This is a genomic window from Ruegeria arenilitoris (genome assembly GCF_013032445.1).
Lineage (GTDB): Bacteria > Pseudomonadota > Alphaproteobacteria > Rhodobacterales > Rhodobacteraceae > Ruegeria > Ruegeria arenilitoris_F.
Window position 1 is genome coordinate 1 of sequence record NZ_WQCA01000009.1, and the last position, 57,671, is coordinate 57,671.

The window sequence follows — 57,671 nt, forward strand, 5'->3', positions numbered from 1 at the left end:
CAGACCCCGGATGATCTCCAAAGCACCTGTGCGGATCGACGGGTCCGATAACGTCTTTGCAAGATCAGCAACCTTGGACCGATAGAGTTCGGACAGATCCGGGTGCAGTCGCACTGGTGAAGGCGCAGGCTCAGACAGCTTCGCATCAAGACCGGCGATCTGCGCTTCAAGCTCCTTCGAGCCGCGCGGGAGTACGAAAGCCTTCAGCTATTGCGTCATAAAACCCATTCAGTTTGCGCGCGGCCTTGTCCCGCTCGGATTGTAAACGGGTCCGGGCTACCTCCGCTGTGCCTGCTTCCGCGTTGGCGGCTTCGCTGAAGGACTTGATAAAAGCGGCCACTGCGTAGGGCTGCATCAGACGCTGACGAAGCAAATCCAGAACGGCGTCTTCCAGGACATTGCGGCGAATGGATTGCTTAGGGGAACAAGTGCCGAGTTTGCGGGCGGCAGAGCAGGCGAGGTAACGTCCGTAGTTCACTCTAGGCCCGTCGCGTTTGACGAAGGCGAGCTTCGATTTGACGAGCTTTGGGCGGGTCATCCGGGTCTGAATTCCTTTGAACATTTCAGGTCTTGGTTGGACAGTAGCGCGCCCTTTCCAGTCATGCGGTTTGTGCAGCATGCATGATTGATCCGTCAAAGTACTCAGTTGCAGTATACACTTACCCAACCCAGTCCGCGCGGGTTCCACGAGTATCAATGTGGACAAAAGTCCGGTATGTTCCCACGCCCCCTTCGAACACACCTTCCTTTCGAAGTTGTTTTGCAATGGCGCTCCAGTCCTTCGGAGAGCCGACGTTGTTGCCGAGTACCTGAAAATCAGCAGCGTCGAACTGCATATGTCGGCTATTTTCTGCACCACCTACATGGGCGTTATAGGCCGGGTTTCGATAGACGCTGATAAGCTTGACCGGCGCGCCGACCTCCTTGCGTATTTTGTCGAGAGCGTTCAACAGCGGCACCACATTTCGGTAAAGTGTTTCCGGAGGGTCTGAATTTATTCCCGTGCCAGTATTACTTGCCCCTTTTTCCAGAAGCTCGCGCCAGTTGAAATGCTCTATGTGGGAGAGGTGCTCCATCCAAAATTTCTCAAATGGGTGCATTATGGCGGTCGATTTCTTGTCGGCGAAAACCCCCCCTATTTTTTGCATCGGACTTTGGTCGGGCGCATCTACCGCTTCTCTTGTGAAGCCTTCGGTCACACGTCCGCGTACGTCCTCTTCCTTCGATAGAACGCCTTGTGTTCCGTAGAGCCGCTGGAGTTGTGTTTTCCTCTTGGAGCCGTACGAGGACCCGAAATGGAACCCGATGACGGTAACGAAGGCCGTCGCAAGCGCACCAAAGGCGACGTAAAAAACGTCACGCACCTGCTGTTGTTGTTCTTCTAGTGACGACAGCGCGTCATCGAATAGTGCGCGCTGTTCGACCGTGAGCAATTCACGTTGGTCTTCCGACAAAGTCAATCCGCCACCTGTCGCCAAAGTGGCATCGAACGTTTGTTGCAGGTCCGAGAGCGCTTGGTTGTAGGCATCACGCTTCTCCTCGGTCAGAACCTGCAGCTGTTCATCGGTGAGGATGGTGACCTCTTGGATGGCTGTGCCTTCGAATACTTGTTCTAATCGCTCGTACGCCCCGTCATATTCTTTGAGTTGATCTTGAGTGAGTTCTTGTCGCTCGTCTTCCGTTAGGAAAATACCGCGCTGTGCAGCCGTACCGCCAATGCTAAAACCCATCTCTTTAGTTGCGATCAGATGGACAAAGAAAAAGAATGCCAGCACAATCGCCACCGACATAACCGGGTTAATCCAGCGTATCCACCACCGCTCGGATTGAGCGTTCGCAAGCGCTTGCGATCTTGCAGACTCAGTGTCTTTCAACTCTTCAGCGATTTTTTCAAGCTCTCTTTGGTGATCTGCAGTCTCCCGTGCCAAGTCCGCGGTTCGCTTTTCCAGAGCTTCGTTTTGGTCCTCGATGAACTCCCGATTTTTCAAGTCCTGGTAGCTAAGAGTTACGATTTCCAGCCGCCGCTTCAACTCGGCGACGAGCGCGTCGTTTTTGAGCATCTCCGCTTCAAACTCTTTGGCGTCCTTTACCTCCCCCACGACGCTGGAGACAACCTCAGCAACATCGTTGGCGAGTTTTTCGGTCTTGTCTTCCTTCGCGAGTGAAACAATGGGCGGCAGGACAAGGTCTGCTATATCCAGCAGTGTGCGAATTCTGGGGTTCATGGTTCTCTTCCCATATCACTCACCCGCTGACATTCCGGAAAGCGCGCTTGGCTTCACGCGCCCAGTCCAGCCGGCTATCGAAATGCTTCACGCCGGGCCTTTCAAATCTGTCCATAAACGATCTGGTTGCATCAGCGAGCGACCGAGTAGCGATCAAGTGGTCAAGCGCTCGACTTTCGCTGGTTTCCAGTTCGTGTTTGAGGAAGCCGTAGTTCGCGTTGTCATCAGAAAGGTTGGTAAAGCCGTTGTCTTTGCACCACTTTTCGAAGTCGCGACGGCGCGGGCCAGTCCACTGACACCAACCCCAACCACCCCGGGACCCCGGGACGATGGGCTTAATTTCCTGCATGGCTTGGAAACCTGCGCATTCATGCCCAATATTTCCGAGGATGCCGCAAGCTTGATCCAACGTCATACCGAAATCGCTCATAAGATCATTTGCAATGCCCGGCGCCTTTCTCCGGAAGAGACCAAAAGTTCCACCTGGATCTGGTAGATCTTCGAGTGCGATTTTCTCGGTCTGTGCTACCCGGGCCACCGCGACTGGAGATAATGCAGCGTCCTTTTCTAGTGGGGGGGGAATGTTGTCCGCTGGATCGAGAGACGGCACCAATTCATCTTTGAACTTCGAGCCCGCAGAGGAGCCGAAATGAAAAGCGATGATTGTCGCAAATGCTGTTGCCAGCGTGCCTATGGCTGTGAAAAAGATCTCCGCGTTTTGGATTTCCGTTTTTGTTGTGACAATAAAATACAGAGTCCTCACGAAGCCGATAAGTATTAAAATCGAAAGGATAGGCGTCATAGAAGACACAAGCCAGTCGACTCCACCGGAGGCTTTCTTAGCAAAGTCACGCGCAGCCATTCGTGACTCTAATTCTGCCTTTAGATAGTCTTTCCTCTGTTGGTTTTGTAGCTCACGCTCTTGCTCCTCTAGCTCGAGGAATTTTTGCGCTATTTTTGCAATTTCCCGCTGCTGGTTTTCTTGCTCATCTCTGGCCAGTCTCTCCAGCTCATTAAGCTCTTTTTGTAGCTTTTCTCGAAGTTCTTTGCTGTCATTGAGCCTTGTTTCGGCCTCTGCGGGGTCTTCAGTGCGCGAAATCTTACGAACTATATCCGCAACCGCAGTTTGTACGTCGCCCTGCTCCCGGTCGGCAGCTAGTACGTCAAATATTTTTGGAACGAACCTTACGGCAAGCCCCAAGAAGCCGGATAACAATATGCTCATGAAGTCGACAAATCCCAACCTCAAATTGATCAATAATATTTCCAGTGGAACGAACCTTACGGCAAGCCCCAGAAAGCTAGTTAGAAATAGGGTCTCAAAGTCGATAAAATCCGACCTCAGCTCCATTAAAAAAATAATGCCTATTTTCGGCCTTTCTTTCAAGGGTAGATATTTTTTAGATCCTAAATGCCAACTTGCATCATCCTATTGGTGGGTTCTCCGGCACTTGTTTCCAGTATGCGTTCATCCGTTTTGCGTTTCGTCACCGCCCGTCGTGCGGAATAAGTAACATTACCGTTGTCTAGCCCAATGCCGTCACTAGCTACGAATTGGCTCAACATTAAGATGAAAAGGATAATTGCGAGACAAGGCCTAATTCGCGATGAATCGATATTTGGGAGCAGTAGCCTCTTCCCGATAGAAGCTCAAAGAGAAGAAAATAAATTCTCTCATTCGAAAAAAGCCCAATATCTAAACCGAAGTCTGGTAACTAGAATATTAAATGAATAAAATTTTGACACCTCTCTAGAATGGAAGATCTCCACATTTCGTAGATTTTTTGAATTTACATGCACCTCAGATGACAAAGTTTTTGATTTTTTTGCTATGCTTGATCCACTTGAGCTTCTTTGTATAGCCAAGCGCAAAAAGGGAAATGCGCAAGCGAAAATCGTAATTGTGCGGCTAGAGGTGCCAGGCTAAAACATTAGCAGTTGGTGCAATGTCGGCAGCGCTTACTGGAAATGAGATTTTGTCCGTTTTCCGCAGTACTCAGTTATGGGAAAATGAAAACATTGATCGTAGCTGACAATTTACAAGGCTATTCTTTCCGATTTATGAATGAGATTGTTCGGTAAAGGCCAAATCCTGCTCCCGCAACCAGCATCAGAAAATCTCAGCGCAGCCCGTTCAGACTAGAATTGATCCCCCGGATCAATTGCTTAACGTCTCACCTGGTCAGGCTCATAACCTGAGCCGATCCTCTCAAGGGAGGGCCGAGGGAGAAATCCTTGAGAGACTTGGTCTTAGGGATTGGACGCCTCCGCAGCCGCTGAGCTTCACAGCGAGTGCAAGCGCAGCATTCAAAGCGGGGCGTATCGACGTTCAGTATTTCGGGCCGCTGTTTGCAGAGGTCCAAGACCGTATTCAAGCGCCCGGTGCGGCAATCGAACTTGGAACGATCCTATCCACGAATTCTCGTGGTAGACAGCCCAAATACGCCGATAACGGATTGCCCGTAGTCAATTCAAAGCACGTGCGCACGAACCGGGTCATCATGCCAGGATTCCGGCTGCTCATTTCTTTGGACGCCGCTGCACCTGCTGGACGGTTTGGAACTTGCTGGGCAATCGAACCTTGGGTGTCTCCTTGGGAACTCAAACGCGATCGAACTTAGTTTCGATTGACGGGCGGATCAACCAAAACACGCGTCATATTCCCCAGTTCTGATCATGTGCGCGCTGCGCTTCGGTTAACCCGTGGGTGAAGTACGTGTCGTAGTACTCGTTCTCGAGACGATGGGTCTGAAGCCAGATACCGGGAGCATGAATGGCCTCGCAATGAGCAGGAAACCGGCCATGGGTTTTGTGAATGTAGCTGCAGATGTCACGGGCACAGTCGATGACGTCTTGCTCGTACTCACCCGCTTCCTGCAGGTACTTGTCGCCGAATTCGCCCTTGTAAATCCGCTCGAACAACGCTTGGTTCTTGTAGATACCATCGGGACCGAATTTCCCCGCTATCACTGCGTCAACCGCATCGGACATCGTGGGGTAGTAAGGAGGGCACTTGCCCTTGATAAGGTGCTCGCCGTGATGCCGTAGGCCGACCGCATGCGCCCGAACGTGTTTCATTGCGGCTATCGGTAACGTGTGCCAACGCAACAGGTCCATAACACGCCATTTCGGCGTTACGTAATCAAAGCCCAGCATCTTACCGTATTTATCACTGAACTTGGGGTCGCCCATCAACACCGGCGGAGAGATCGCCGCGTGGATCCAACCGCCCAGCCCCAATGCCTCGGTTACCAGAAACAAGTTCTGGATCAACAGGTCGGCCTCGATCTGCGTGCGCATTTGACCCAACATGCCCAGCGGTATCTTGATCTCAGGGTTCAGGAACCCTTTTTCGATCCATTTCTTAACACCGGCAGGTTGATAGAAATTTCGGTCATCGACAATCACGGGCCGCGCGTTTTCAGGCTGCGTCAGCAAATACATCAGCGCGTTGATGTATTGATGCGACAAGTCCACCACAGGGAAAAAGATCGTCGATCCCGGTGTGTTCGACAGGAACCGGTTCGAATCCAAGTAAGCCGGGAAATCGCGCATGTCGCCAGGTACGTCGATGCGGCGATCAAGGATCTGCACCTTGGCCTGTTCGGCCCGGTCGATCAGTATCTCGGGTGTCCAGTTCTCGGTTCCACCCTCCAGCGGATCGAGGCGGCGCAGAAAAAACGTACCGCTGTCATTGATCATAAAGAAATGGGTGCCCTGGGCGTTGTCTGGACTACCGGCAGTCCGGCCTTCCATGACCAAATTGGGTTTCGACATGATCGGATCGCCGCTTTCATCGTCAAAAAACGGCCGGTCCGGCATCGTCATGCCCGAAGCGCCGGTAGCGGCGATCAGGATCGCCTCCTGCAACGGGGACAGCGGCGCGCGGTTGTTTTTCGACTCCCAACTGAGTGAACCGGCGGTCACGTTGGACCCCCGGCTTACCCTCTTGGTGCGGCGGTTCCACAAGGTGCGGGCCATTGGGGCATTCAGAAACGCCTCCAGCCCCTTGGAAATTGCATCCTTCGGCATGGCTCAGCCCTCCTGCACGACGGTCCACGGCGCAAAGGCCGTTGCGTTCTTGGGCAACACCGGCGCGAATTCCGGGAAATGCCGCAACAGAACTGATTTCATTCCGTTCTGCGCAATCCAGTCCATGCCCAGCGGCGTGTAAATCTCAGGTCGGAAATCGGTGGTCAGGAAGCGGTCGGACTGCAACCGGCGCGAGGCCATCAGGATAAACACGCGGAACGCAGTGTCTGAGAACCCAAACCCGTCGGGTGGCGTTTCCCCCAGCAGTCCAATCACAGTATCCACATTGTCGATATCGCCATAAAGCTCCTTGAGAATACGGTTGGTTTCAGGGTCGGCAGTCAGATCATCCCATTCGGTTACCGGTGGCATGTGCAGCCCCTTGCGGAACTCGTTGTATCGCGGCACGCGCCGGGCGCGAGTGCGTACGATGTCCACCACCGAAAGGTCGATCATCTCGCCCTCGCGTTCGAGATTTCGCAGTGATTTTGGGAAATTGTGCAGCGTAATCGCACCGGGATAGGCAATGCCCTGCGAATAGAGGCAATCGCGGAGGCCCAGCTTGCGCAACTGTTCGTCGGTCTGCTCGCCCTGAATCTCAAGGAAATTGCGCCGCGCTTTTTCTTTGCCGGTTGCGAAATCGTAGAAGATGTAGTCATCCGGAATCAGCGGGTGCATCCTGTAGACGGTGGCGAATTCTTCGGTCAGTGCATAACGCGCTGTGTGGTGATCCGGTTCGGTTTCCGGAATACCTTTCAGCGCATGGGTGTCGGTCAGCCAGATACCCAACCGGGTCAGCCATGACTTCGGAGGACCGTACCAGTTGGTCTTCATGCCGATATCCAGGGCCTCGGTGCCCAGAATGGCCGGGGTCCATTCCACTGTGTGTATCTTGGCGATCAGCGCCGAAACAATCAGCCGCGCGGTCTGATAAATCCGTTCATCATCCATCTGCGGATAGGCGTTTTTGAGTTCGTCGCACAGAACGTTGTGTTCGCGAGCAAACAAAGTGTGCAGGGTTGATATGCCCAACCACCAGCTTTCGTTGAACCCGGTCAATTCGAACCCGTGTACGTTTTCGGGCAGGTATTTCCCGTTTTTGAACTCCTCCAGCTTCAGCTTTGGTCCTTCGCGCAACGCCTTCGCTGCGTCGGTGTTAACACCGTAGACCTGCGACCCATCCCACCAATGCGAGTTTGCGTTGGCGAACAGATACGGATCATCCGCGCCTTCCTTTGGAATATTGCCGCCAATGCGCATCTCGCGCTCGGGCTCGCCATCTGGGGTGTTCTTCCAGTCGGGATAGCCGTCAGGGATCGGCACCACATCGTCATCTTCACCCAATTTGCGCCGTTCATGGGCGACCCAGTCATGCACTTGGAATTGAATCCACGACGCCGCTAGAATGTTCAGGATCTTTGCCGGGATGAATGCCTTGCGATCCATCAGCTTTCGCGCCACCTCAACTGGGTTGGGGCTGCCGTCGGGCTGCACCTGCGGTGGCATGTTGCGCCCGAACGTAGCCCCTGCCGCGCCCATCCGCGGATCAGACAAATCGTTGTAGCTGCCATCATGCGTACGATAGACGTGGTGTTCAGGTTTGGGTTCAGACGGCACTGCGCGGGCCGATGGCACCTGTTCTTCGGGGTTGGTGTCGATCAGGCTTTTCTGCCGGAGGTCATGACGCAGCGCGTCCAGATTGAGCATTTGCAGCAGAACGCTTGGAATTCTGTGCCATGGCACCCTGCGGTTCACCGCCCGCAGGATCGCCCGCGCGCCGGTGCCGAAGATACGGTTCTGCAAGGGCGGTGGTGGTGCCTTGAACCGTTTGCCCTGCCGATGCGCCGCAGACGCATCATAGACAGCCTTTCGCGCTCGGTTCAGGTTGCCGAGCGGGCGGAACTCATCAGTGGTGTTCCACGGGTTGAAACCCAATCGTTCGATTTCCAGCGCCTCGGCCAATGCCTCTGGCGTTGACAGGTCACGCTGTGGCAGCACAAGTTCCGCCACTTTGATTGGAGGACTGACCAGCTCGCTCCATTCATGAGCGGCATCCTCGATCGGTGTCTGCTCCTCCGAGTAGAACCGCTGTACAAGCAGATCAAAGGTGATATCGCCACCAGCCTGCCGCGCAGCGTAATCCGACGACAGCCGCCCCGCACCGGTAAATGCACCCTGAGCATTCTGCATTCCAGGGACGGGCCTGAACGTGTAGCGCACCGCTTCGGACCCCCAGGCAATAGCGCCCCGGCTCCAATAGCTTTCCAGCGCGACGCTGTCGCATTCCCGCAATGCTGTGCGTACATTGCCCAGCATCCGGCGCGTTTCCGACAGGCCAAGAACGAAACACAAGCGCACCAGCCCGATCAGTTTCGAGAGCCGCCCGCCAGCCAGCGCATGAGCAAAAACGACAAACTGGCGTGCATTGCGTGCATGGGGAACGGCGAAATTGGTGGCCAGCAGATCGTGGTCCACACCCTCGGCTTCCGTCACCCGTACCGCCAGACCACGCAGGTCCTTGTCCTCATCGGACTGGGTTTGCGACGACGCGTTGGAGAAACGCACCATCGCCGGATATCGCGCGCCGGGTTTGGCGAACCCAATCTGCAGATCCTCTGGCAGGTCCTCGGCAAACCGCAGTTCGGCCCCTTTGAAGGCTGCGATGGGTTTCTTGTGAAAGGCCCGGTCCACGCCCCGCGCCTTGGCCGCCGCCTTTGACTTGAGCTGCGCTGCCATCATCATCTGGGCAAGCTCTTTGGTTTCTTTCAGCTCAGCCTCAGGCGATCCGCCCACATAAACCTCGCGCCATTTTGGTAGCGTTTTCTGGCTGCCGTCCACGGAAACCTCCTGCTTAAAGTCCAAACCTTTCGCGTATTCCAGACCAGATCGCCGCCAACACGCCTTCGGGATGGGGTGAGTAATTCGGTAATGCCAGGCGCGTAATCCGCGCGTCGATCAAAGCCGGTTTTCCGCTGGCCAAAGCGGCGCGGAACGCCTCTTCAAATTCGTCCAAGCGGTCGACCACATAACCTTCGGCCCCGCACGCGTGGGCATAGGCCGCATAGTCCGGGTTGTCGAATTCGACCAATCCGGTCTTGAAGAAAGCCGACAACTGATAAAGCTTGATCAACTTGAACTCCCGATCATTGAAGATCACCCAAACCACCGGAATGTCGTATTGTACGGCAGTCATCAGTTCGAAGCCGGTCATCAGATAAGAACCGTCCCCCACGGCGGCGACAACAGGTCGGTTCATCTCGGCATATTTGGCACCGATGGCCCCGCATACACCGATCCCCATCGGCCCGTAGGTTCCGGGTTTGCGGAAGTTTTGTCCTTGTTTCAGTTCCAGATAATACCCGGCCCAGGCCGCGTGCGCCCCGGCATCAGCCAGCACGATCCCGCCCGGCGGCAGCATCTGAGAGATTTTTTGCACCATCTCTCCGGGGTGCAGCTGTTTTTGAGGCGAGATAACAAAGCGCTCGTCGTAGTCTTTCGGGCGGAAGTCGCGACTTGGGACCGGACCGATGATCTTGTCCATGCGGTCATACAAACCCTGCAACACCTTCTTTGCATCGCCCAGTACCACGTGATCGGGTTTGTAGAACTTGTCGAACTCTCCGGCATCGATATTCACATGGATCAAAGTCTTGCCGTCAAAAAGCCCGTCATGGAAATCAAAGGTCGCGTGCTGGGCAAAGGAGTTGCCCACCGCCAGCACCACATCAGCTTCGGAAAACAGTTCCCACGCCGCTTTGTGACCTGAGTCGCAGTAAAGGCCGATGGCAAGCGGGTTTTCCTCGTCCACGATCCCCTTGCCGTCCATAGTTGTCAGCAGTGGTATCTGGAACCGTTCGATGAATTTCTCGGTGATTTCGTTCGCTCTGGCCCGGATTGCTCCGAACCCGGCCAGCAGGACAACGGTCTTTTCGGTCTTGATTGCATGTTCAAGAACCTCAGCCGCTTTGTCCAAAGTGCCCGGATCGGGTGTCACGCCCATCTGCGGAAGGCGGAGAGGCCGGAAATTCGTCACCTCGATCTTCGGATCGGTGATATCTTCCGCGATCGCTACGTGCACCGGGCCCGGTCGTCCCTCGAAGGCAATGTTGATTGCTTTCTGCAACGTGTCCATGAGGTCGTCTGGATCGGTTACCAGAAAGTCCGCGGGTTCTCCGGTTGCCGGGTCTTTCTTTGTGACAGCGCGAAACATCATCCGCGAATCCGGTGTTCGCGCCAGCCCCGACGTTTCATTCAGTCCACCGCGCCCTTCCCATGCCACGGTCGAATAGCCGCTGATCGCCAGCAGTGGGTAGCTGTCGGTAAGCGCCACGCACATACCCGAGATCAGGTTGAACGCCCCCGGTCCGGCTGTTGCAAAGCAAACACCTAACTTGTCTGTGAACATTGCATGGCCACAGGCCATGAACGACGCGCCTTGCTCGTTCTTTGCAATGATGGGGCGGATTTTGTCAGAGGCGTCCAGCGCCAGCATCATACCAGCTGCGTTCTCGCCCGCACCTCCATACGCTGCATCTACGCCTATTGTTTCCAGAGCAGCCACAACTGCTTCGTAAACTCGCATGTAATATTCCAAAATAACTGAACAATAATTCACTATTGTAGCAAATTTTAGCTCTCAGAGAAACAGTGCTTCGATAGGCTTGTTTCGGGATCAGAAAAAGACCCGCAGGAATACTTCGTTCCGCGTGTCCCGGGAAAGGTGAACAACAGAATTTCATCGAACTGGCCGTCGAAAGGCGGCTTTCATCGCACTGGGCTAGCCAGCCTATCTGTCAACGTTTCCGATTGGCCGTGTCGAGCTTCTAGGTTTCTGAAAGAACCTTACGGGCAACCCGAAAGCACTCCAGCGCCTGGGGTACGCCGCAATAGATGCCGATCACATGAATGATGGCGCGGATTTCCTCTTTCGTGACGCCGTTGTTGAGTGCGCCTTTGCAGTGGATCTCCCACTCATGCATCTTGCCCAAAGCCCCGATCATCGCCAGATTCATCATCGACCGGGTTTTCGCGTCGATCACGTCATCGCCCCAGCCAAAGCCCCAGCACCAGGCGGTCATGGCCTCCTGAAATGGGCGGGTGAAATCATCTGCGGCCGCGAGGTTCTTTTCCACATATTCGGCGCCCAGCGTGCCTTTGCGTTGTTCCAAACCTTTGAGGAAAAGGTCTTCGTCGAAAATATCTGCCATGTGGGGTCTCCGGTGCTTCAGTGCGTCAGGCGCTGTTTGTAGAGGTGATCATAGTGCGGTTTCATCCGGCGATGCACCTGTTTCACCCGATCCGGCGCATCGTTGAGTTCGATGTATTTGCGGGGCTGTGGCGCAAGACCGGTCGAGTTTGCAAGGTTGGCGTGAAAGGACCCTCCGTCCCACCAGCTGTGGGCCGAAGGGTCGCCGCCCGCCTCCCATGTTAAGGCCTCTTCGATGAAGGGGATGCCGACGGCGTCGCAGAACTTTTGCGTCATGGCGTGCGGGTCTTCCAGCAGGTCGTCGCTGTCGATCACCGGCGGCGGGGTGCCGTTCAGCGCGGTCAGCAGGTCGAACAGGGCGCGTTGTTCGGGAAAGCCAACCTCACCCTCGGCAAAGCCCGGCCAGCGTTTGTACATCGAGGTGATGGTTTTTGCCGGGTCGCGGATCAGGAAGGCATGGTTGAAATGCGAAAGGAAATCCGCATCCCACATGTGGTTGATGTAATGCGGGAAGTCCTTGAGGAAAACCGGCCCCTTTTGGGCGCGCGCCTGGATGTCTTGCCACACGCTGTCCAGCGTCAGGCCGGGGGTTGTCACGTCGCCCGGTTTGAACCGGTGCCACAGGGGGTCTTCGCCCTGATACCAAGCCTCGCCAAAAGGTTCGTGCAGGCAATCCAGGTCACCACGTTGCCGCATCATCCATTCAAAGGCCGTCGAGGTGGACCGGGGTACTGCCCAGAGCGCAAGGATTTTGTGCATGTGTCTGGAACCTCCAAGTTAGAGCCGTTTCAAAAGCTTGCCATGCGGCGTTTCCGGCGACAGGCAAAGCGATTTGAAGATGCGCCAATAAAGCGCGATGTCGTGGCCGATCACCGGCTTACCAAGGGCAGTTTCCAGCTGATCGGCCAGATGCAGCGGGCGCTGTGGCAGACCATTCGGGCCGGTTCGGAAATTGCACATCCCGTTGATCAGGATCGCATCGGCCTGCGGTGCCTGTTCGGCGACGTATTCAAAGCTTTTCAGCGCCAGATCGCCGTCAAAGACCCAGCGAAAGCTGTTGACCTCTTCCTGAGTGGCAAACCACCCCTGATCGTGGAAATTACCCGCATAGAGCACGTCGAACCCGGCCTCACGCAGGAAGCTGACGGTGCCCTGCCACCATTCCGGCCAGTGATAGGCGGCGTTCAGCGCGACCTTTTCCACGTTCATCTCACGCAGGGCCTCGACCATGGCGTAACCGGCCATGTGAAAATGGATTCCGTAATTGTCGGACAGATCGGCGCAATGCTGACGGACGCCCTCGACCCCCAGCCCGCAGGCATGGACCCAGTTCGATCCGACCTGCCCGCAGACATCGACGCCGTTGCGGGACATGCAATGGACGAAATCCTCAAGCATCCCGAAGTTCTGCTTTCGCTGGTCCAGCCCGTGCACATAGTCCGGCACATGCAGCATCCAGCCATGCACTCCGACCGTTTCAGGACACATGCGCAGGAAATCCGACGGTGCCGCGTCAAAGTCGAAGGGCGGGCAGGTAAAGCCCACCTGATACGGGAACAGCTTGTGTTCCGGCCGCCACTCCTCGGGCATCAGCATGGGCGGAACACCGCGGTCATCAGTCCACCGCCTCGCGCATCCATTGCTGCAGCCTTGCAATCGAGTGTTCCGACATCACGCCGCAGCCGGGGTCCAGCACCAGCGGCCCAGGCCGATAGCCGCGAGACTTCAGGCCCCGGTGGACGCTTTCGACCAGCCTAATGTCTTCTTCAACCGTTGTTTCGCGATCCTGCACGGCAAGTTGCCGGATAACCGCGCTTTCCGAACCACCCTCGGTATACCAGCCGCGCCAGACTGTGCAGTGATCGGCATCGTTTGCGCGCCAGTGATAGGTATTCAGCACATTGCCCGGATAACACTGGAACGAGAACATCGGCCACAGGAACCACGACTGGTAATCGCCTGCATGGGGCACAGACAGGTCGATGGGATAGGTCATCTTGTCGAGGCTTTGGCACTCGGTCGTGTGGCGCAAAACGTAACCGCCCTCCGCGTCGGGCTGGATGTCATAGGTCTCGGGCTTGACCACACCTTCGGCAAAGGTCGGGTGGTTGCTCGGACAGTGATAGCATTCCGAGTAGTTCTCGATGCTGACCTTCCAATTGCAATTCTCAGGAATTTCGACCCATTCCAGAGGTTCCAGATCGTCGATATGCGGAACAAAGGCGCGGATTTCCTCGCGCACGCCGGGGTACCATTCATCCATTGGCGCGGCGTTGTCGTCGAGGTTGACGAAGATGAAGCCGTTGAAGACCTCGGTTCGAACTGAGGTCAGGCAGATGGTGCTTCGATCAAAGCCGGGGACGGATTTGATGTTGGGTCCGGCGCGTAGTTGGCCGGACAGCTCATAGGTCCAGGCGTGGTAAGGGCAGACGACAACGCGGGTGTTGCCCGCGCCGCTCACCATCTCATGCGCGCGGTGCTGGCAGACATTGTAGAAGGTGCGGATTTCTCCGTCGCGGCCCCGGATGCAGAACAGGTTTTGCCCGGCGATTTCAAAGGCGAAGTAATCGCCCGCTTCCCGGACCTGTGCCACGTGGCCTGCGAATTGCCACGTTCGGGCCAAAAGCCCCCGCATTTCCTGGGCGAAAATCTTCGGATCGGTGTAATAGCGCGCGTCCAGTGAATGGGTCAGGGGTGCGTTCATTCGGGCTCCTCCGCGTAGAGGCCAAGTTGGTGTCTGCGTTGGTGAAACCGTTCCACCCTTTCGACGATTTCATCACTGGACACTGCAATCACGAAGGACAGCAGTGTTTCCAGCAGTGCGATGGTCGAGACGGATGACGGGAAGAATTGTGGGGTGTCGGCGGCCACGACAAAGCCATGCTGCGCGTTCAGAATGACCGGGCTGGCTGGGCTGTCAGAGATACCGATGACGGTCAGGCCTTGCAGCCGCGCCAGCTTGATCGCGTCGATCACTTCGGTCCTGTAGGGGTGGCAGGTGATGGCGATCAGCACATCTTGTTCATCGGCCCAGGCGAGATCATCCACCGGGGTCGATCCGGGGCGGGGGATGGCGTGAAACTGCTTCATCCCCGTTGAGGCAAGGTAGGTGAAATTGCGCGCGTTCGAATTGTTGACGCCCACGCCCAGCGTGAAAATCTGGCGACAATTCCAAATGTCTTCGGCCGCCGCTTTTAGGTTTGCGGCGTCAATCCCGGCAAAGGTTTCTTCGATGTTTCGGATCGCAGCGCCGACCATATCGGCGTAGAGCCCGCCCAGCTCCCCCGATTTTCCGATATCCTGCAACCAGCGGGCACGATCAGGAAACGACACGCCGCCCTGACGAATCGCATCGCGGAACGGGGCGCGGAAATCTTCATAGCCTTCGAACCCCACCTGTCGTGCCATGCGGACAAAGGTGTTGGGTTTGACCTTAGCGGCCTCAGCAATCTCGCGTACGGTCGAAACCCCAACATCCGTTGGGTTTTCCAGCACATAACGCGCGGCTTTCTGGGCCTCGGGGGTGAGGGCGTCCCACTCCTCGGTGAGGCGGTCGAGAACAATTGATGATACATTTGTGTCATTCATGATTGACGATGGTACATTTGTGGAATTAGCCTGTCGAGCAGAAAAGCGACTCGGGAAGAGGAATTGTCATGTCCGAGAAGAATTTGCCCACCCACGCCCGCGTGGTCATTGTCGGAGGCGGCGTCATGGGGGTCGGTCTGGCCTATCATCTGGCGCATGAAGGCTGGGGCGATGATACCGTCCTGCTGGAAAAGGCGGAGCTGACCAGCGGCAGCACCTGGCACGCGGCGGGCCAGATCACGCATTCGACCTCAAGCTTTGGGCTGGGCAAATGCGTGGATTACAATATCGGTCTGTATTCCGGTCAGTTGGAGGCCGAGACCGGCCAGCCCGTCACTTGGCATGGCTGTGGCTCGTTCCGCCTGGCCTATACCGAGGATGAGATGGACTGGCTGCGCCACACCCTGTCGGTGGGTCGGTCGCTGGGATTCAACATCGAACTGGTTGGACCCGACAAGGTGGCCGAACTGCATCCGTTCTACAATCTCGAAGGCGTTTTGGGCGCGTTGCACACGCCGGATGACGGACATGTGGACCCGACAAACGTCACCATGGCGATGGCGACGGGTGCGCGTCAGAAGGGCGTGCAAATCTTCCGCAACTGCCGCGCCACCAACATCACGCAGGCCGACAATGGCGAGTGGGTGGTCGAGACCGAGATGGGCACCATCACCTGCGAGCATGTGGTGAACGCAGGCGGCACCTATGCCCGTCAGATGGGAGAGTGGTCCGGGCTTCAACTGCCCATGACCTCCATGACGCATCATTATTTCGTGACCGAGCCGGTGCCCGAGTTCCAGAATCTGGACACCGAACTGCCGGTGATCCGCGATGACCGGAAAGTCTCGGGCTATATCCGGATGGAGCAGCAGCGCGGGTTGATCGGAATCTATGAAAAGGAAAACCCGAACTCGGTCTGGCATGATCACTGCCCCTGGGAATACGAGAACTGGTTGTTTGACGCAGATTACGACCGGGTGATGCCGTGGCTTGAGGAAAGCCTGAATCGGATGCCGATCTTTGCCGAGCTGGGCATTCAGCGCGATGTGCACGGCGCGATCTCGCATCCGCCGGATGGCAATCCGCTGATCGGACCTGCGCCGGGTGTGCAGAATTACTGGTGCTGCTGTGGGACACAGATCGGTATTGGTTGGGGCCCGGGTCTGACCCGTGAACTGGCGCGTTGGATGGTGCACGGCGCCGCCGATATCTCGATGCGCGAATTCGATCCGCGCCGGTTCGGCAGCTATGCCACCAAGGACTGGCAGGTGATCAAGGCCGAGGAAGACTACTGCCTGCGCCACGAGATTCCGTTCCCGCATTTCAACCGTCTGGAAGGGCGTCCAATCAAACCGTCGCCTCTGTATGAATTGCTGAAATCCAAGGGCGCGGTGCATGAAGAGGTGTATGGCTTTGAACGCCCCCGCTGGTTCGCGAGGGATGGTGTGGAGCAGCGCGATCACTACTCCTTCCGTCGCACCCGCGCCGACGACATGGTCGCGGCAGAGGTCAAAGCGGTGCGCGAACGCGTCGGCATTATGGACGTTACCGCCTTCACTAAAGTCGAGGTCTCGGGACCGGACGCCTATGCTCTGCTGGACAGGTTGACCGCCAACCGGATGCCGCAAAAGGTCGGCTCGATCACGCTGACCCATATGCTGAACCGCCGCGGTCGGATCGAGCTGGAGACCACGATTGTCCGTATGGCTGAAGACCGCTTCTATCTGGTCTGTGCGGCCTTCTTCGAACAGCGTCTGCTGGATCATCTGGAGCAACAGCGCGCGAACGAGGATGTGCAGATCACCGCTCTATCCTCAAATTGGTCCGCCCTTTCACTGAACGGCCCCCGGTCGAGAGACGTGTTGGCGCGCTGCACCGATGCCGATCTGACAAATGCCGGGTTCCGCTGGCTCTCGGCGCAGGAGATCATCATCGCGGGCCACGAGGTCTGGGCCTTCCGCATGTCCTATGCCGGTGAACTGGGGTGGGAGCTGCATATGCCCAACGCCGCCTGCCTCGACGTCTACAACGCGCTTTGGGCAGCAGGTGAGCCGCACGGCATCACCGACTACGGCAGCTTTGCCATGAACGTGATGCGGATGGAAAAGGGTTTCAAAGGCGCAGGCGAGCTGACAAACGAGGTCACTCTGGCCGAGGCTGACGTTCTGCGATTTGCCCGCACTGACAAGGAATACCTGGGCAAGGACAAGACCCTGAACACCGATCTGCCATGGGTCTGCGCCTATCTGGAGATTGAGCCGGATGGTGAGATTGACGGCCACGGTGGCGAAGCGGTCATGCTGGACGGTCGCGTCGTGGGGTCCACCGCCTCGGTGGTCTATGGTCATACGGTCAGCAAAATCCTTGCCTTTGCCTATATCAAGCCCGAGGCCGCAACACCCGGAACCGCTCTGCAAGTCGTAGTCCACGGCAAACCTCGGGCCGCGCGCGTCTTGGGTGAACCAGCTTACGACCCGCAAAGTCTATTACCCCGCACAGACGCCGCATTGGAGACCGCGTGATGAGCCTACCCGACAAAATGAAAGCCATGGTCACAATGGGCCATGGCGGGTTGGAGCAGATGGTCCTGCACGCCGACTGGCCGCGCCCGGAACCTGCGGCCGGAGAGGTTCTGATCAAGGTCGCCGCCTGCGGTCTGAACAACACCGACGTCAACACACGCTCGGGTTGGTATTCAAAGACCGTCTCGGACGCGACCACCGGAGGCGCGTTCGAAGAGGTGGGTGAAGACGATCCCACATGGGGCGGCAACCCGATCACCTTCCCGCGCATTCAGGGCGCCGATATCTGCGGTGAAATCGTGGCCGTGGGTGAAGGCGTAGACAGCGCCCGCATCGGCGAGCGTGTAATTACAGACGGTTGGTTGCGTGACCCAGACGATCCCGAAAACATGGACAAGACCGGGTATTATGGCTCGGAACGGGATGGCGGTTTCGCGGAATATGCCACGACGCTGGCCGTTAACGCTGTTCCGATCAACTCGGATCTGTCGGATGCGGAACTGGCGACCTTCTCTTGTTCCTATTCCACTGCCGAAGGGATGCTGACCCGTGCCAACGTGACCGACAGAGACACCGTTCTTGTGCCCGGAGCCTCCGGCGGCGTCGGCGGCGCACTGGTACAACTGGCCAAGCGGCGCGGTACACGGGTGATTGCGCTGGCGTCCGAGGCAAAGCACGCCGATGTGGCGGAGCTGGGGCCGGACATGATCCTGCCGCGTACGCCTGAAAACCTGCGTGTGGCGCTGGGCGAGGAAAAGATCACCGTTGTCGCCGATGTGGTCGGAGGCCCCTATTGGCCGAACCTGATCGACATTCTGGAACGCGGCGGGCGATATACCTGTTCTGGCGCCATTGCTGGGCCGATGGTCGAATTCGACCTGCGAACCTTCTACCTGCGCGATCTGACCTTCACAGGTTCGACTGTGATCGACCCTCAGGTGATGCGCAACCTCGTAAAGTACATCGAGGCCGGAGAAATCAAACCCGCCCTCGCCGCAAGCTATCCGCTGGAGGAGCTGCGCGAGGCGCAAGCCGCCTTTATCGCCAAACAGCACACCGGGAGTATTGTGGTGATCCCATGACTCTGGACGACGTATTAGAGGCCGCACGGCAATTGCATCAGGAGCATCCCGATCTTTCAGATTTCGGCGTGTGGCCAACGGACCTGACCGCAACCCAATTGAACCCGAGCCATATCCCCGCAGTCGATCTGGTGCGCAATTTCGATGCAGGCGGCAGCGAAGCCACCCGCGCCTTGTCCGACGCGATCAAGGCCACCGCGCATCTGGCCCATTGGAAGGTGACCTATACCGAGGATGAAGTCGGCGCCGATTTCCTCAATCGCTATGGCTATTACGAGTTGTTCGGCCCGACCGGTCATTTCCACTCGACCCAGTTGCGGGGCTACGTGGCCTATTGGGGGGCGGGCCTACACTATGACTGGCACAGCCATCAGGCCGAAGAACTGTATCTGACGCTGGCCGGAGGGGCCGTGTTCCGGGTTGCGGGCGATGACAGCTTTGTCGGGCCGAACCAGACGCGTCACCATGACAGCTGGCAAAGCCACGCGATGACCACAACCGACCAACCGATCCTGACATTTGTCCTCTGGCGCGGCGAAGGCATGGGCGATCTGCCACGGATGGACGCCGCATGAAGATCACCCGCATCCGCGTCTACCAGACCGGTCTGCCCTATGTGGGCGGGGCTTACGTCTGGGGTGCGGGCAATGCGATTGAAACGGCCATTGCTTCGGTCGTGGTCATCGATACCGATGCTGGTTTGCAGGGCTGTGGAGAGTTCACGCCTTGTGGCGAGAACTACATGGTCGCCCATTCCGAGGGCGTGGCGGCGCTGGCACGGCTGGTAGCACCGTCGCTGTTGGGGGAGGATCCACGGCAGGTCGGGCGGGTCGAGCAGTTGCTGGATCATCTGGTACAGGGGCACGGCTACGCCAAGGCACCGTTCGACGCGGCGTGCTGGGATATTCTTGGGCAGGCCTGTGATCAGCCGGTCTGGATGCTGCTGGGGGGCAAGCTGACCGATGGTGCCCCGATGTACCGGGTGGCGCCTCAAAAGGTGGTGGATGAGACCGTGGCTGAGATGAATGCCTATCGGGATCAGGGCTATCGCCAGTTTCAGATCAAGGTCGGCGGCGACTGGGTCACTGACATTGACCGCATCCGAACCACAGTGCCTTTGCTGCAACCGGGTGAAAAAGCGATGGCCGACGCCAATCAGGGCTGGCGTGTGGACAATGCGATCCGGGTGGCGCGGGCAACGCGCGATCTGGATTTCATTCTGGAACAGCCCTGCCGCACCTATGAGGAATGCCAGCAGGTGCGCCGAGTCGCCGAACAGCCAATGAAGCTGGATGAATGCGTCACCGGGATCCACATGGCACAGCGCATCGTCGTGGATCGCGGGGCCGAGATCTGCTGCCTGAAAATCTCGAACCTCGGCGGCCTCAGCAAGGCGCGGCGGGTGCGGGATTATCTGGTAGAAAACCGCATTCCCGTTGTCAGCGAGGACACCTGGGGCGGAGAGATCACCACCTCGGTCGTGGCGCATTTCGCAGCCTCGACCCCCGGGGAATTCCTGCAAAACACCACCGACCTGATGAACTATAACACCCGGTCCACCGGGATCGGTGGGCCAGTGTCCCGAGATGGCAAGCTTTACGCCTCTGATACACCCGGACTGGGTGTGTCCCCGGATTTCGAAAGCCTTGGCCCACCGATTGAGGAGTTCAGCTTATGAGACAACAAGCCGTTGCCACTCAGATGATTGACGATGAGCGGGTACGCGTAACGCGGTTCGACTTCATGCCCGGTGCAGAAACGGGATGGCACCGCCATACGATGGATTACGTCATCACGGCCATCACCGACTGCCAAATGCGTCTGGAATTGCCCGATGGATCGGTCAGTGACGTAACGGTTCCCGCTGGAACAACGTATCGACGCGATGAAGGGGTCGAACACAACGTAATCAACGCGGCGGACACCCCAATGTCCTTTGTCGAAGTGGAGCTGAAATGAAGATCACCCGGATATCGGTTTTCCAAGTCGACTTGCCGCTGGAGCATCCCTATTGGCTGTCCGGCGGGCGACTGAAGTTCGAAACGCTCGACGCGACGCTGGTGAAAATCGAAACTGATGCAGGGCTTAGCGGTTGGGGAGAGGGCACACCTTGGGGGCATACCTACGTGCCCGCACATGGGCCGGGTATCCGCGCGGGAATTGAAACGATGGCACCGTTCATTCTGGGCTTTGATCCGCGTAAGGTGCTGGAGGTGGAGCGTGCAATGGACCTCGCGCTGCCCGGGCACCTCTACGCCAAAAGCCCGATCGACATGGCCTGCTGGGATATCTCCGGTCAGGCGGCGGGCCTGCCAATCGCTGATTTGATGGGGGGCGGGTCACGCTCGCCGCGCCCAATTGCTTCTTCGGTCGGAGCCAAGACCATCGAAGAAACCCGTGAGGTGATGGAGCGTTATCGCAGCCGCGGCTACATCGCCCATTCGGTGAAGATCGGCGGCGATGTGGAACGTGACATCGCCCGCGTCCGCGACGTGGAAAGCATCCGGCGTCCGGGTGAGATCATTCTCTACGACGTCAATCGCGGCTGGACCCGGCAACAGGCCCTGCGGGTGATGAGCGCCTGCGAGAACCTGAACGTTATGTTCGAACAACCCGGCGAGACGCTGGATGATATCGCCGCAATCGCAGGCCGTCATGCCTCACCCGTGTCGGTGGATGAAAGTCTTGTCACACTGCAAGATGCTGCCCGCATTGCCCGCGACGGTCTGGCCGAGATATTCGGGATCAAGCTGAACCGAGTCGGCGGCCTGACCAAAGCCGCACGGATGCGGGATATCGCGCTGGCGCATGGGATCGACATATTCGTGATGGCGACCGGTGGCACAGTTCTGGCCGATACCGAAGCGCTGCATTTGGCCGCCACCATCCCGGATGACAATTGCCACGCCGTCTGGGCCTGTCAGGACATGATCACCGTCGATATCGCCGGCGGTCGCGGGCCGCGAAACATCGACGGCCACCTGCGCCTGCCGGAAACGCCCGGCCTCGGCGTACACCCCGACGAAGACACCTTGGGCAACCCAGTCGCAACCTACGAGGCCCCGTGATGATCCGCCTCTTCATCTGGCTAAAAATGTCCTGGGGCGTGAATTGGCCGCAGGCCAAGAGAGGGGCTGGCCCCTCTGACAAAATCGCGCCCAAACGCAAAGGATGGGTTGAATGAAAATCAAAAAGATAACCCTCTGGTCCGTCGACCTGACCAGCCATGAAACCTATCATATGGCCGAGGGCAAAACCTGCGCGACCGTGACCTCGCATATCCTGTGTCTTGAAACGGATAGCGGTCTGAAAGGCTGGGGCGAGGTCTGCCCGATTCCGCATTACCTGCCCGCTTATGCGGGCGGTGTACCGGCTGCTATCACGGAAATGGGGCCGGAAATTCTGGGCATGTCCCCATTTGGGGTCGATGCGCCGATGCGCAAGCTGGACGGGTTTCTACAGGGGCACCGCTATGCCAAGTCCATGGTCGACATTGCCCTGTGGGATCTGTTCGGGCAGGCCACCGGCCAACCGGTTTATGTCTTGCTGGGTGGACGGGCGCGCAAGGACATGCCGCTCTATCATTCGATCACCTGTATCGCACCGGATGAGATGGCCCGCATCGCCCAGACCGCCTATCAGACCGGAATCCGCCAGTTTCAGGTCAAGCTGGGCGTGGAAGGCGATTGGCAGGCCGATGCCGAACGTCTGATCAAGGTGCGTGAGGCCGTGGGGCCGGGGCCGCTGGTCTATGGAGACTGGAACTGCGGCGCGTCGCGCTTGCAGGCCACGCGAACAGGGCGTGCTGTGGCGCACCTGGACGTGATGCTGGAACAGCCCTGCAAAACGCTGGAAGATTGCGCCGCCGTAAGGCAGGCCACCGGTCTGCCGATGAAGATCGACGAGAACGCCTACGATCTGGCCTCGCTGCTGCGCGCGCATGAGCTGGGCTGCATGGATGCTGTCGCTTTGAAACTGTCGAAATTCGGCGGGCTGTCGGCCATGCGCCGGGCGCGGGACCTGACCGTGCATTTGGGCGCCGAGATTTGCGCCGAATGCACTTGGGGGTCGGATATCGTCACGGCTGCCTCGCTGCATTTCGCGGCCTCGACTCCGCATGGATCGCTGCTGAACACCTGTGATTTGTCCTCGTATGTGGCCCCGCGCATTTGCTCGGACGCACCAAACCGTGAAGAGGGCCGGATTGCCCCGCCCGAAGGTCCGGGGTTAGGTGTGACCCCGGACCCCGAAATCCTTGGTTCCCCGATATTGGAGATCGTGTGAGATGCTGAAGATCAACACTCAATCCGAATGGATCACCCGCGCGAATGAGGTTCTGCCCGCCGGGGGGTTTGGCAATTTCGACCCCGGCATCATCATCGCTCGCGGCGACGGCAGCCGTGTCTGGGATGAGGATGGGAATGAATATATCGATTATCTGATCGGTTCCGGTCCGATGCTGCTGGGCCATGGCCACCCTGCGGTGATGGAAGCCGTGCTGGAACAGCTGCCCAAGGGCATGACCTTCTTTGCCAACAACTCCAAGGGCATCGAACTGGCCGAAGCCATCGTCGAGGCCGTGCCCTGCTGCGAACAGGTGCGCTTTGTCGCCTCGGGCGGTGAGGCGGACATGTATGCGATCCGTCTGGCCCGCGCCTATACCGGGCGCAACAAGATCTTGAAATTCGAAGGCGGCTATCACGGGATGAGCGCCGAGGCACAGATGAGCCTCGCCCCCAGCCGTAGGGTCAACTTCCCTCAGGCCGTGCCGGACAGTGCCGGTATTCCCGACAGCGTGGCCGAACAGATGCTGATCGCGCCCTACAATGACCTTGAGGCTGTCGCGGCGCTGTTGGATGAACATGACGACATCGCCGCGATCATGGTCGAACCGCTGCAGCGGATCATTCCGCCACTGCACGGATACCTGCAGGGTCTGCGTGATCTGTGTGACAAGCACAGCGTTCTGCTGATTTTTGATGAGATCGTGACAGGGTTCCGGCTGGCCTATGGAGGCGCACAGGAGAGATACGGGGTGAAACCCGATATCTGCACGTTGGGCAAGATCATCGGTGGTGGCTTCCCTCTGGCCGCGCTGGGCGCTAGCGCCGAGATCATGAAGCATTTCGACAAGGCGCAGGTGGGCGAGGAAGGCTGGCTGATGCAGCTGGGCACTTTGTCCGGAAACCCGGTGGCCTCGGTCGCGGGCTTGAAAACCATGGAGATCCTGCGGCGTGATGGCGTCTATGATCAGCTCCGTGCGACCGGGGCTGCACTGCAGCAGATGCAAGTGGATGCGCTGGCCAAAGCAGGTGTTCCGCATCAGATCGTCGGAGATGAAACGCTGTTCGACATCTATTTTACCGATGCCGTCTGTCGCGACTATCGCAGCGCCAAACATGACGACCCTGCCCGCAACACACTCTACAACGATACGTTGCGTGCCCATGGGATATTCAAATCCCCGGGCAAGCTGTATCCGTCGTTGGCTGTGACCGACGCCGATCTGGAGCAAACCCGAATGGCCGTTGATAAGGCCGTGCAGGCGATCTGCGCTGTCTGATACCCTGATCTGAAAAGAAGTGGGCCGCTGTCGAAATATGACAGCGGCCCTAACCGATCAGTGATTTGGTTCAGTCTCGCCCCCTCGAATACCACTTAAGCGAATATACTGAAAAAACTTTCGACTTTATCGAGACTGTTCCTTCATCTCATCGGTATGACACCTTAATGCCAGACCGGGATGCAACCTACAGTGAAGTAATTCACATTACGCGAATTTTCTTTAATTTCTCCATTCGAAGAAGCCTGGACCAGCCTTTTGCAACAGCGAATGAGCCATTGCACGGCCCATTTCGGCACCGTCGGCAATTGCGCTGGTGAGATCTTCGGAAATTGCCTCAGAACCATCTGGGCGCAGCACTTCGCCACGCAGGCGCAGCTGATCACCCTGAACTTCAGCCAGCCCGGCGATAGGTGTCTCGCACGAGCCATCCAGCGCTGCAAGCAGGGCGCGTTCGGCGGCAAGGCGCTGGCCGGTTTCGGTGTGCTGGATCGCCTCAAGCATACCCGCAGCGCGGGAATCATCGCGGCGCCGCTCGATGCCGATTGTGCCCTGCGCGATGGCGGGCAGCATGTCCTCAGGCGCGATGGCGGTGGCGGGGACGTCGTCCATGTTCAGGCGGCGGATGCCAGCCATGGCCAGAAACGTGCAGTCAGCCACGCCGTCGGCCAGTTTCTTCAGCCGGGTCTGAACGTTGCCGCGGAACTCGACCACATTCAGATCGGGCCGCCGGTTCAGCAGTTGCGCCCGGCGGCGCAGAGATGAGGTGCCGACCACCGCGCCCTGCGGCAGGTCGTGGATTGAACTCAGGCTGGGTGAAATGAACGCGTCGCGCACATCCTCACGCGGCAGGAAGGTGTCCAGCACCAGCCCCTCGGGCTGTTCCACCGGCATGTCTTTGGTGGAATGCACCGCGATGTCGATATCGCCGCGCAGCATCGCCTCTTCGATTTCCTTGGTGAACAGGCCCTTGTTGCCGATCTCTTTCAGCGGGCGGTCCGCGTCGATCATGGCGCGGTTGTCGCCGGTGGTTTTAATCACCACGATCTCGAACGCCTCTTCGGGCAGGTCGAAGGCCGTGCCCAGCCGTTGCCGGGTTTCATAGGCTTGCGCCAGCGCCAGGGGCGAACCACGGGTGCCGATCTTGAGCGGTGAGGCGGGTGTGGGCAGGTTCAGTGTCATGCGCACAGCTTTAGTCGCGTCACATTGCCCTGACAATGGGGGCATGGCTTGACAAATTGCCGCCGAAGGATGACCCGTTGCGGCAAACCGGATGATTGGGGGTAAAGATGGCCGAGACAAAGAAACTGCTGCGGGCGCTGGCGGGCGAGGTACAGGACGTGCCGCCGATCTGGATGATGCGTCAGGCCGGGCGGTATCTGCCGGAATACCGGGCGACTCGGGCGCAGGCCGGAGATTTCCTGTCGCTGTGCTACAATCCGGAACTGGCCGCCGAGGTGACCCTGCAGCCGATCCGCCGCTATGGGTTCGATGCGGCGATTCTGTTTGCTGATATCCTGCTGGTGCCACAGGCGCTGGGCGCAGACCTGTGGTTTGTCACCGGAGAAGGTCCGCGCCTGTCGACGATCACACAGCAATCCGAATTCGATGCGCTGAAACCGGTTGATGCCATTCACGAGACCCTGTCGCCGGTCTATGAGACGGTGCGCATTCTGTCACGGGAATTGCCGTCCGAGACGACTCTGATCGGGTTTGCGGGTGCGCCGTGGACGGTTGCGACCTACATGATCGCCGGGCGCGGCACGCCAGACCAAGGACCGGCCCATGCGCTGCGCGAAGAAAACACCGCCCTGTTCGAGGCGCTATTGGAGCGGATCACGCTGGCGACCATCGAGTACCTCTCGGCCCAGATCGAAGCCGGGGCCGAAGTGGTCAAGATTTTTGACAGCTGGGCCGGGTCGCTGAAAGGCGACGCCTTTCAGAAATATGCGGTCGAGCCCTGCCGCGTGATTACGCAGGCCATCAAGGAACGCCATCCCGGCATCCCGGTGATCGGCTTCCCGCGTGAGGCGGGCGATGGGTATATCGGGTTCGCCAAGGCAACCGGTGTGGATTGTGTAGCGCTGGACAACTCGGTGTTGCCGGAATGGGCGGCCGAGCATGTGCAGGCGGATGGCTGCGTTCAGGGCAACCTGGCCTCGTCGCATATGGTGACCGGCAGGCAGGCGCTGGTGGATGAGACGCGGCGGATTGTCGAGGCGTTTTCGAAAGGGCCGCATATCTTCAATCTCGGTCACGGGATCACACCAGATGCGGATCCGGAAAACGTGCAACTGATGATCGACACGGTGCGCGGGCGGTAAGCAAGGGAAGGGGGCCAGCCCCCTTCTTGGCCTGCGGCCAATTCATCCCCCGGGATATTGTTAGCCAGATGAAGAGACGGATTTTTGCTGCGCGTTGAATTCGTTCAGGATGTCCTGACGGTGTTCTCCGCGGGTTGGGCTGGGTTTGGGGTGCCATTCGGAGGTTGAGAATCTGGGTGCGGCGGCGGCTTGCAGGGTGCCCTCTGTTCTGCGCCATGTCTGGCGGGCGGCGTTCATCGGGTGGGCGTGTGCTTCGATTGGGCTGAGGACCGGCGCGACGCAGGCGTCGGTGCCTTGAAAGAGACCCGCCCAGTGATCCCGGGTGTTGCTGGCGAAGATGTCAGACAGGCGTTGGGTGAGGGCAGGCCAGGTTGCGCGATCAAATTGCGATTGGAAGTCAGGGTCGTCCGACAGGCCCATCTTTTGCAAAAACAGCGCATAGAATTTGGGTTCTAGGCATTGAACCGTCACGAAGCCGCCATCGAAACAGATGTAGGTGCGGCTCCAATGGGGGCCGTCCAGCAGGCTTTGGCCGCGCTTGTCCGACAGGTTGCCGGATTGGTTCAGGCTCATGAGCAGGTTCATCATATGCGCCGAGCCATCGTAGATCGCGGCATCGACCACCGTGCCCTGACCTGTTCTCTGCGCGTTCAGCAGCCCGGCCAGAAGGCCCGCGACCAGATACATGGCACCGCCGCCAATGTCGCCGACCAGCGTTGCAGGCGTTTGCGGTGCTTGGCCGGGCAGAGAAGCGTACCAGAGTGCACCCGACAGCGCGACATAGTTAAGGTCATGCCCGGCTGTGTCAGACAAGGGACTGTCCTGACCCCAACCCGTCATCCGTCCATAGACCAGCCCGGGGTTCATCTCATGGCAGGGTTCCGGGCCGAGGCCAAGTTTCTCCATCACACCGGGGCGGAAACCTTCGATCAGCGCATCGGCCGAGGCGATCAGCTGTTTGGCGGTCTCCAAATCACTTGCGTCTTTCAGGTCCAGATCAATCGATCTCTTGCCGCGATCCAGAACCGAGCGTTCGGGCATCCCCGGCGTTGCGGCCTGACCTTTGCGGTGGATGGTGATCACATCGGCGCCCATATCCGCCAGCAGCATGGCGGCAAAGGGGGCAGGGCCCAGCCCCTCAATCTCAATGATACGAATACCTTTCAGCATGGTCCCCCCTTCGATTAATCGCAGGGTTCCGGGATCACCGATAAATTGCAAGGCCAGAGGTCAAACCCGCAAAAAAGCGCAGGGCCTTGTGCGAAATTGGCCTGTTCTGCGCCGATGGGCCGGGGTAGGGTCGCCGCCAGAACAGGGAACTTGCATGACGACCATTCTTTCGATCAAGGATCTGCGCAAATCCTATGCTGACGGGTTTGAGGCGCTGAAAGGCGTGTCTCTGGACATTGAGCAGGGGGAGATTCTGGCGCTGTTGGGGCCGAACGGGGCGGGCAAGACGACGCTGATTTCGACTATCTGCGGGATCACCACGCCGACGTCCGGCTCGGTGACGGTGGGTGGCCATGACATCCAGACAGACTTCCGCGCCGCGCGTCGGATGATTGGTTTGGTTCCGCAGGAAATCGCGCTGGAACCCTTTGAAAAAGTCTGGAACACGGTGCGGTTGTCGCGCGGATTGTTCGGGCTGGGCCGCGACAACGCTATGATCGAGAATGTTCTGCGAAAGCTGTCCCTGTGGGACAAGCGCAAGAACGCCATTAAGGAACTTTCGGGCGGTATGAAGCGCCGGGTGCTGATCGCCAAGGCACTGGCACACGAACCGCGGGTGCTGTTTCTGGACGAACCCACCGCCGGTGTCGATGTCGAGCTGCGCAAGGACATGTGGGAGATCGTGGCCGAACTGAAGCGGGCCGGCGTCACCATCATCCTGACCACGCATTACATCGAAGAGGCCGAGGCCATCGCCGACCGCGTCGGTGTCATCGATAAGGGTGAGCTGCTACTGGTTCAGGACAAACACACGCTGATGGCGCAGATGGGTAAAAAGCAACTCGAGGTGATGCTGACCGAGCCGATCCAAGCCATCCCTGACAGTCTGGCAGCGCATAATCTGGCGCTGAACGGCAATGGGGATGCGCTGGTCTATACCTATGACACTCATGCCGACCGAACCGGCATCACCACGTTGCTGAATGACGTGGCTCAGGCTGGGCTGGTGTTGCGCGACGTGCAAACCCGCCAGTCGAGCCTGGAAGAGATATTCGTCAATCTGGTGTCCGGAGAGCCCGCATGAACTGGTCCGCCATTGCCGCCATCTACCGCTTCGAAATGGCCCGGTTCTTTCGGACACTGGCGCAGAGCTTTCTGTCTCCGGTCCTGTCGACATCGTTGTATTTCGTGGTGTTCGGCACTGCCATCGGCAGTCGTATCCAAGAGGTCGAGGGCGTGTCTTATGGCGCCTTCATCGTGCCGGGGCTGATCATGTTGTCGGTGGTGATGCTGGCGATTTCCAACGCGTCTTTCGGCATCTATTTTCCCAAGTTTCTGGGCACGATTTACGAGCTTTTGTCGGCCCCGGTGAACTTCATCGAGATCGTGATCGGCTATGTCGGGGCGGCTGCCACGAAATCGCTGTTTGTCGGGTTGGTTATTCTGGTAACGGCTACGTTCTTTGTAGACATACGCATTCAACACCCGCTTGCGATGGCAGCGTTTTTGATCCTCTCCTGCCTCAGCTTTTCACTGCTGGGGTTCATCATCGGCATCTGGGCCAGCAACTTTGAGCAAATGTCGCTGGTGCCGCAACTTGTAGTAACGCCGTTGATCTTTCTGGGCGGGACATTCTACTCGATTTCGATGCTGCCGCCGGTGTGGCAGACCATCACCCTGTTCAACCCAGTGGTCTATCTGATCTCGGGGTTTCGGTGGTCGTTCTACGGCTTGGCCGATGTGCCGATCGGGTTCAGCTTGTTGGCCATTGTGGCGTTTACCGGCCTGTGTCTGGGCATTATCTGGTGGATCTTCAAAACCGGCTGGCGCATTCGCAGCTAGGTTGTGTCAGGCGTTGCATTTTTGCCCACTGACCTTGGGAAATGTGTTCACGTCACAACTATCGGCCAAACGGTCCCTTGTTTACCGGTTGGGTGCACTCTACATCGGCATCCATGAAACTCAGCCTGCCGTTTCTTAAAAAGCAACCCTGCGTGGCCGTTGTGCGCCTGTCCGGTACCATCGGAATGGCCGGTCGTGGGTCGATGTCCGACACTGCACTGGCCCCTGTGCTTGAGAAAGCCTTTCGCAAGGGCAATCCTGCTGCCGTCGCGCTTGAGGTCAACTCGCCCGGTGGCTCACCCGTTCAAAGCTCGTTGATCGGCGCACGTATCCGGCGGTTGTCCGAGGAATTGAAAGTGCCGGTCATCGCCTTTGTCGAAGACGTGGCGGCCTCGGGTGGCTATTGGCTGGCGGCTGCGGCGGATGAGATTTATGCCGATGACAGCTCGGTTCTGGGGTCGATCGGGGTGATTTCGTCCGGCTTTGGTGCCCATGTCCTCTTGAAACGGCAGGGGATCGAACGGCGGGTGCACACTGCGGGTCAGTCGAAATCCATGCTCGACCCGTTTTCGCCCGAAAAGAAAGAGGATGTTGCCCGGCTGGAAACCCTGCTGGCTGATATCCACGAGAATTTTATCACCCATGTCAAAACCCGCCGCAGCGGCAAGCTGGACGAAAGTCAGGACCTGTTCACCGGGGAAATCTGGCTGGCGCGGCGCGCGCAAGAACTGGGTCTGATCGACGGCATCGCGCATTTGAAACCGAAGATGCAGGAACGTTTTGGCGACAAGGTCAAATTCCGCCGCTACGGGCTGCGCAAGCCTATCTGGTCGCGTTTTGGTGCGTCTCTGGCGCAGGATGCCATCGCCGGGCTTGAGGAGCGCGCCGCCTACGCGCGTTTCGGTTTGTGACGTGATTATCAAGATTGTCACCCTGTTTCTGATCGCCATGGGCGTGCTGGCGATGTTCGGCAAGCTGCGCTTTCCGGGGCAGAAACGGCTGCAATCCTCAAGATGTCCGCGCTGCGGGCGGTTCAGGATCGGTAAAGGCCCCTGCGCCTGCGAAAAAGGAGGCCGTTCATGACGGCATGGCTGTTATCCGGCCTTGGGCTGCTGATCCTGCTGCTGGCGGGTGACGCACTGGTGCGCGGTGCGGTGAACCTGAGCCTGCGCATGGGCGTACCTGCGCTGATCGTCAGCCTGACCATTGTGGCCTTTGGCACCTCGGCACCCGAGCTTCTGATTGCCATCAGTGCGATCAAGGAAAACGCACCGGGCATTGCGCTGGGTAACGTTGTCGGGTCGAATACAGCGAATATCTTGCTGGTTCTGGGCGTTCCGGCCCTGCTGTCGACGCTGCACACCAGCGAATGCAACAGCCGCAGGAACTATGTCTTCATGCTGCTGGCCTCGGTTCTTTTCATCGGTCTGGCCTTCTGCGGCGTGTTCACTGTGTTCAGTGGGGCGATTCTGCTGGCAGCCTTAGGTTTGGTCCTCTGGAATGCCTTCCGCGAAGCACATGCGCATCGCAAAGCCTGCGGTCAGGCCTGCGCCGACGACGAAGAACTGGACGGTCTGGAAGAGGCCGATCCCAACATGCCCTACTGGAAGATTTCGATCTATCTGGTGCTGGGCCTGATCGGCCTGCCGATGGGGGCGCACCTGCTGGTGGAATATGCCACGGTCATAGCCCTCACCTACGGCGTCAGCGAAACGGTGATCGGTCTGACGCTGGTGGCAGTCGGAACCTCTCTGCCGGAGCTGGCGACTACGGTGATGGCCGCAATGCGGCGGCAGGCTGACGTGGCGCTGGGAAATGTGATCGGGTCGAACATATTTAACCTGTTGGCCATCGTAGGCATAGCCACGTTGGTTGGCCCTATTCCCGTTGACCCGGAATTCCTGCGGTTCGACTTGTGGGTCATGCTGGGCGCGTCACTGTTGTTGATTCCATTCGTGTTTTTCAAAAGGGATATTACACGTGCCTGGGGCATTGTGTTGACTCTGTTATATGCGGTCTACGTCTTCGTATTGCTGGCGTGATTTGACTGAGAGGAAGCATCGATGACCCGAGCGTTAGTGACCGGTGCCGGAATTCGCCTTGGCCGGGCCATGGCGCTGTATCTGGCGCGCCGCGGTTATGACGTCGCCGTACATTATGCGACCTCGGAACAACCCGCGCAGGAGACCGTGGCCGAGGTTCAGGCCTTGGGTCGCACGGCAATGGCTTTGCAGGCGGACTTGTTGGACGAAACACAGGTTAGCGCGCTGCTGCCCCGTGCCGTCGAGGCGCTGGGCGGACCAATCACCTGTCTGGTCAACAACGCCTCGATCTTTGAATACGACAACATTCGCACGGCCACCCGGCAAAGCTGGGACCGGCATATGGACAGCAACCTTCGTGCGCCCTTCGTGCTGACGCAGGCTATGGCCGAACAAGGGCTGATGCCCGAAACGGATGAGGCGGGCGAACCCGTCGCCACCGGTTTGATCGTCAATATGGTCGATATGCGGGTGCGCAAGCTGACGCCTGAATTCATGTCCTACACCATCGCAAAAATGGGCCTGTGGGCATTGACCCGGACTGCCGCGCAGGCGCTGACGCCCGCGATCCGCGTCAATGCCATCGGCCCCGGCCCGACGATACAGGGGCACCGGCAATCTGAAGATCACTTCAAAGCACAGCGCGCCAACACGGTATTGGAGCGCGGCTCGAACCCCTCGGATATCACTGCTGCTTTGGGGTATTTTCTGGACGCACATGCCGTCACCGGACAGCTTTTATGTGTGGATGGCGGTCAGCATCTGGGATGGCAAACGCCGGATGTTTTGGGCATAGAATAGACATATTCGCTACAAGTTTTGCACTGCTCGCATTTCCGTTACCTGTCCGTTACAAAAATGTCTTTTTTTTCATATACTTGCATTGTGTATAAAATAAAAGTGCCTAAAATCAATGACTTAAGTATGTGCCTATTTTTTGTGCAACTCATGGAATTCATAAGTATACAAGGGGATTTCGTCTTCTCTGAAAACTTATCTGCATAGTTATCCACAGAAACGGTGGATTTGTTTTCTCTTGATCTGAGGCTCGCGAGATTGCAGCCATAGACAGGGAATCATATCTCAGGCCCATGACCACCCAGAACGAATCGAACCCCGAGACTCAGCCCACTGGCTACGCTTGCATCCAGCGCCATGCGAAAACGCTGGACAACTCGCCCGGTGTGTACCGGATGCTGGATGCGGACAGCCGGGTTCTGTACGTGGGCAAGGCGCGGAATCTGAAGGCGCGGGTGTCGAACTACACCCGTCCGGGGCATTCGGGGCGGATCGAAAAGATGATTGCCGCGACCGCTTCGATGATGTTTCTGACCACCCGGACCGAGACCGAGGCGCTGCTACTGGAACAGAACCTGATCAAGCAGCTCAAGCCCAAATACAACGTACTGCTGCGGGATGATAAGAGTTTTCCGAACATTCTGGTCGCCAAGGATCATGCCTATCCGCAGATCAAAAAGCACCGAGGCGCAAAGAAGGAAAAGGGCGCCTATTTCGGCCCCTTCGCCAGTGCCGGTGCTGTGAACCGGACGCTGAACCAGTTGCAAAAGGCATTCCTGCTGCGCAATTGCTCAGATTCCATGTTCGAAAGCCGCACGCGGCCCTGTCTGCTCTATCAGATCAAGCGCTGTTCCGGACCCTGTGTCGGGCTGATTTCCGAGGGCGATTATCGCGAAAGCGTCAAGGATGCGGAACGCTTCCTGTCGGGGCGGTCGACCAAGGTGCAAGAGGAGTTGGCCGAGCAGATGATGGCCGCCTCCGAGGCGATGGAGTTCGAACGCGCCGCCGGTCTTCGCGACCGTATCCGGGCGCTGACGCAGGTGCAGACCAGCCAGGGTATCAACCCGCGCGGCGTGGCCGAGGCGGACGTGATCGGCCTGTATATGGATAGCGGTCAGGCCTGTGTGCAGGTGTTTTTCATCCGGGCGAACCAAAACTGGGGAAACAAGGATTTCTACCCTCGGGTCGGGGCTGACGTGTCACCGGCCGAAGTGATGGAGGCGTTTCTTGGCCAGTTCTACGACAACAAGGAACCGCCGCGACAGTTGATCCTGTCGGATGGGATCGAGAACGCGGATCTGATGGAAGAGGCGTTGACCGAGAAGGCCGGGCGCAAGGTAGAAATCCTCGTGCCTCAACGCGGCGAGAAACAGGAACTTGTCGCCGGAGCCCTGCGCAACGCACGCGAGTCTTTGGCCCGCCGCATGTCGGAAAGCGCGACGCAGGCCAAGCTGCTACGTGGTGTGGCCGAAGCGTTTGACCTCGACACGCCTCCGGATCGGATCGAGGTTTACGACAACTCGCACATTCAGGGCACCAACGCGGTGGGCGGCATGATCGTGGCAGGCCCTGAAGGGTTCATGAAAAATGCCTACCGCAAGTTTAACATCCGGGGCGACGACCTGACCCCTGGTGACGACTTCGGGATGATGAAAGAGGTTCTGACCCGCCGCTTTACCCGCCTGCAAAAGGAGGATCCGGATCGCGAAAAGGGTATGTGGCCCGACCTTCTGCTGATCGACGGCGGGGCCGGGCAGGTCAGCGCGGTGCATGAAATCATGGTTGAACACGGGGTCGAGGACATCCCAATGGTTGGCGTTGCCAAAGGTGTCGACCGCGACCATGGCAAGGAAGAGTTCCACCGCATCGGCCAGCGCGCTTTTGCCCTGAAACGCAACGATCCCGTGTTGTACTTTATCCAGCGTCTGCGGGACGAGGCGCACCGGTTCGCCATCGGGACGCATCGCGCCAAACGGGCCAAGGCCGTTGGGGCAACGCCGCTGGACGAGATTCCGGGTGTCGGGGCGGCGCGGAAACGGGCCCTGCTGGCGCATTTCGGCAGCGCCAAGGCGGTTAGCCGGGCCAATCTGGCGGATTTGAAGGCGGTGGATGGGATCTCAGCCGGGTTGGCGCAGAAGGTCTATGACTTCTTCCACGAGAAGGGCTAGGCCTGTCGTCCGCGCCAAAGGATATACAACCCCGAGGCCACGATCAGCGCGCTGCCGATCCACATGGTCTGATCCAATTGCTCACCAAACATGACCACACCCAAACCGACGCCAAACAGCAGGCGTGAATAGCGGAATGGTGTAACGGCCGAGACTTCACCCGTCCGCATGGCTTTCATCAGCGCCGAGTACGCTGCTGTGCCCATCAGTATCGCGCCAACCACATGCAGGCTGGTGTGCAGATCCAGCGGTGCCATCGGCGCGCCCTCCCAGAACTGATAGGCCAATCCGGCGACGACGATGCAGAGGAAGCCGTAGAACCCCAGCACCTCGGTTCCAAGCGTCGCGGGTGCGGCGCGGCTGGCCAGATCGCGCCCGGCAAAGCCCAGCATCCCCAACACCGCAAGGATCGACAGGGCGGAGAAACTGTCTCCGGTCGGTTGGATGATGATCACAACGCCTATCAAACCGATCAAAATGGCGCTCCAACGGCGCCAGCCGACCGCCTCACCAAAGAACAGCGCCGCACCTGCGACCACGACCAGAGGTGTGGCCTGCAGGATCACGGTCGCAGCTGACAGGGGTGTCAGCGTGATCGCCAGCACATAGAACAGCCGCCCTAGGATCTCGAACAGCACCCGCACCTTCATCGGGCGCGAAAGTACGTCCCGGTGAAACAGGTTGGTGCCCCGCAGCATCGCCACTGCCGCAAAGATCACGGTTCCCCCGGCGCCGAACAAGACCAGAATTTGCCAGATCGGCAACGCGGCGGACGCGCCTTTTAACAGCGCATCTTCCAGCGCGAAGAGCGCCATTCCGGCGGTCATCCACGCGCTGCCGATCAGGTTGGATCGGGGGTCGGTTTGAATATGTGCGGTCATGCTGTGCGGTCGCTCCTGAGCCGTCCGCCAATCTGACCGCAAAGGCGTCGCGCGCCAAGCAGTATCTGACCGAGAGTTCCCGGTTGCGACCCTTTGCCTTTTGGCCCTGCAACTGCCTGTGATCGGGCCAGTTTTTTGCCGGCCCGTCTTTTCTGTCCCGAACCGGCGATGTAGTGTCGGTCCATGAAGTGGAACCTGCCCAATATTCTGACCGTGCTGCGCCTGCTTGCGGCCCCCGGTCTGGCCGTAATGTTTCTGTATTTTACCCGTCCCTATGCCGACTGGTTCGCGCTGATCCTGTTCATGACCGCAGCGATCACCGACTGGTTCGATGGCTATCTGGCCCGTGCGTGGAAACAGGAAACCAAGATGGGCGCGATGATGGACCCGATTGCCGACAAGGCGATGGTGGTGATCGCGCTGATGATCCTTGTGGGCTATTCGACCGAACACTGGACGCCGTGGCTGGTGCTGCCGGCCACCGTGATCCTGTTCCGCGAGGTGTTTGTCTCGGGCCTTCGTGAATATCTGGGCGACACGGCGGGCACGCTGAAGGTGACCAAGCTGGCCAAGTGGAAGACAACCGCGCAGATGGTTGCCATCGCGGTTCTGTTCTCACAGGGGATCTTCGAACACTATTTTGTCATGGCCACCTTCGGGATGGACGCCGCCACGATGGATCAGGTTCTGACCGGACGGGTCGAGGACCTGAACCACATCCGCTGGCATCTTGAGGGGATGTTCTGGTCCGGCCGCATCGGTTTGTGGCTGCTGTGGATTGCCGCAACGCTGACATTGATCACCGGCTATGACTACCTACGTAAAGCCATGCCCCATCTGAAGGAGAGCTAACCGATGGACGTGCTGTATTTCGCTTGGGTGCGCGAACGCATCGGCCTGCCGAAAGAGAAGGTCGAAACACAGGCCGCAACGGTGTCCGACTTGGTGGCTGAACTCAGCGCACGCGAGGACCGTTATGCTGCGGCCTTCGCCGACCTTTCCGCGCTGCGAGTCGCGCTGGATCAGGAGCTATCGGATTTTGACGCTTCGCTGGCTGGCGTGCGCGAGGTTGCATTCTTCCCGCCGATGACCGGTGGCTAAGATGCGCATCGCTGTTCAGGAAGAGGCGTTTGATCTGGGAGCCGAGGCCAACGCATTCGCGTCGGGCAACGCAGCCAACGGAGCAATCGTGACCTTCACCGGCGTCGTGCGCGATCTGGCCTCGGGCGATCTGGACGTGATGGAGATCGAGCATTACCCCGGCATGACCGAACGCGCCCTGACCAAGATTGCCCAAGAGGCGCAATCACGCTGGTCGCTGGGCGATGTGCTGGTGATCCACCGTCACGGACGGTTGGCCCCGGGGGACCGGATCATGATGGTGGCCACAGCCGCACCCCATCGCAAGGACGCGTTTGAGGCGGCGGAATACCTGATGGACTACCTGAAATCCCGCGCACCGTTCTGGAAAAAGGAAATCACCAAATCCGGTGAGGAATGGGTGGCTGCCAAGGATGAAGACGAAGACGCCTTGAGCCGTTGGTAGAGACAAGGTCCGGCACCCGCTTGTCGGATGCCGGAGTTGGCAGATCGGCTTAGCTGCTCTGTTCAGAATTGCAGGTACGCGCAGCTTCAATAGCTTTTAGAGTACCGTCGAGGCTTACCGTAAAGCCGGTTTCTTTTTCCGGGAAAACGGTCATCTCGTATTTCTTCATGACGTCTTCAACGAATTGTGGATTGTTCGCCAGAATGTAGCCCCCCGTGTATCCGTCAGCGAGGTGCTTTGTCTTCTTGCGAGCTTCGGCCGAGTACACGTTGCCATCCAGTGACAATATAATCTCTTCCTTTTTGCCTTTTAAGCCGATGTCGTTTTGGGTGAAAACTCCGAGGTATCCCATTTCCTGATCTTTGGTCAGCCCCATCTGAACGACGTTGCTATTTTCGTCGACGCGTTCGATCAGGCAGGATCCACGGGTTTCGTCTACATAGATCGTCCAGCCGGACTCTTCGCCCCATTTTGTAAAGGTGTCATTCTCTGACGGGATAACATCGCTTGAGGCATATGCAGCGGTTGTGAAGAACATCCCAAGGATTGCGGCGGTCTTAGTTGTATTATTGAGAATCATAGTACACTCCAGTTGCTTGGATCGTGAACAATTCAGTGTGCAGGCAAAAACACACCAATTCATATTATTGAATTTATTGCTAAAATGAAGACAGCAGAATCTGACCGGCTAAAACCTGCCGATTAACCTAGCCTTTGCAATATCGGTAAGCGCGCAATTCGAATTGGTTGCATCAATCCGCGTTGTTGACGCGGCCGCGAAGTTCTTCGGCCTCTTGCCGAGCGGCGCGCAGGCCGTCCATGGCGGCGGCGAGTTCGGCTTCGGCCTGAGTCAACTGGTTGGTCAGTTCGGCCTCGCGCTGTTGCAGGTAAGTGATCGCCTGATCCCGGGTTTCTTCGGCCTCGTGCAATTCCTGGCTCATGCGGTCCAGATCGGCCACGTCGCTTTGGCGCACGCGGGACAATCGGTGGGCCAGCCAGTTGGCGAACCAGCCCATGCAGAAAGCCGCGAACAGGATGATGGCGGTGGCGATGATGAATTCGATTCTGTTCACTTTACTGGTCCCCTGCATCCGCGTCTGAGGCGGGTGTGTCCGTCTGTTCGGCCTCGATCGATTCCGCCTCGATCGCGTCCAGCCCGGTTTCGGTGTTTGCCACCGGCTCGGGGCGGATCAGCCGGAACTCGATCCGGCGGTTTTCCTCGCGGCCTTCTTCGGTGCCGTTGTCGGCAATCGGTTGCGTTTCCCCATAACCCACGGCGGTAAAGCTGGCGGTGGGCACGCGGCGGCCACGCAATTCGTTCAGGATGGACTGAGCGCGCGACTGGCTGAGCTGCTGGTTCATCTCTTCGCGGCCCTGACTGTCGGTATGGCCCTGAATCTCCAGCCGGATCGGTCCGCATTCGCGCAGGATGTCTGCAATCTGGTTCACTGTATCGCGTGAGTCGGCGGCGACGGTAGCCGAGCCGGGCTCGAACGCGATCTTGGTGCCGGCCTGAACCTCGGCGATGCGTTCTTCGCACACTTCTGGGTCAGGCAGTTTGTCCGCAGGTTCGGGCGGTTCCTGATAGGTGATCAACAGGGTGAATTCCTGCGCGTCGCCCAGTTTTTCGGACAGCAGGCCGGCAATCTGCGCTTTCGTCTCGGGGTCATGGCTGATGCCGTTCAGGACCAGATCGTCCGGAGTGACCGTCAGCGCGCCGTTATGCAACTGCGCCAGCGCCTCAAGCCCGGTCAGAACGCGCACCGGCCAGCCCATAGGCAACCCATCGGGCGCGATGCGGGTCGCGGTGTGGACCAATTCGGACCCAAAAGCGGCGCGGGCATAGCTGTCGACCATGTCGCGCTGGGTCTCGTCACCCAAACGTCCGCGCATCTGAACCAGCCCTTCGGGGCTGCGCGTGGCAGTGAATTCAGGGGGACCTTCTTCGCCCTCGGTTTCGGGGGGCGGCAGAATGGCGTGAAGGGCAAAGACCGGGGGCAGGGCGTTTTCAAGCTCACCCACCACGCGGTCGAATGCTCCGGCGGCAGTGCCTTCTGCAGCGGCCAGAGTGATATCCGCATCCGACATGGTCACCGAACCGCCGCCCAACTCGGCCAGAGCATTGATGCTCAGAACGGCAGCCTCGGACCAGCGGGGCGAGGGCACGCCCAAACCGATTGTGCAGCTATAGGGGCCGGTCATGCCCGCCTCTTGCGCGGCAGCAATGATCGCCTCGCGCGCATTTTCGTCCTGCGCCGAGCAGGCATCGAACTGGCCGCCATTCGCGTCGATCAGAAAGCGCAGGGTAAAGGGCGTGATCACCGGGCGCGGGGCCGAGATCGATAGCCCGATCCGCAGGCTTGGCGGCGCGGCGCGGTTCAGGTCCTGCTCCAGCCTTTCTTTTTCCTGCTGGCTGTCGGCAATTGCAGTGATCTTGACCAGCCCGGGACTGGCCGAGATTTTGGCGCGCGGCAGGCGCGTCAAAGCGTCAACGGCATAGGTGATCGCGGCGTCCCACCCGTTAGGCTTTGGATAGTCGGCGGTTTCCATGAGGTCCGCCACCGGGGCACCGCTGGCCAGATCGCTCAGCCGCTCCATCAGCGCCTCGCGGTCTTCGTTGGCAGGGATCAGGCCGATCACCGAGATGCCGCTGTCATTGCGCAGAATCTCGGCCGAGAACCGGGGCGCGGCCAGTTCGGTTGTCGGGGCCACCTGCATTTCGTCGATCACGCGTGAAGTGTCGACCTCAGTCCCTGCTGCGGTCAGCGCGTTGAAACGGGTAGCCTCATCGGTTGCCGTTCCCGTCAGCACGACGCGTAAACCGTCCGAATGTACCTCGGCCCAGTCATGTCCTTTCAGGTCCAGCGCCCGGCGCACGGCAAATTCGGACGTTTCTTCAACCTTGGTCACGGCAAAGCTGGCGGCCAGCAGGCACAGGCCCGCCGACACAAGGAAGATAAGACCAACGGCAAAGAAATAGGGCAAACGCATGTGCGGGTTATCGACTCCTCAAGCGATAAGGCGAACTCTTACAGAGCCGCGCGGTCAGGTGCAATCAGAGCAGCAGTGCGACGCAGAGGAAGATCAGCGGAATAAGGCCAGTGTCCCGGTTGGCGCGGAACAGTTGCAGCAGTTTCGCATTGTCCTCGATATCCAGCCCGCGCAATTGCCACGCCATATGCCAGCCCATCGCCCATGGTCCGCCTAGGGCAACGACCAGTGCAAGGATCGATGCCTGTGACATAACTCCGTCTATGATCGCCAGTCCCATCAGAAATACCGTGGCCACAAGGAAGTACTTCAGCCAGCGCGCGGTATCGGTGCTAAATAACCGGGCGGTGGATTTGATGCCGATCAGCTCATCATCCTCGGTGTCCTGATGCGCATAGATCGTGTCATAGAACAGCGTCCAGGCGATCCCGGCCAGATAGAGGGTGATTGCAGGCACGCCGACCGTGCCGGTATGTGCCGCCCAAGCCAGCAGGATGCCCCAGTTGAAGGCCAGCCCCAGAAACACCTGCGGCCACCACGTGAACCGCTTGGCATAGGGGTACACCGCCACCGGCAACAGCGACAGCACGCCCATGGCGATGGCGGCCTGATTGAAGCTAAGCAGAATTCCCAGCGCCAGCAGGCATTGCAGACCCATCCAGATCACTGCCTGTTTCACGCTGACTTGGCCCGAGGGGATCGGGCGCGACCGGGTGCGTTCCACCTGCCCGTCGAACTTACGGTCGGTGATATCGTTCCACGTGCAACCCGCGCCGCGCATCAGGAAGGCCCCGATGGCGCAGCCGATGGCGATCCACAGGTCCTCCCATCTTGGATTGCCGTCGCTCAGGATGGCCAGTGCCAGGCCCCACCAGCAGGGAATCAGAAGCAGCCACGTGCCAATGGGCCGGTCCGCGCGGGAAAGGCGCAGGTAAGGGCGGGCGAATGCGGGCGCATGTGTGTCGACCCAGTTGCCACTGACCGCATCTGCGACCTGACCGTCTGGTGTTGGGGCGTTGCCTTGCATATGTAACGTCTCATGAGTGCAAAGATCAGACTGTATGTAGAGCACCCTCTGGGTCAGGGGCAATCGGTAGATTTGACGCGCGAGCAGGCCCACTACCTGTTCGGCGTCATGCGTCTGGCCGTGGGCGGGCAGGTGGCCCTGTTCAACGGCAAGGACGGAGAATGGCTGGCCGAAGTCGCCGAGGCTGGTAAGCGCGGCGGCGTTCTGAGCTGCGTGGAACGGACCAAACCGCTGCAATTGCCGCCCGATCTGTGGTTCCTGTTTGCGCCGATCAAAAAGGCGCGCACCGATTTCATCGTTGAAAAAGCGGCGGAAATGGGTGCGGCGCGGATACTTCCGGTGCAGACCGAGTTCACCAATTCCGAACGCATCCGGCAGGACCGACTTCAAGCCCACGCCGTTGAGGCGGCCGAACAATGCGGCGGCACTTTCGTGCCCGAGGTCACCGATCTGCAACGTCTGGATCGTGTGTTGGATAGCTGGCCCGAAGACCGCCAGCTGATGTTCTGTAACGAGGCCGAGGTTGGCTCGGCCCTGCGTCTGGCGGCGAATGAAAAGGGTTTGCCGTGGGCGATTCTGATCGGCCCCGAGGGTGGATTCTCGGACCGGGAGCGCGCGCGGCTGACGGCGCTGCCCTATGCGCATGTGGTTAGTCTGGGCCCGCGCATCCTGCGCGCGGATACGGCGGCGGTGGCATCGCTGACCATGTGGCAGCAGGCGCTGGGGGATTGGTCGTGACGTGGCGACTGGCGACGGATGCGGGCGTGCCAAAGATCGACGCGTTCCTGTCGCAACATATCCAGACTTCGATGTTCCCTCTGGCCAATCTGCGCGACTTTGGCCTGCGCGGCGATGACCCGCGCTCGGTGACTATCTGGGTGCTGGGCGATGGCCCGCGCGCTGTTTTCGCCATCACCAACGAAGGCATGGTAATGGCGCAATGCCCCGATTGCTCGGATGCCGAGCTTGCCGCGGCAGTCGCCCTGATCCGGGGCCACAAACTGTTCGGAGTTGCATCCGAGGCCACGCAGGCGCGCCGGATCATGCGGCTGGCCGGGTGGGACGACCGTCCCGCCACCCTGAACAGCGATGAGCCCGGCTTTACCCTGCAATTGGATGACCTTGAACTGCCGGACGTCGCCGGGGCGACGTTGGTGCCGTTAGATGATGTTGATTGCTCCATTCCCGAAGCCTGGCGTGAAAACTATCTGATCGAAGCTATGGATTTCGCCCCTGAACGCGCGCAGATACAGGCGAAAAAGGACATAGCAGCCTATATCCAGCGCAACTCGCACAGGGTTCTGCTGATCGACGACCAGCCCGTTGCGATGACCGGGTTCAACGCCCGCCTGCCCGAGGTCGTGCAGATCGGAGGGGTCTATACCCCGCCCAACCTGCGCGGCCGAGGCTATGCCCGGTTGGCGGTCGCACTGCATCTGATCCAGGCGCGCAACGGCGGGGCATCTCGTGCGGTTCTGTTCGCGGCTTCTGATTCCGCGGCGCGTGCCTATATGGGTATTGGATTCAAACCCGCAGGGCAGTTCTCGCTGATCCTGTTCACCAACCCCGAGGACCCGGCATGAGTTTCATCCGACCCGAAGCCAAACTGACCCTTTGGCGCTGGCGCGAAGTGTTGGTGGCTATACTTGTGCTGTTGGTTGGCCTCAGCTGGATCAGCGGCCCCGGCGGATTGCTGGGTTGGCTGGGCTGGGTGTTGGTAGCCGTGTCCGTGGCGCTGGCCGTAATCGGAATTCAGCGTGCCCGATTCCGCACTGGTGTCGGGGGCCCCGGAGTGGTGACCATCGACGAAGGCCAGATCACCTATCTCGGCCCGCTGGACGGTGGCATGGTCGCCACGCGGGAAATCGAGCGTCTGGCGCTGGACCCGACCGCGTCCCCTGCGCATTGGGTGTTGGAACAGCCGGGCCAACCAGTGCTTCACATTCCTGTGAATGCCGAAGGGGCCGAAGCTCTGTTCGATGTCTTCTCGGCTCTTCCGGGGCTTAAAACCGAACAGATGCTAACCGAATTGAACGGCGGCGCGGCCCATCCGGTGGTGATCTGGGAACGGACGCCATCCCGCCCTGCCCACCTTAGGCTGCATTGACACTGGCGCGGTTTGCCCCCACGACTGACCAACTAGACAGACACATAAGGATCGGAGCGCGATTCATGTCCATCCCCCAGTCCGGCGGCGGGCCGATCGAACGCCATGAGCAACTGGCCGAATACCTGGAGTCGGGCTGCAAGCCCAAGCAGGATTGGCGCATCGGAACCGAGCATGAGAAGTTCGGCTATTGCAAAGACACCCTGAAACCGCTGCCGTTTGAAGGAACGCGATCCATTGTGGCCGTTCTTGAAGGCCTGCGCGACCGTCACGGTTGGGCCGAAGTACGCGAAGGCGGAAAGCTGATCGGTCTGGAAAAGGACGGCGCCAATGTCAGCCTCGAACCGGGTGGCGCGCTGGAACTGTCGGGTGCCCCGCTTGAGACGATTCACGAGACCTGCGATGAGGTGAACACCCACCTGCGCGAAGTGAAGGACATCGCCGACGAGATTGGCGTGGGCTTCATCGGTCTGGGCGCGGCTCCGATCTGGACCCATGACGAGATGCCGCTGATGCCCAAGGGCCGCTATCGGCTGATGAACGACTATATGGAGAAAGTCGGCACCATGGGCCGGGCCATGATGCGGCGGACATGTACGGTGCAGGTCAATATCGACTTCGGCTCCGAGGCCGACATGGTGCAGAAACTGCGCGTGGCGTTGGCCCTGCAGCCGGTTGCGACGGCGCTGTTTGCCAACTCTCCGTTCTTCGAAGGCAAGGTGAACGGTCAGAAAAGCTGGCGCAGCTATATCTGGCGTCATCTGGACGACGCGCGCACAGGCATGCTGCCTTTTGTGTTCGAAGAAGGCTTTGGCTTCGAACGCTACGTGCAATACGCGCTCGATGTGCCGATGTATTTTGTCTATCGCAACGGCGAATACATCAACGCGCTGGGCATGTCTTTCCGCGACTTCCTGCAGGGCAAACTGCCCGCACTACCGGGTGAGACGCCGACGCTGAGCGACTGGGCCGATCACCTGACCACCGCCTTCCCCGAAGCGCGGATCAAGAAATTCATGGAAATGCGCGGCGCCGATGGCGGCCCTTGGCGTCGCCTATGCGCGCTGCCCGCGTTCTGGGTTGGCCTGACATACGATCAGGGCGCTCTGGATGCGGCCTGGGATCTGGTCAAAGGCTGGGATGCGGAAACCCGTGAAGCTCTGCGTATTGAGGCTGCAAAAGACGGCCTGCAAGCACAGGTTGGTAACATCAACATGCACGATCTGGCGCGTGAGGTTGTTGCAATCTCTGAGGCTGGTCTGAAATCCCGCGCCTTCCCCGGTGCTGGTGGTCTGGTCCCTGATGAAACGCATTTCCTGAACGCGCTGAAAGACAGCCTTGAGACCGGCAAGGTTCCGGCTGATGAGTTGCTGGAACACTACAATGGCGACTGGAATGGCGACCTGACGCGGGTGTTCCCGGAATACAGCTACTGATCCGCTCAGTCCGGGTTGCATTCGCGGGGCTGGCCCGCTAGCAGGTTGGCGACCAAATTCAGAGGGCGTCATGGACGATCTTAAGGCAAAATATCTGGGCCAAATCGCCGAGGCTGGCGACGAAAACGCGCTTGAGGCGATCCGCGTCGCCGCCGTGGGCAAAAAAGGTGAGGTCGCGCTGAAGATGCGCGAGCTGGGCAAAATGACCCCCGAAGAGCGTCAGGTCGCAGGCCCCGCGCTGAACGCCCTGAAGGATGAGATCAACTCGGCCCTGTCCGCCAAGAAATCCGCGCTGGCCGATGCCGCGCTGGATGAGCGTCTGCGCACCGAATGGCTGGACGTCACTCTGCCGACCCGCGCGCGCCGTCAGGGCTCGATCCACCCGATCAGCCAGGCGACCGAAGAACTGACCGCGATCTTTGCCGAGCTGGGCTTCTCGGTGGCCGAAGGGCCGCGGATCGAAGATGACTGGTACAATTTCGATGCCCTGAACATCCCCGGCCACCACCCTGCACGGGCCGAGATGGACACGTTCTACATGCACCGCGCCGAGGGCGACAATCGCCCGCCGCATGTTCTGCGCACGCACACGTCTCCGGTGCAGATCCGCTCGATGGAGAAACAGGGCGCGCCGATCCGCGTCATTTGTCCGGGCGGCGTGTATCGCGCCGACTATGACCAGACCCACACCCCGATGTTCCATCAGGTCGAAGGTCTGGCGATTGATAAAGACATCTCGATGGCGAACCTGAAATGGGTTCTGGAAGAGTTCGTGAAGGCGTTCTTCGAGGTCGACGATGTCGAACTGCGCTTCCGCGCCTCGCACTTCCCCTTCACCGAGCCGTCGGCCGAAGTCGATATCCGCTGTTCCTGGGATAACGGTCAGCTGAAGATCGGCGAGGGCGACGACTGGATGGAGATTCTGGGCTCGGGCATGGTTCACCCCAAAGTGATCGCCGCCGGTGGCATCGACCCCGAGGTCTATCAGGGCTTTGCTTTTGGCATCGGCATCGACCGTCTGGCGATGCTGAAATACGGCATCCCTGACCTGCGGGCGTTCTTTGATTCCGATCTCCGCTGGCTGCGCCATTACGGCTTCGCAGCGCTGGATATGCCGAACCTGCATGGTGGTTTGTCGCGTTGACGGAAAAAGTTTGGCACTACTTGGACATTAGTAGTGGCCGCTATTATTGTCTTGAACACGGTGGATTTTGCGACCATTCGGATGGGCATTCAGATCACTGCCCACTTTGCGGCAAAGACTCTGGGCAGACTTACTCGATTAACCGCGTGCAACGGACGTTGCGCCTGATTAATGGGCTTCAAGAGCGCTCAAAAAGGAGTTTTACCCTCGCTGTTTCAGCCTTTGGCGGCCTCGGGTTGTTGAAGGTTCTGGGAGAGTTGGATTCTGCATCTGGAATTGGGTTCGGGAGAATTTTTGCGGGAAAGTCTCAAGCCGGTTCGGTCGATCATCTACAGTTAGCCGCCTTTGTTTTGTTGCTAATTACGATAGCGTCTTACTCACTGTCCATGCGTCAAGTTCCCGTTGCAAAACGCAAGTGCATTCCACAAAAAACTCACGAGAAGTGGACCTCTTTTTTGGAAGGCAAACTGGCTCAAATGGAGAAATTTCATTCATTTGCTAGCTATGTGTTTGTTCTAAGCGTATCGCTATACGCCTCCGCGCTCGTTTATGGGTGGTATTCAAGTGGTGCCTAATTACGATACATCGCAGAGCAAAGGCCGATAGGGCGCCGCGCGATCGCCAGACAGCCCGCACGGGTTAGCGATTTGCCTCCGCAGACGCTCCGTTTTGAACGATGCACGGGCTTGGCCAAGATAAACTGCCCACAACAACCCATTGATCGCCATCTCGCGGTCTGGCGACAGCGCGGCTTGTCACAATCTCCCACGGGGTTGTGACGTGACAGCGGGCGCAGGCTCGCTAGGGTTCGAGGGATGATTTACCGACTGCTCTGCCTCTTCCTTCTGACCACCACCCAAGCCTCTGCAATCGAATCCTGTCACGGCGATACCGCCTGTCAGGTCGACGACCGCTCGTATCATGTGCTGGAACCGGACGGGTGGGATGGCGAAATGCCTTTGCCTGTGTTGCTGCATTTCCACGGCTGGTCCCGGCAGGGAACGCTGGTGGTGAACCATGAACGCATCGCCGGGGCGACGAAACTGCGCGGCGTGTTGTTGGTGGCCCCGAACGGGTTGGGTAAAAGCTGGAATTTCTGGTCGGCGGATACCGGGGATGTGCCTTTTGCCGACCGGGTGTTGGAGGATGTCGCCAAACGGTACCCGATTGATCCGGAGCACATCTATGTCTCGGGCTATTCCTTTGGCGGTGCCATGGCGTGGCGTTATGTCTGTCAGTCGGGCAATGACACGGCGGCGCTGCTGGCCGTTGCGGGCAGCATCCGGCAGACCGAAGCCTGCCCAGAAGCCCCGCGCGAAGTGCGTCATGTGCATGGGCTGGACGATACGGTGATGGATTTTCCCTTTGGCCCTGATGGCGACACGACCTATCCGGTGGCGTTGTGGCGGGAAAAGTACAGCTGCAACGGAGCCACCCCGCGCGGGGATTGGAGCGTGAAGCCGTTCCTGACGCTCAGCCGTGTGGAATGGACCGATTGCGCGCAGGGGCAGGTGGTGCTGGACACCCATCCGGGCGGGCATTTCATCCCCCATGGTTGGATCGGCTGGCAATTGGACGAGCTTTTGGGCCGCACCCCCACCTATCCGTGACGCGCAGCGCTTGCACCCCGGCGCAATCTTTGCCATTGCCTGTGCCGACTGGATATCTGCCAAAAAAGGCCCCGTGCAATGAAATTCACTCTGTCCTGGCTGAAAGACCACCTCGACACTGACGCTTCGGTTGATGAAATCGCCGAGGCGCTGACCGATCTCGGGCTTGAGGTCGAAGAGATCGTGAACCCGGCGGACCGGCTGGCGGGCTTTACGCTGGGCTATGTGAAACATGCCGAGAAACACCCCGACGCCGACAAGCTGCGCGTCTGCAAGGTGGACACGGATGAGGGCGAGCTGCAGATCATCTGCGGTGCCCCCAACGCGCGCGAAGGCATCACCGTCGTGGTCTGCAAGCCGGGCATGTATATCCCCGGTCTGGATCTGACAATCAGCGTCGGCAAGATCCGCGGTGTCGAAAGCTTTGGTATGATGGCGTCCGAGCGCGAGTTGGAGCTGTCGGACGAGCATGACGGCATCATCGAACTGCCCTCGGGCGAGGTTGGAGACAAGTTCGTTGATTGGTTGGCCGAGAATGAGCCGTCCAAGGTCGATCCGATGATCGAGATCGCGATCACGCCGAACCGCCCCGATGCGCTGGGCGTGGCTGGCATCGCACGCGATTTGGCGGCACGTGGCGTTGGCACGCTGAAAGAGCGTGACTACGCGCCGGTGCCGGGGGATTTCGAAAGCCCAATCAAGGTGACCATCGATGAGGACACGCTGGACGGCTGCCCGCACTTCACCGGTCGTCTGATCAAAGGCGTCAAGAATGGCCCCAGCCCGCAGTGGCTGCAAGACCAGCTGAAGGCGATCGGTCTGCGTCCGATCTCGGCCCTGGTCGATATCACCAACTACATGACCTACGACCACAACCGCCCGCTACACGTGTTCGATGCGGACAAGGTGCAGGGCAACTTGCGCGTCCATCGCGCCAAGGGTGGTGAGAAGCTCGTCGCTCTGGACGAGAAAGAATACACAATTCAGCCCGGCATGATGGTGATCTCGGACGACAAGGGGCCTGAATCCATCGCCGGTATCATGGGCGGCGAGGAGACCGGCTGTACCGAAGAAACGGTGAATGTCTTCCTTGAAAGCGCGTTTTGGGATCATGTGCAGATCGCGCTGACCGGCCGCGCGCTGAAGATCAACTCGGACGCGCGCTATCGGTTCGAGCGCGGTGTCGACCCGGAATACACGCTGGAAGGGTTGGAGCAGGCGACGCAGATGATCCTGGATATCTGCGGTGGCGAAGTCTCCAAGGTGGTTGAGGCGGGCAAAGCGCCCAACCACGCGCGCGCCTATAAGCTGGATGCTGAGCGTGTGCAGTCGTTGGTCGGGATGGATATTCCCGAAAGCGAACAGCGTCAGACCTTGACCCGTCTGGGCTTCCGTCTGGAAGGTGAGATGGCTCACGTGCCCAGCTGGCGCCCTGATGTGATGGGTGAGGCCGATCTGGTGGAAGAGGTTGCGCGGATTGCATCCCTGACCAAGCTGCAGGGCAAGCCGCTGCCGCGCATTTCCGAGGGTATCCCGAAACCGGTGATGACCCCGACGCAGCGCCGTCAATCCATGGCGCGCCGCACTTGCGCAGCGCTGGGGTACAACGAATGTGTGTCCTATACGTTCATCGATCAGGCCTCGGCGGCGCTGTTTGGTGGCGGGGATGCGACGACACAGCTGGAAAACCCGATCTCGTCCGAGATGAGCCATATGCGCCCCGATCTGCTGCCCGGTCTGCTGCAGGCTGCCGCCCGCAATCAGGCCCGCGGCTATGCCGACGTGGCCCTGTTTGAGGTCGGCCCGGTCTTCCATGACGGCGAGCCAGGCGATCAGAAAACTCAGATCACCGGCCTGCTGGTTGGTCGCAACGGTCCCAAGGATGTGCACGGTGCCTCGCGCCCGGTTGATGTGTTCGACGCCAAGGCCGATGCCGAGGCTGTGCTGGCCGCCATCGGCGCGCCCGCCAAGGTTCAGGTCCTGCGCGACGGGGATGCTTGGTGGCACCCGGGCCGTCACGGCAAGATTTGTCTGGGGCCGAAAAAGATGCTTGGCGTGTTCGGCGAACTGCACCCGCGTATCCTGCAGGCGATGGATATCAAAGGCCCAGCAATGGCGTTCACCATCTGGCCGGACGAGGTGCCTCTGCCCCGTAAATCCGGCGCCACCCGTGCAGCACTGGAACTGCGCGATCTGCAAGCGGTCGAGCGTGACTTTGCCTTTGTCGTTGATGAAGGCGTCGAGGCGCTGACGCTGGTGAATGCCGCAGCGGGAGCCGACAAAGCGCTGATCGAAGATGTGCGCGTATTTGACGAATTCATCGGTGGCAGCTTGGGTGAGGGCAAGAAATCGCTGGCCATCACCGTACGTCTGCAACCGACGGACACGACGCTGAAGGAAAAAGACATCGAAGCGGTGGCCGAGAAGATCATCGCCAAGGTCACCAAGGCAACCGGCGGCGTTCTGCGCGGCTAAATCCTGATGTCCGGAAACAGATTAACGCGCCTACGGGCGCGTTTTTCGTTGGGCTTTCACGGATTGCATCATAAGTAAGCGTGGGAACAAAAGCGGAGTTTTTCATGGGCCTGAACGTTTACCTCTCTGGTGAAATTCACACTGACTGGCGCGAACAGATCATCGACGGCGCGCAAGGGTTGGATATCATCTTCAACAGCCCGGTCACCGACCACGCGGCCAGCGATGATTGCGGAGTGGCCATTCTGGGGGCCGAGCCGAACAAATACTGGCACGACCACAAGGGCGCGATGGTCAATGCGATCCGCACCCGCAAAGGCATCGCGGATGCCGATGTGGTCGTGGTCCGCTTTGGTGAGAAGTACAAACAGTGGAACGCGGCCTTCGACGCAGGCTATGCGGCTGCGCTGGGCAAATCGCTGATCGTTTTGCACGGCCCCGATCACCAGCACGCACTGAAGGAAGTCGACGCCGCAGCGCTGGCGGTTGCCGAGCAGCCGAGCCAGGTGGTTGAGGTGCTACGCTATGTGCTGACCGGAAAGCTGCCGAGGTAAGACAACGCAAAGGGCTTGCGGCCCGATGCGGCTGCAAGCCCTGATAAAGCGGATCGTGGCTGATCAGTCCCGAGCGGGCGTCACCAAGCCTTTTTGCACGGCTGGTCGCTGCATAAAGCGCTCTAGATAGGCCGCAACGTTGGGGTATTCTTCCCAGCCGACCAGTTCTTTGGCGTTATAGAAATCCAGCCCGCGAAGCCAGGGCGCGATAGCGATGTCTGCAATCGAGTAGTCTCCGGCGATCCAGTCCTGCCCTTCAAGTTGCTGGTTCAGCACGTTCAGCAACCGCTTGGCTTCGTTGACATAGCGCTCGCGCGGGCGGGGGTCTTCGATCTCGCTGCCGGCGAACTTGTGGAAAAAACCAAGCTGCCCGAACATCGGACCGACGCCGCCCATCTGGAACATCAGCCATTGGGTGATGCGATGCTTGTCGCTTGAACTTTGGCCAATGAACTTGCCGGTCTTCTCGGCCAGATACAGCAGGATCGCCCCACTTTCGAACAGGCCGAGGGGCTCGCCATCCGGACCATCAGGGTCAATAATAGCCGGGATCTTGTTGTTGGGGTTCAGAGACAGGAACTCGGCGCTTTTGACATCGGCATCCGATAACGTGACCTTGTGTGCCTCATACGGCAGGCCGGTTTCCTCAAGCATGATCGAGGCCTTGACCCCATTGGGCGTGGGAAAGGAATATAGCTGAATCCGGTCAGGGAACTGAGCGGGCCAGCGGGTCATGATTGGATGAGCGTTGACGTCCAGCATTGGGGAGGCTCCTGTTTCCATGTTCTTTGAAAGGTAAGTGGGCGGGGGTTAACTTTTAAGTCCTGCCACTGTGCATCTCTGGTCAACGGGTGTTTATCGGTGAACAACGGGGAAAACCGGGAAAACTGGCACCTAGACCAAAACGTAAATTTCGCTAAGAATTTAGCAAATCCCGCGCAACGACGCGGGTTTCTTGCTGTAGAAAGGAGAGTCGCGTGGAAGAGGTCGTAACACAGGTGGGTGCGTTTGCCCCGCTGATCATAAGCGCGGTCAAAGCGCTGGTTGTTCTGATTCTGGGTTGGATCGTGGCCGGAGCCATAGGTGGCATGGTGCGTCGCCGGATCAACGCGACACCTCAGATCGACCCGACGCTGGGCAATTTCATGGCCAGCCTCGTCAAATGGGCGATTTTGGCCATGGTACTTGTGGCTGTTCTGGGTATTTTCGGAATCCAGGCTACAAGTATTGTTGCAATTTTGGGTGCTGCATCGCTGGCCATTGGTCTGGCGCTGCAGGGGACACTCAGCGATTTGGCGGCCGGTGTGATGCTGGTTGTTTTCCGCCCGTACAAGCTGGGCCAGTATGTGGATATTGGCGGGACTTCGGGGACCGTCAAGGACTTGAACCTGTTCACCACCGAACTGGTCACGCCGGATAACGTACAGATCATCGTGCCCAACGGGCAATCCTGGGGTACGATCATCACCAACTACTCGGCGCATGACACGCGACGCGTCGATCTGGTGTTTGGCATCGACTATGGCGACAGCGCGGATGAGGCGATGCAGATCATTCTGGACGTTGCCAAGGCGGATGAGCGTATTCACAGCGATCCCGAGCCTTGGGTGCGGGTGACCAATCTGGGCGACAGTTCAGTCGATCTGACCGCACGTTTGTGGTGTGCTGCGGCGGATTACTGGGACGTGAAATTCGAAGTTACGAAAGCAGTGAAAGAGGCGTTCGACGCCAAAGGCGTGTCGATTCCGTATCCGCATACGGTGGAGATTCACAAAGAGGCGTAAGCCTCCCGCCCGTCGACCGGGCATTGAAATGCCCTCCTTCGGTTGGGCCCGGCGCCGCGCTGATCGCGCGGCGCCGTTTCGTTTGCGGGACCGTTGCGCCTCACGCGACCGCGCCGCACCGCAGGTGCGGTGCCTAGCCCAACGCTGTAAGCGCCCTCGTCAGAGGGCGTTTACAAGGGCGGGAGCGCTTCAGGATTTGATCACGACATTGGGCGAGACCACATCGATCCCAAGGGCTTTGCCGACAGCATAGTAGGTCAGTTGACCTGCGTGCACGTTCAGACCTGCCAGAAGGTGCGGATCGTCCTGACAGGCCTGCCGCCAACCCTTGTCTGCAAGGGACAGCATGAACGGCATTGTCGCGTTCCCCAGTGCTATGGTCGAGGTGCGCGCAACGGCGCCCGGCATGTTGGCGACGCAGTAGTGCATGATACCGTCTACGTCATAGATCGGGTCTGCGTGGGTGGTCGCCTTCGAGGTTTCAAAACAGCCGCCCTGGTCGATGGCCACATCCACCAGAACCGCGCCAGGTTTCATGGTCGATAGCTGCGCGCGGGTAACCAGTTTCGGGGCTGCGGCACCGGGAATCAAAACGGCACCGATGACCATGTCGGCATCCTGGATCAACTCGGCGGTCGCACCGGCGGTCGAATACTGGTTCTTGAACTGGCGGCCGAACACGTCATCCAGATAACGCAGACGCGGCAAGGACCGGTCGAGCACGGTGACATCCGCGCCCATGCCTGCCGCAACCTGAGCCGCGTGGGTGCCAACAACGCCGCCACCGATCACGACAACCTTGGCCGGGCCAACACCCGGAACACCGCCCATCAGAACGCCACGGCCACCATTGGCCTTTTGCAGGGTCCACGATCCGACTTGCGGGGCCAGACGGCCTGCAACCTCGGACATCGGTGCCAGCAGGGGTAGCCCGCCGCTTGAATCGGTTACGGTTTCGTATGCGATGGCTGTGCAGCCCGATTCCAGCAGGTCATGGGTCTGATCCGGGTCTGGTGCCAGATGCAGGTAGGTGAACAGCAACTGGCCCTCGCGCAGCATCTTGCGCTCAACCGCTTGCGGTTCCTTGACCTTGACGATCATGTCGGCGGTGGCAAACACCTCTTCCGCTGTATCAATGATCTGCGCGCCAGCGGCGATATAAGCGTCATTGTCAAAACCCGCGCCGATCCCGGCATTGGTTTCGATCAGGACCTCATGACCACGTGCAACGGCCTCTTGCGCGGCGTTAGGGGTCATACCAACGCGGAATTCCTGAGGTTTGATTTCCTTGGGGCAACCGATCTTCATTTTGCTCCTCCATTCATAAACTGCCTAAATAATGGGCATTCTTGGGCGCAATTTCTGTGAAACTCTGCCCGCGATTGGGGTGTTATTCGGGATATTCTCCGGTATTCTAGCAAAAACTTGCAATGGATTTGCGTCGATGAGCCTGGATGCGACCGATAAAAAGATTCTAGCGGCCCTGCAGCGGGACGGTCGTATGTCGAATGCCGAACTATCCGAGCAAGTAAATCTGTCTCCGTCAGCCTGCCACCGGCGGGTGCAGCGGCTCGAGGCGGACGGGTATATCCGCAATTACGTAGCGCTGCTGGATGCGCGCAAGATGAATGTGCCGACGACGGTGTTTGTCGAAATCACTTTGCAGGGACAGGCCGAAGAGCTGTTGGACGCGTTCGAAAAGGCCGTGGCTCGCATACCGGACGTGTTGGAATGCCACTTGATGGCGGGCACAGCGGATTACATCCTGAAGGTCGTTGCCGAAAACACCGAAGATTTTGCCCGCATCCATCGCCAATACCTGTCGCGCTTGCCCGGGGTGGCGCAGATGCAAAGTTCATTCGCGTTGCGCACGGTGTTCAAGACTACCGCCCTCCCGGTGTAACGCTCAGACCGGGCCGGGGTAGGTGAACAAGGCCAGATGCAGGGCGTTAAAGCCGAAATGCATCAGAACCGGAACCCAAAGCCGTCCGGTCGCGAAGTAGCCCAGCCCACAGGCTGCCCCGAGGATTGATGCGAAGACCACCAGCGCTGGGCCTCCACCCGCGTGGGCCAGACCGAATAACAGGCTGGCCGCAACGATCCCGATGGTGGTCCCTGTTTTCGAGATGAACACCGATTGCAGGTAGCCGCGAAAAAAGGCCTCTTCGGTCAGGCAGGTCAGAAACAGGTTCGACAGCGCGAAGATCAGCCACCACGAGGGCAGGCCAATCTCGGGCCGCACCGCGCCGGTGGTGAGCCCCAGCAGGAACAGCGTGGGCAGCAGCATCAGGCCAACCACCAGTGGCGCAGCTTTGGTTGGTTTGACGTTTTGGATCATTCCGGGCCAGGCCAACAGGACGGCAAACAAAACCAGCGGTTTGTCCAGGTTCAGATACATGGTGAAGTCTGTGCTACCCGGCCCGGCATGCACCTGATCCAGCACCAGCAGGTTGTGAAACCCCGGAACCAAATGCGACGCCAGTGCGATACACCACAGTATCAGTGCCAGATGCCCGGCCAAAGCCATAGGCCCGGACAGGCGGCGCAGCCCCGCCGCGCCAAGCAACCCAAGGCCCACAATTCCAATCGCCAGCGGTGCGACGAGTCCAAGCGCCAGCGCTATGCAGCCGAGCATGGCCAGCAAGTTCAGGCCCAGCCCCTGACGACCTGACACAGCGCTTGTTTGCGCGGCAATCAAGATGAACCAGGGCCAAATAACGGGCAGAAGGGACAGGAAATGCGTCACGGTCGTCTCATACTTTGACGGGTCATTTTTGCCGTTGGATTGTGCCCTGTGACAAGGGTGGAAACGGCAGCTTTATGCCAACCCGTTGGCAATGCGGCAATTCTGACGCTTGTATCCTACCGCTTGCGGGTTCAAATAGGGGAGAGACCGAACACCCGCCTGCGTTGCATGTATCAGTGTCCGCAACGCCTTCTTGGCGGGAGTATCATCAATTTCTCTGATGACATCAGGTGGTTACACGCGCCCTGTACGGTCCGGACCCGATAGATGATAAGGATGTGACCTTGGCTTACGAAAACGAAGACGCCCCCAAAGACTGGCTGGAAGCCGAGTTGGAAGACACGCTTGACGAAGATTTTGAGATTGAATTCAGCGAGCCCATGCTCTCGATGGAAATCCGCAAGATCTACAAGGACCAGCACCCCGATATGCTGGATCGCAAGGTCTATTTCCGCAACCTGCTGCGCCTGCAGGCCGAACTGATCAAGGTCCAGGACTGGGTGCAGCACACCGGGGCCAAGGTCTGCATTCTGTTCGAAGGTCGCGACAGTGCAGGCAAAGGGGGCGTGATCAAACGCATCACTCAGCGCCTGAACCCGCGGGTGGCTCGCGTGGTCGCCTTGCCCGCGCCCAGCCGTCGTGAACAAAGCCAGTGGTATTTCCAGCGTTATGTCCCGCACCTGCCTGCGGCGGGCGAGATCGTTCTTTTTGACCGCTCCTGGTACAACCGCGCCGGGGTAGAACGGGTTATGGGATTTGCCAGCGACGATCAGGTCGAGCAGTTCTTTCAGGACGTTCCCGAATTCGAACGGATGCTGGTGCGGTCAGGGATTATCCTGCTGAAATACTGGTTCTCGATCACTGACGAAGAACAGCAGTTGCGATTCCTTATGCGCATCCATGACCCGATGAAACAGTGGAAACTGTCGCCGATGGATCTGGAATCCCGCATCCGCTGGGAGGCCTACACCAAGGCTAAGGAAGACATGCTCTTCCGCACCAACATCCCCGAAGCGCCGTGGTACATTGTCGAAGGCAATGACAAGAAACGCGAACGCCTGAATTGTATCGAGCACCTTCTGACCAAGATTCCCTACACGGATGTGCCGCAGGAAAAGGTCAATCTGCCAGACAGGCGCTATAACCCGGAATACGAACGGCGCGTTCTGCCGGATGAGCTGCACGTGCCCAAAATCTATTAACTTGATCCCAAAGGGTAAAAAACAACCCGCCGTTCTGGCGGGTTGTCTATTTGGGCGTCACAGCGCTCTGTCATAATTCAGATTATGAAATAGTCATCGTCCAGGCTGCTGAGACTGAAACCTTCGAGCCGCAAGGTGTTTCCTTCCCCGTCATCGATGAGAACGTCCGAACCTGATTGTTGAGCGTGATTTGCTTTCAGATCGCGGAAGCTGGTGATCGAATCCATGGACCGAATGTCGACGGTGTCCTTTTTGCCTAGGTCGGTGATGCGGTCATTTCCGGAGGTGTAGATAAACTTGTCCGCGCCGCCGCCGCCGGTCATGACATCGTCCCCGGCTCCTCCATTCAGCTTGTCCTTGCCACCACCGCCGCGCAGATTGTCGTCGCCATTACCTCCGTACAGTTTGTCTTTACCGCCGCCCCCGTTCAAATAGTCTTCGCCGTTGCCACCATAAAGTTTGTCCTTTTTGCCACCGCCATACAGTCTGTCGTTGCCGTCCTGACCGTACAGCTTGTCTTTACCGCCGCCGCCTTTGGCGTAGTCATCTCCGGTACCAGCGTAAATTCTGTCGTTACCCGAACGTCCGTCCAGCTTGTCGTCGCCTTCACCACCGTAGAGTTTGTTGCCCTTTGACGAGCCCACCAGAATATCGTCGCCATCCTCGCCGTAGAGTTTTTTACCCTTTTTGAGAACCAGCCAGTCATCTCCATCGGTGCCTTTCTTGTTACCAGAAACGACTTTTCTGACCGGATCAGACGCAGTGTCCTCGGAGTCGGCAGTGTTGCTTGGCGTGGTGTCGGCGGCGGGGGATGCGCTCGGGGCAGATGGAGTGCCTGATCCGCTTGATGGCCCGCCGGTATCCAATTGAACGGGCGCTGTTGTTCGGGCAAAATTCTGGGTTACCATTATGGCACTGTAGCCGTCGAATTCGCCGGTTTCGATTCCAATGCCAATCACCGTGACATTGGGATCAAGGATATTGTCACGGTGCCCGCGGCTGTTCATCAGGCCGGTGTGCAAGTCGACCACGTCATCCGCCAGTCCCGACGCGCCACGTACGCTCTGCCATGCGATGTTCTCAGCGGATTGCCAGTCACCGGAAAAATTGAAACCTGCGTCCCGCATCCGCTGAGTCGCACTGGAACCACCAACTCCGGTATGGCTGAACGTATCGGTGTTCAGCATCCAACGGCTGTGATCCTCGGCGGCATCGTTCAAGCGAAGCTCCAGTCGAACCGGCTGCAAGCCGTTCTTTGCGCGTTCACTATTTACCAGCGCGAGCATCTGACGTTCGAGGGTACTTGCAGTGGACAAAATTCTGCCTCCGGTGGTTTGTTTTGTTTTGTCCGGGACATTAGTGGCGAGATTTTGGCGACAGAAGGACACAATTTCGCCCGGCTCGAAGATTGGCGAAGATCCACCGCAGGCTGATGTCGCATGTGCGGAAATCTGCGCATTCGGGGTGAAACCCCAAATCAGATCGATGATTAAAGTTGCGTTTGGAGCTTAAATAGGCACCTTCCCCCAGTGGGCTGGGCCTCGGGGGGTCGTAAATTGGTGACATCCTAACTGGGCAAGCGAGTTCTTAGACTTGACCTTCGCAC

53 protein-coding genes are annotated in these 57,671 nt (G+C 58.7%); 31 read left to right on the forward strand and 22 right to left on the reverse strand.

All coding sequences use genetic code 11. The annotated features are described in order from the left end of the window. Positions 1-166: 166 nt before the first annotated feature. The 11 genes from GOW98_RS14035 to GOW98_RS14085 all read right to left on the reverse strand — a co-directional run bounded on the left by GOW98_RS14035 (position 167) and on the right by GOW98_RS14085 (position 15,051). The gene (locus GOW98_RS14035; RefSeq protein WP_170333080.1) at positions 167-619 is read right to left on the reverse strand and encodes a zinc ribbon domain-containing protein; all 453 of its coding nucleotides are present in this window, start codon (positions 617-619) and stop codon (positions 167-169) included. Positions 620-659: 40 nt separating this feature from the next. After that, the gene (locus GOW98_RS14040) at positions 660-2,225 is read right to left on the reverse strand and encodes a D-Ala-D-Ala carboxypeptidase family metallohydrolase (protein ID WP_170333082.1); all 1,566 of its coding nucleotides are present in this window, start codon (positions 2,223-2,225) and stop codon (positions 660-662) included. 19 nt (positions 2,226-2,244) lie between these two features. Further along, positions 2,245-3,576 (reverse strand): phage tail tip lysozyme, encoded by a 1,332-nt coding sequence (locus tag GOW98_RS14045; RefSeq protein WP_170333084.1) that lies wholly within the window; start codon positions 3,574-3,576, stop codon positions 2,245-2,247. A gap of 1,304 nt (positions 3,577-4,880) precedes the next feature. After that, on the reverse strand, positions 4,881-6,257 hold the full coding sequence (locus GOW98_RS14050; protein ID WP_170333086.1) for a hypothetical protein: 1,377 nt from the start codon (positions 6,255-6,257) through the stop codon (positions 4,881-4,883). Between the two features lie 3 nt (positions 6,258-6,260). Then, positions 6,261-9,095 carry a peroxidase family protein gene (locus tag GOW98_RS14055; protein ID WP_217359580.1) on the reverse strand — a complete coding sequence of 945 codons (2,835 nt, stop codon included), beginning with the start codon at positions 9,093-9,095 and terminating at the stop codon, positions 6,261-6,263. 13 nt (positions 9,096-9,108) lie between these two features. Next, positions 9,109-10,839 (reverse strand): thiamine pyrophosphate-binding protein, encoded by a 1,731-nt coding sequence (locus tag GOW98_RS14060; protein WP_170333088.1) that lies wholly within the window; start codon positions 10,837-10,839, stop codon positions 9,109-9,111. A 241-nt stretch (positions 10,840-11,080) separates the two neighbouring features. After that, a complete protein-coding gene (locus GOW98_RS14065) occupies positions 11,081-11,464 on the reverse strand; it encodes a carboxymuconolactone decarboxylase family protein (protein WP_170333090.1) in 384 nt (127 codons plus the stop codon). A gap of 17 nt (positions 11,465-11,481) precedes the next feature. Continuing rightward, positions 11,482-12,222, reverse strand: a complete 741-nt coding sequence (locus GOW98_RS14070) for a sulfotransferase family protein (RefSeq protein WP_170333092.1) — start codon at positions 12,220-12,222, stop codon at positions 11,482-11,484. 18 nt (positions 12,223-12,240) lie between these two features. Next, positions 12,241-13,059 carry a hypothetical protein gene (locus tag GOW98_RS14075; protein WP_170333094.1) on the reverse strand — a complete coding sequence of 273 codons (819 nt, stop codon included), beginning with the start codon at positions 13,057-13,059 and terminating at the stop codon, positions 12,241-12,243. A gap of 19 nt (positions 13,060-13,078) precedes the next feature. Next, entirely contained in the window at positions 13,079-14,167 is a 1,089-nt protein-coding gene (locus GOW98_RS14080; protein WP_170333096.1) for an aromatic ring-hydroxylating oxygenase subunit alpha, read from the reverse strand. Continuing rightward, positions 14,164-15,051, reverse strand: coding sequence for a MurR/RpiR family transcriptional regulator (locus GOW98_RS14085; RefSeq protein ID WP_170333098.1), 888 nt, complete (start codon positions 15,049-15,051; stop codon positions 14,164-14,166). Before GOW98_RS14085 ends, GOW98_RS14080 begins: the two co-directional genes overlap by 4 nt. A 68-nt stretch (positions 15,052-15,119) precedes the next feature. Between GOW98_RS14085 and GOW98_RS14090 the strand changes: the two genes are divergently transcribed. The 8 genes from GOW98_RS14090 to GOW98_RS14125 all read left to right on the forward strand — a co-directional run bounded on the left by GOW98_RS14090 (position 15,120) and on the right by GOW98_RS14125 (position 24,218). Beyond that, positions 15,120-17,573, forward strand: a complete 2,454-nt coding sequence (locus GOW98_RS14090; protein WP_170333101.1) for an FAD-dependent oxidoreductase — start codon at positions 15,120-15,122, stop codon at positions 17,571-17,573. Next, positions 17,573-18,655: an alcohol dehydrogenase family protein gene (locus GOW98_RS14095; RefSeq protein WP_254438015.1), complete on the forward strand. Its 1,083-nt coding sequence runs from the start codon at positions 17,573-17,575 to the stop codon at positions 18,653-18,655. Before GOW98_RS14090 ends, GOW98_RS14095 begins: the two co-directional genes overlap by 1 nt. After that, positions 18,652-19,230 carry a dimethylsulfonioproprionate lyase family protein gene (locus tag GOW98_RS14100; RefSeq protein ID WP_170333105.1) on the forward strand — a complete coding sequence of 193 codons (579 nt, stop codon included), beginning with the start codon at positions 18,652-18,654 and terminating at the stop codon, positions 19,228-19,230. Before GOW98_RS14095 ends, GOW98_RS14100 begins: the two co-directional genes overlap by 4 nt. Further along, positions 19,227-20,333: a mandelate racemase/muconate lactonizing enzyme family protein gene (locus GOW98_RS14105; RefSeq protein ID WP_170333107.1), complete on the forward strand. Its 1,107-nt coding sequence runs from the start codon at positions 19,227-19,229 to the stop codon at positions 20,331-20,333. Before GOW98_RS14100 ends, GOW98_RS14105 begins: the two co-directional genes overlap by 4 nt. Continuing rightward, positions 20,330-20,614 (forward strand): cupin domain-containing protein, encoded by a 285-nt coding sequence (locus GOW98_RS14110; protein WP_254438016.1) that lies wholly within the window; start codon positions 20,330-20,332, stop codon positions 20,612-20,614. Before GOW98_RS14105 ends, GOW98_RS14110 begins: the two co-directional genes overlap by 4 nt. Beyond that, positions 20,611-21,723 (forward strand): mandelate racemase/muconate lactonizing enzyme family protein, encoded by a 1,113-nt coding sequence (locus tag GOW98_RS14115; protein ID WP_170333110.1) that lies wholly within the window; start codon positions 20,611-20,613, stop codon positions 21,721-21,723. Before GOW98_RS14110 ends, GOW98_RS14115 begins: the two co-directional genes overlap by 4 nt. Positions 21,724-21,835: 112 nt before the next feature. After that, positions 21,836-22,939 (forward strand): mandelate racemase/muconate lactonizing enzyme family protein, encoded by a 1,104-nt coding sequence (locus GOW98_RS14120; RefSeq protein ID WP_170333112.1) that lies wholly within the window; start codon positions 21,836-21,838, stop codon positions 22,937-22,939. Position 22,940: 1 nt separating this feature from the next. Continuing rightward, complete coding sequence (locus tag GOW98_RS14125) at positions 22,941-24,218, forward strand: aspartate aminotransferase family protein (RefSeq protein WP_170333113.1); 1,278 nt, start codon at positions 22,941-22,943, stop codon at positions 24,216-24,218. A 222-nt stretch (positions 24,219-24,440) separates the two neighbouring features. Here GOW98_RS14125 and hemC read toward each other — a convergent pair whose 3' ends face one another. Then, a complete protein-coding gene (hemC, locus tag GOW98_RS14130) occupies positions 24,441-25,400 on the reverse strand; it encodes a hydroxymethylbilane synthase (RefSeq protein ID WP_170333116.1) in 960 nt (319 codons plus the stop codon). 107 nt (positions 25,401-25,507) lie between these two features. Here hemC and hemE point away from each other — a divergent pair, with 107 nt between their 5' ends. Continuing rightward, the gene (gene hemE, locus GOW98_RS14135) at positions 25,508-26,542 is read left to right on the forward strand and encodes a uroporphyrinogen decarboxylase (protein WP_170333118.1); all 1,035 of its coding nucleotides are present in this window, start codon (positions 25,508-25,510) and stop codon (positions 26,540-26,542) included. Positions 26,543-26,602: 60 nt separating this feature from the next. Here hemE and GOW98_RS14140 read toward each other — a convergent pair whose 3' ends face one another. Further along, complete coding sequence (locus GOW98_RS14140) at positions 26,603-27,712, reverse strand: CaiB/BaiF CoA transferase family protein (protein ID WP_170333121.1); 1,110 nt, start codon at positions 27,710-27,712, stop codon at positions 26,603-26,605. 154 nt (positions 27,713-27,866) lie between these two features. Here GOW98_RS14140 and GOW98_RS14145 point away from each other — a divergent pair, with 154 nt between their 5' ends. From GOW98_RS14145 to uvrC, 7 genes are all read left to right on the forward strand, one after another. After that, a complete protein-coding gene (locus GOW98_RS14145) occupies positions 27,867-28,796 on the forward strand; it encodes an ABC transporter ATP-binding protein (protein ID WP_170333123.1) in 930 nt (309 codons plus the stop codon). Beyond that, positions 28,793-29,554, forward strand: a complete 762-nt coding sequence (locus GOW98_RS14150; RefSeq protein WP_170333125.1) for an ABC transporter permease — start codon at positions 28,793-28,795, stop codon at positions 29,552-29,554. Before GOW98_RS14145 ends, GOW98_RS14150 begins: the two co-directional genes overlap by 4 nt. A gap of 113 nt (positions 29,555-29,667) precedes the next feature. Continuing rightward, positions 29,668-30,465 (forward strand): S49 family peptidase, encoded by a 798-nt coding sequence (locus tag GOW98_RS14155; RefSeq protein WP_170333128.1) that lies wholly within the window; start codon positions 29,668-29,670, stop codon positions 30,463-30,465. A 1-nt stretch (position 30,466) separates the two neighbouring features. After that, entirely contained in the window at positions 30,467-30,637 is a 171-nt protein-coding gene (locus GOW98_RS14160) for a hypothetical protein (protein WP_170333130.1), read from the forward strand. Continuing rightward, a complete protein-coding gene (locus GOW98_RS14165; protein ID WP_170333132.1) occupies positions 30,634-31,596 on the forward strand; it encodes a calcium/sodium antiporter in 963 nt (320 codons plus the stop codon). Before GOW98_RS14160 ends, GOW98_RS14165 begins: the two co-directional genes overlap by 4 nt. A gap of 21 nt (positions 31,597-31,617) precedes the next feature. Continuing rightward, positions 31,618-32,397 carry an SDR family oxidoreductase gene (locus tag GOW98_RS14170; protein WP_170333134.1) on the forward strand — a complete coding sequence of 260 codons (780 nt, stop codon included), beginning with the start codon at positions 31,618-31,620 and terminating at the stop codon, positions 32,395-32,397. A gap of 290 nt (positions 32,398-32,687) precedes the next feature. Further along, the gene (gene uvrC, locus GOW98_RS14175) at positions 32,688-34,562 is read left to right on the forward strand and encodes an excinuclease ABC subunit UvrC (protein ID WP_170333136.1); all 1,875 of its coding nucleotides are present in this window, start codon (positions 32,688-32,690) and stop codon (positions 34,560-34,562) included. Here uvrC and GOW98_RS14180 read toward each other — a convergent pair. Beyond that, positions 34,559-35,443, reverse strand: coding sequence for a DMT family transporter (locus GOW98_RS14180; RefSeq protein WP_170333138.1), 885 nt, complete (start codon positions 35,441-35,443; stop codon positions 34,559-34,561). The genes uvrC and GOW98_RS14180 overlap by 4 nt on opposite strands. 183 nt (positions 35,444-35,626) lie before the next feature. On the opposite strand from GOW98_RS14180, the gene pgsA reads away from it, so the two are divergent. The 3 genes from pgsA to GOW98_RS14195 are packed head-to-tail and all read left to right on the forward strand — an operon-like array spanning position 35,627 to position 36,989. After that, on the forward strand, positions 35,627-36,295 hold the full coding sequence (pgsA, locus tag GOW98_RS14185; RefSeq protein WP_170333139.1) for a CDP-diacylglycerol--glycerol-3-phosphate 3-phosphatidyltransferase: 669 nt from the start codon (positions 35,627-35,629) through the stop codon (positions 36,293-36,295). Positions 36,296-36,298: 3 nt separating this feature from the next. Continuing rightward, complete coding sequence (gene moaD / locus GOW98_RS14190) at positions 36,299-36,544, forward strand: molybdopterin converting factor subunit 1 (RefSeq protein WP_010443581.1); 246 nt, start codon at positions 36,299-36,301, stop codon at positions 36,542-36,544. 1 nt (position 36,545) lies between these two features. Beyond that, entirely contained in the window at positions 36,546-36,989 is a 444-nt protein-coding gene (locus GOW98_RS14195) for a molybdenum cofactor biosynthesis protein MoaE (RefSeq protein ID WP_170333141.1), read from the forward strand. A gap of 49 nt (positions 36,990-37,038) precedes the next feature. On the opposite strand, the gene GOW98_RS14200 is transcribed toward GOW98_RS14195, so the two are convergent. The 4 genes from GOW98_RS14200 to ubiA form a co-directional block, all read right to left on the reverse strand. After that, on the reverse strand, positions 37,039-37,569 hold the full coding sequence (locus tag GOW98_RS14200; RefSeq protein WP_170333143.1) for a hypothetical protein: 531 nt from the start codon (positions 37,567-37,569) through the stop codon (positions 37,039-37,041). Positions 37,570-37,741: 172 nt separating this feature from the next. Continuing rightward, positions 37,742-38,062 carry a hypothetical protein gene (locus GOW98_RS14205; RefSeq protein WP_170333146.1) on the reverse strand — a complete coding sequence of 107 codons (321 nt, stop codon included), beginning with the start codon at positions 38,060-38,062 and terminating at the stop codon, positions 37,742-37,744. Between the two features lies 1 nt (position 38,063). Beyond that, positions 38,064-39,980 carry an OmpA family protein gene (locus tag GOW98_RS14210; protein ID WP_170333148.1) on the reverse strand — a complete coding sequence of 639 codons (1,917 nt, stop codon included), beginning with the start codon at positions 39,978-39,980 and terminating at the stop codon, positions 38,064-38,066. A 64-nt stretch (positions 39,981-40,044) separates the two neighbouring features. Further along, complete coding sequence (gene ubiA, locus GOW98_RS14215; protein WP_170333150.1) at positions 40,045-41,007, reverse strand: 4-hydroxybenzoate octaprenyltransferase; 963 nt, start codon at positions 41,005-41,007, stop codon at positions 40,045-40,047. Between the two features lie 12 nt (positions 41,008-41,019). On the opposite strand from ubiA, the gene GOW98_RS14220 reads away from it, so the two are divergent. From GOW98_RS14220 to GOW98_RS14260, 9 genes are all read left to right on the forward strand, one after another. After that, entirely contained in the window at positions 41,020-41,745 is a 726-nt protein-coding gene (locus GOW98_RS14220) for a 16S rRNA (uracil(1498)-N(3))-methyltransferase (RefSeq protein ID WP_170333152.1), read from the forward strand. After that, entirely contained in the window at positions 41,742-42,590 is an 849-nt protein-coding gene (locus GOW98_RS14225; protein WP_367646850.1) for a GNAT family N-acetyltransferase, read from the forward strand. Before GOW98_RS14220 ends, GOW98_RS14225 begins: the two co-directional genes overlap by 4 nt. Beyond that, positions 42,587-43,114 carry a hypothetical protein gene (locus GOW98_RS14230; RefSeq protein WP_170333154.1) on the forward strand — a complete coding sequence of 176 codons (528 nt, stop codon included), beginning with the start codon at positions 42,587-42,589 and terminating at the stop codon, positions 43,112-43,114. The genes GOW98_RS14225 and GOW98_RS14230 overlap by 4 nt, the downstream gene beginning before the upstream one ends. A gap of 65 nt (positions 43,115-43,179) precedes the next feature. After that, positions 43,180-44,550, forward strand: a complete 1,371-nt coding sequence (locus tag GOW98_RS14235; protein WP_170333156.1) for a glutamate--cysteine ligase — start codon at positions 43,180-43,182, stop codon at positions 44,548-44,550. Positions 44,551-44,620: 70 nt separating this feature from the next. Further along, the gene (gene pheS, locus GOW98_RS14240; protein ID WP_170327268.1) at positions 44,621-45,694 is read left to right on the forward strand and encodes a phenylalanine--tRNA ligase subunit alpha; all 1,074 of its coding nucleotides are present in this window, start codon (positions 44,621-44,623) and stop codon (positions 45,692-45,694) included. Further along, positions 45,691-46,269, forward strand: coding sequence for a hypothetical protein (locus GOW98_RS14245; RefSeq protein WP_170333158.1), 579 nt, complete (start codon positions 45,691-45,693; stop codon positions 46,267-46,269). The genes pheS and GOW98_RS14245 overlap by 4 nt, the downstream gene beginning before the upstream one ends. A 240-nt stretch (positions 46,270-46,509) precedes the next feature. Beyond that, positions 46,510-47,304 carry an alpha/beta hydrolase family esterase gene (locus tag GOW98_RS14250; protein ID WP_170333160.1) on the forward strand — a complete coding sequence of 265 codons (795 nt, stop codon included), beginning with the start codon at positions 46,510-46,512 and terminating at the stop codon, positions 47,302-47,304. Between the two features lie 78 nt (positions 47,305-47,382). Next, positions 47,383-49,779, forward strand: coding sequence for a phenylalanine--tRNA ligase subunit beta (gene pheT / locus GOW98_RS14255; protein WP_170333162.1), 2,397 nt, complete (start codon positions 47,383-47,385; stop codon positions 49,777-49,779). Between the two features lie 104 nt (positions 49,780-49,883). Then, entirely contained in the window at positions 49,884-50,333 is a 450-nt protein-coding gene (locus GOW98_RS14260; protein ID WP_170333164.1) for a YtoQ family protein, read from the forward strand. 63 nt (positions 50,334-50,396) lie between these two features. On the opposite strand, the gene GOW98_RS14265 is transcribed toward GOW98_RS14260, so the two are convergent. Beyond that, a complete protein-coding gene (locus GOW98_RS14265) occupies positions 50,397-51,095 on the reverse strand; it encodes a glutathione S-transferase family protein (RefSeq protein ID WP_170333166.1) in 699 nt (232 codons plus the stop codon). 215 nt (positions 51,096-51,310) lie between these two features. Between GOW98_RS14265 and GOW98_RS14270 the strand changes: the two genes are divergently transcribed. After that, complete coding sequence (locus tag GOW98_RS14270) at positions 51,311-52,117, forward strand: mechanosensitive ion channel family protein (RefSeq protein ID WP_170333168.1); 807 nt, start codon at positions 51,311-51,313, stop codon at positions 52,115-52,117. Between the two features lie 189 nt (positions 52,118-52,306). Here GOW98_RS14270 and ald read toward each other — a convergent pair whose 3' ends face one another. Beyond that, positions 52,307-53,425 carry an alanine dehydrogenase gene (gene ald / locus GOW98_RS14275; RefSeq protein WP_170333170.1) on the reverse strand — a complete coding sequence of 373 codons (1,119 nt, stop codon included), beginning with the start codon at positions 53,423-53,425 and terminating at the stop codon, positions 52,307-52,309. Positions 53,426-53,561: 136 nt separating this feature from the next. Between ald and GOW98_RS14280 the strand changes: the two genes are divergently transcribed. Then, positions 53,562-54,020 (forward strand): Lrp/AsnC family transcriptional regulator, encoded by a 459-nt coding sequence (locus GOW98_RS14280; protein ID WP_170333172.1) that lies wholly within the window; start codon positions 53,562-53,564, stop codon positions 54,018-54,020. Positions 54,021-54,023: 3 nt separating this feature from the next. Here GOW98_RS14280 and GOW98_RS26300 read toward each other — a convergent pair whose 3' ends face one another. After that, positions 54,024-54,863, reverse strand: coding sequence for a CPBP family intramembrane glutamic endopeptidase (locus tag GOW98_RS26300; RefSeq protein ID WP_170333174.1), 840 nt, complete (start codon positions 54,861-54,863; stop codon positions 54,024-54,026). Between the two features lie 284 nt (positions 54,864-55,147). Here GOW98_RS26300 and ppk2 point away from each other — a divergent pair, with 284 nt between their 5' ends. Further along, a complete protein-coding gene (ppk2, locus tag GOW98_RS14290; RefSeq protein WP_170333638.1) occupies positions 55,148-56,065 on the forward strand; it encodes a polyphosphate kinase 2 in 918 nt (305 codons plus the stop codon). A gap of 77 nt (positions 56,066-56,142) precedes the next feature. Here the strand turns inward: ppk2 and GOW98_RS14295 are convergent, their stop codons facing one another. Next, entirely contained in the window at positions 56,143-57,381 is a 1,239-nt protein-coding gene (locus GOW98_RS14295) for a CAP domain-containing protein (RefSeq protein WP_170333176.1), read from the reverse strand. Positions 57,382-57,671 lie beyond the last annotated feature (290 nt).

Excerpts from the sequence above, each read along its gene's own strand:
- ald (WP_170333170.1), bottom strand. The coding sequence starts at position 53,425 with ATGAAGATCGGTTGCCCCAAGGAAATCAAACCTCAGGAATTCCGCGTT.
- GOW98_RS14220 (WP_170333152.1), top strand. The coding sequence starts at position 41,020 with ATGAGTGCAAAGATCAGACTGTATGTAGAGCACCCTCTGGGTCAGGGG.
- hemE (WP_170333118.1), top strand. The coding sequence starts at position 25,508 with ATGGCCGAGACAAAGAAACTGCTGCGGGCGCTGGCGGGCGAGGTACAG.
- GOW98_RS14155 (WP_170333128.1), top strand. The coding sequence starts at position 29,668 with ATGAAACTCAGCCTGCCGTTTCTTAAAAAGCAACCCTGCGTGGCCGTT.
- pheS (WP_170327268.1), top strand. The coding sequence starts at position 44,621 with ATGGACGATCTTAAGGCAAAATATCTGGGCCAAATCGCCGAGGCTGGC.
- hemC (WP_170333116.1), bottom strand. The coding sequence starts at position 25,400 with ATGACACTGAACCTGCCCACACCCGCCTCACCGCTCAAGATCGGCACC.
- GOW98_RS14120 (WP_170333112.1), top strand. The coding sequence starts at position 21,836 with ATGAAAATCAAAAAGATAACCCTCTGGTCCGTCGACCTGACCAGCCAT.
- GOW98_RS14260 (WP_170333164.1), top strand. The coding sequence starts at position 49,884 with ATGGGCCTGAACGTTTACCTCTCTGGTGAAATTCACACTGACTGGCGC.
- GOW98_RS14060 (WP_170333088.1), bottom strand. The coding sequence starts at position 10,839 with ATGCGAGTTTACGAAGCAGTTGTGGCTGCTCTGGAAACAATAGGCGTA.
- GOW98_RS14250 (WP_170333160.1), top strand. The coding sequence starts at position 46,510 with ATGATTTACCGACTGCTCTGCCTCTTCCTTCTGACCACCACCCAAGCC.
- GOW98_RS14200 (WP_170333143.1), bottom strand. The coding sequence starts at position 37,569 with ATGATTCTCAATAATACAACTAAGACCGCCGCAATCCTTGGGATGTTC.
- GOW98_RS14280 (WP_170333172.1), top strand. The coding sequence starts at position 53,562 with ATGAGCCTGGATGCGACCGATAAAAAGATTCTAGCGGCCCTGCAGCGG.
- GOW98_RS14105 (WP_170333107.1), top strand. The coding sequence starts at position 19,227 with ATGAAGATCACCCGCATCCGCGTCTACCAGACCGGTCTGCCCTATGTG.
- GOW98_RS14070 (WP_170333092.1), bottom strand. The coding sequence starts at position 12,222 with ATGCACAAAATCCTTGCGCTCTGGGCAGTACCCCGGTCCACCTCGACG.
- GOW98_RS14090 (WP_170333101.1), top strand. The coding sequence starts at position 15,120 with ATGTCCGAGAAGAATTTGCCCACCCACGCCCGCGTGGTCATTGTCGGA.
- GOW98_RS14075 (WP_170333094.1), bottom strand. The coding sequence starts at position 13,059 with ATGCTGATGCCCGAGGAGTGGCGGCCGGAACACAAGCTGTTCCCGTAT.
- GOW98_RS14125 (WP_170333113.1), top strand. The coding sequence starts at position 22,941 with ATGCTGAAGATCAACACTCAATCCGAATGGATCACCCGCGCGAATGAG.
- moaD (WP_010443581.1), top strand. The coding sequence starts at position 36,299 with ATGGACGTGCTGTATTTCGCTTGGGTGCGCGAACGCATCGGCCTGCCG.
- uvrC (WP_170333136.1), top strand. The coding sequence starts at position 32,688 with ATGACCACCCAGAACGAATCGAACCCCGAGACTCAGCCCACTGGCTAC.
- GOW98_RS14100 (WP_170333105.1), top strand. The coding sequence starts at position 18,652 with ATGACTCTGGACGACGTATTAGAGGCCGCACGGCAATTGCATCAGGAG.
- GOW98_RS14265 (WP_170333166.1), bottom strand. The coding sequence starts at position 51,095 with ATGCTGGACGTCAACGCTCATCCAATCATGACCCGCTGGCCCGCTCAG.
- GOW98_RS14110 (WP_254438016.1), top strand. The coding sequence starts at position 20,330 with ATGAGACAACAAGCCGTTGCCACTCAGATGATTGACGATGAGCGGGTA.
- GOW98_RS14210 (WP_170333148.1), bottom strand. The coding sequence starts at position 39,980 with ATGCGTTTGCCCTATTTCTTTGCCGTTGGTCTTATCTTCCTTGTGTCG.
- ubiA (WP_170333150.1), bottom strand. The coding sequence starts at position 41,007 with ATGCAAGGCAACGCCCCAACACCAGACGGTCAGGTCGCAGATGCGGTC.
- GOW98_RS14115 (WP_170333110.1), top strand. The coding sequence starts at position 20,611 with ATGAAGATCACCCGGATATCGGTTTTCCAAGTCGACTTGCCGCTGGAG.
- GOW98_RS14165 (WP_170333132.1), top strand. The coding sequence starts at position 30,634 with ATGACGGCATGGCTGTTATCCGGCCTTGGGCTGCTGATCCTGCTGCTG.
- GOW98_RS14045 (WP_170333084.1), bottom strand. The coding sequence starts at position 3,576 with ATGGAGCTGAGGTCGGATTTTATCGACTTTGAGACCCTATTTCTAACT.
- GOW98_RS14195 (WP_170333141.1), top strand. The coding sequence starts at position 36,546 with ATGCGCATCGCTGTTCAGGAAGAGGCGTTTGATCTGGGAGCCGAGGCC.
- pgsA (WP_170333139.1), top strand. The coding sequence starts at position 35,627 with ATGAAGTGGAACCTGCCCAATATTCTGACCGTGCTGCGCCTGCTTGCG.
- GOW98_RS14085 (WP_170333098.1), bottom strand. The coding sequence starts at position 15,051 with ATGAATGACACAAATGTATCATCAATTGTTCTCGACCGCCTCACCGAG.
- GOW98_RS14230 (WP_170333154.1), top strand. The coding sequence starts at position 42,587 with ATGAGTTTCATCCGACCCGAAGCCAAACTGACCCTTTGGCGCTGGCGC.
- GOW98_RS14170 (WP_170333134.1), top strand. The coding sequence starts at position 31,618 with ATGACCCGAGCGTTAGTGACCGGTGCCGGAATTCGCCTTGGCCGGGCC.
- GOW98_RS14095 (WP_254438015.1), top strand. The coding sequence starts at position 17,573 with ATGAGCCTACCCGACAAAATGAAAGCCATGGTCACAATGGGCCATGGC.
- GOW98_RS14235 (WP_170333156.1), top strand. The coding sequence starts at position 43,180 with ATGTCCATCCCCCAGTCCGGCGGCGGGCCGATCGAACGCCATGAGCAA.
- GOW98_RS14050 (WP_170333086.1), bottom strand. The coding sequence starts at position 6,257 with ATGCCGAAGGATGCAATTTCCAAGGGGCTGGAGGCGTTTCTGAATGCC.
- GOW98_RS14145 (WP_170333123.1), top strand. The coding sequence starts at position 27,867 with ATGACGACCATTCTTTCGATCAAGGATCTGCGCAAATCCTATGCTGAC.
- GOW98_RS14140 (WP_170333121.1), bottom strand. The coding sequence starts at position 27,712 with ATGCTGAAAGGTATTCGTATCATTGAGATTGAGGGGCTGGGCCCTGCC.
- pheT (WP_170333162.1), top strand. The coding sequence starts at position 47,383 with ATGAAATTCACTCTGTCCTGGCTGAAAGACCACCTCGACACTGACGCT.
- GOW98_RS14035 (WP_170333080.1), bottom strand. The coding sequence starts at position 619 with ATGCTGCACAAACCGCATGACTGGAAAGGGCGCGCTACTGTCCAACCA.
- GOW98_RS14040 (WP_170333082.1), bottom strand. The coding sequence starts at position 2,225 with ATGAACCCCAGAATTCGCACACTGCTGGATATAGCAGACCTTGTCCTG.
- GOW98_RS14065 (WP_170333090.1), bottom strand. The coding sequence starts at position 11,464 with ATGGCAGATATTTTCGACGAAGACCTTTTCCTCAAAGGTTTGGAACAA.
- GOW98_RS14150 (WP_170333125.1), top strand. The coding sequence starts at position 28,793 with ATGAACTGGTCCGCCATTGCCGCCATCTACCGCTTCGAAATGGCCCGG.
- GOW98_RS14180 (WP_170333138.1), bottom strand. The coding sequence starts at position 35,443 with ATGACCGCACATATTCAAACCGACCCCCGATCCAACCTGATCGGCAGC.
- GOW98_RS14080 (WP_170333096.1), bottom strand. The coding sequence starts at position 14,167 with ATGAACGCACCCCTGACCCATTCACTGGACGCGCGCTATTACACCGAT.